53 protein-coding genes and 2 pseudogenes (1 of these 55 only partly in view) are annotated in these 56,064 nt (G+C 71.7%); 34 read left to right on the top strand and 21 right to left on the bottom strand.

Annotation, left to right across the window (positions count from 1 at the left end):
- Both ACFPZN_RS39185 and ACFPZN_RS39180 read left to right on the top strand, forming a co-directional pair.
- Positions 1 to 92: the 3' portion of a hypothetical protein gene (locus ACFPZN_RS39185; RefSeq protein WP_378287617.1), read on the top strand. 271 nt of this gene lie to the left of the window's left edge; the window shows 92 of its 363 coding nt (coding positions 272–363); the start codon falls outside the window, past its left edge; it ends in the stop codon at positions 90 to 92.
- A 77-nt stretch (positions 93 to 169) separates the two neighbouring features.
- A complete protein-coding gene (locus ACFPZN_RS39180) occupies positions 170 to 997 on the top strand; it encodes a hypothetical protein (protein ID WP_378287615.1) in 828 nt (275 codons plus the stop codon).
- Here ACFPZN_RS39180 and ACFPZN_RS39175 read toward each other — a convergent pair.
- From ACFPZN_RS39175 to ACFPZN_RS39165, 3 genes are read right to left on the bottom strand one after another with little or no spacing between them, the layout of a single operon-like run.
- Positions 987 to 1,334, bottom strand: coding sequence for a VOC family protein (locus tag ACFPZN_RS39175; protein WP_378287613.1), 348 nt, complete (start codon positions 1,332 to 1,334; stop codon positions 987 to 989). The two genes, ACFPZN_RS39180 and ACFPZN_RS39175, sit on opposite strands and share 11 nt — an antisense overlap.
- A gap of 38 nt (positions 1,335 to 1,372) precedes the next feature.
- Positions 1,373 to 1,717 (bottom strand): hypothetical protein, encoded by a 345-nt coding sequence (locus ACFPZN_RS39170; protein WP_378287611.1) that lies wholly within the window; start codon positions 1,715 to 1,717, stop codon positions 1,373 to 1,375.
- A gap of 50 nt (positions 1,718 to 1,767) precedes the next feature.
- Complete coding sequence (locus tag ACFPZN_RS39165; RefSeq protein WP_378287609.1) at positions 1,768 to 2,445, bottom strand: hypothetical protein; 678 nt, start codon at positions 2,443 to 2,445, stop codon at positions 1,768 to 1,770.
- A gap of 262 nt (positions 2,446 to 2,707) precedes the next feature.
- Here ACFPZN_RS39165 and ACFPZN_RS39160 point away from each other — a divergent pair, with 262 nt between their 5' ends.
- Positions 2,708 to 3,196 (top strand): NUDIX domain-containing protein, encoded by a 489-nt coding sequence (locus tag ACFPZN_RS39160; protein WP_378287608.1) that lies wholly within the window; start codon positions 2,708 to 2,710, stop codon positions 3,194 to 3,196.
- 51 nt (positions 3,197 to 3,247) lie between these two features.
- Positions 3,248 to 4,477, top strand: coding sequence for a pyridoxal phosphate-dependent aminotransferase (locus ACFPZN_RS39155; protein ID WP_378287606.1), 1,230 nt, complete (start codon positions 3,248 to 3,250; stop codon positions 4,475 to 4,477).
- Positions 4,478 to 4,480: 3 nt separating this feature from the next.
- Here ACFPZN_RS39155 and ACFPZN_RS39150 read toward each other — a convergent pair whose 3' ends face one another.
- The gene (locus ACFPZN_RS39150) at positions 4,481 to 5,500 is read right to left on the bottom strand and encodes an SMI1/KNR4 family protein (protein WP_378287604.1); all 1,020 of its coding nucleotides are present in this window, start codon (positions 5,498 to 5,500) and stop codon (positions 4,481 to 4,483) included.
- Between the two features lie 326 nt (positions 5,501 to 5,826).
- Here ACFPZN_RS39150 and ACFPZN_RS39145 point away from each other — a divergent pair, with 326 nt between their 5' ends.
- A complete protein-coding gene (locus ACFPZN_RS39145; RefSeq protein WP_378287603.1) occupies positions 5,827 to 6,723 on the top strand; it encodes a C40 family peptidase in 897 nt (298 codons plus the stop codon).
- A 56-nt stretch (positions 6,724 to 6,779) separates the two neighbouring features.
- Here the strand turns inward: ACFPZN_RS39145 and ACFPZN_RS39140 are convergent, their stop codons facing one another.
- A complete protein-coding gene (locus ACFPZN_RS39140) occupies positions 6,780 to 7,481 on the bottom strand; it encodes a hypothetical protein (protein ID WP_378287601.1) in 702 nt (233 codons plus the stop codon).
- Between the two features lie 372 nt (positions 7,482 to 7,853).
- Between ACFPZN_RS39140 and fxsT the strand changes: the two genes are divergently transcribed.
- The 7 genes from fxsT (at position 7,854) to ACFPZN_RS39105 (ending at position 17,920) form a co-directional block, all read left to right on the top strand.
- The gene (fxsT, locus tag ACFPZN_RS39135; RefSeq protein ID WP_378287600.1) at positions 7,854 to 10,877 is read left to right on the top strand and encodes an FxSxx-COOH system tetratricopeptide repeat protein; all 3,024 of its coding nucleotides are present in this window, start codon (positions 7,854 to 7,856) and stop codon (positions 10,875 to 10,877) included.
- Between the two features lie 396 nt (positions 10,878 to 11,273).
- Positions 11,274 to 12,911, top strand: a complete 1,638-nt coding sequence (locus ACFPZN_RS39130) for an AMP-binding protein (RefSeq protein WP_378287599.1) — start codon at positions 11,274 to 11,276, stop codon at positions 12,909 to 12,911.
- Positions 12,908 to 14,200 (top strand): acyl-CoA dehydrogenase family protein, encoded by a 1,293-nt coding sequence (locus ACFPZN_RS39125; RefSeq protein WP_378287598.1) that lies wholly within the window; start codon positions 12,908 to 12,910, stop codon positions 14,198 to 14,200. Before ACFPZN_RS39130 ends, ACFPZN_RS39125 begins: the two co-directional genes overlap by 4 nt.
- A gap of 14 nt (positions 14,201 to 14,214) precedes the next feature.
- Positions 14,215 to 14,988, top strand: coding sequence for an enoyl-CoA hydratase/isomerase family protein (locus tag ACFPZN_RS39120; RefSeq protein ID WP_378287597.1), 774 nt, complete (start codon positions 14,215 to 14,217; stop codon positions 14,986 to 14,988).
- 26 nt (positions 14,989 to 15,014) lie between these two features.
- Complete coding sequence (locus ACFPZN_RS39115) at positions 15,015 to 15,953, top strand: VOC family protein (protein ID WP_378287596.1); 939 nt, start codon at positions 15,015 to 15,017, stop codon at positions 15,951 to 15,953.
- 4 nt (positions 15,954 to 15,957) lie between these two features.
- Positions 15,958 to 17,055: an acyl-CoA dehydrogenase family protein gene (locus ACFPZN_RS39110; protein WP_378287595.1), complete on the top strand. Its 1,098-nt coding sequence runs from the start codon at positions 15,958 to 15,960 to the stop codon at positions 17,053 to 17,055.
- Between the two features lie 49 nt (positions 17,056 to 17,104).
- Positions 17,105 to 17,920, top strand: a complete 816-nt coding sequence (locus ACFPZN_RS39105) for a patatin-like phospholipase family protein (protein ID WP_378287594.1) — start codon at positions 17,105 to 17,107, stop codon at positions 17,918 to 17,920.
- Positions 17,921 to 17,945: 25 nt separating this feature from the next.
- On the opposite strand, the gene ACFPZN_RS39100 is transcribed toward ACFPZN_RS39105, so the two are convergent.
- Complete coding sequence (locus ACFPZN_RS39100) at positions 17,946 to 18,578, bottom strand: hypothetical protein (protein WP_378287593.1); 633 nt, start codon at positions 18,576 to 18,578, stop codon at positions 17,946 to 17,948.
- 246 nt (positions 18,579 to 18,824) lie between these two features.
- On the opposite strand from ACFPZN_RS39100, the gene ACFPZN_RS39095 reads away from it, so the two are divergent.
- On the top strand, positions 18,825 to 20,321 hold the full coding sequence (locus tag ACFPZN_RS39095) for a serine/threonine-protein kinase (protein ID WP_378287592.1): 1,497 nt from the start codon (positions 18,825 to 18,827) through the stop codon (positions 20,319 to 20,321).
- Between the two features lie 13 nt (positions 20,322 to 20,334).
- Here the strand turns inward: ACFPZN_RS39095 and ACFPZN_RS39090 are convergent, their stop codons facing one another.
- Entirely contained in the window at positions 20,335 to 21,141 is an 807-nt protein-coding gene (locus ACFPZN_RS39090; protein ID WP_378287591.1) for an SDR family NAD(P)-dependent oxidoreductase, read from the bottom strand.
- A 66-nt stretch (positions 21,142 to 21,207) separates the two neighbouring features.
- Here ACFPZN_RS39090 and ACFPZN_RS39085 point away from each other — a divergent pair.
- The 8 genes and pseudogenes from ACFPZN_RS39085 to ggh all read left to right on the top strand — a co-directional run.
- Positions 21,208 to 21,909 (top strand): annotated as a pseudogene (locus ACFPZN_RS39085) (MFS transporter); the annotation flags it as partial.
- 61 nt (positions 21,910 to 21,970) lie between these two features.
- Positions 21,971 to 22,261, top strand: a pseudogene (locus tag ACFPZN_RS39080) (MFS transporter); the annotation flags it as partial.
- Between the two features lie 306 nt (positions 22,262 to 22,567).
- Positions 22,568 to 23,767 carry an ROK family transcriptional regulator gene (locus tag ACFPZN_RS39075; protein ID WP_378287589.1) on the top strand — a complete coding sequence of 400 codons (1,200 nt, stop codon included), beginning with the start codon at positions 22,568 to 22,570 and terminating at the stop codon, positions 23,765 to 23,767.
- 114 nt (positions 23,768 to 23,881) lie between these two features.
- Positions 23,882 to 25,192, top strand: coding sequence for an ABC transporter substrate-binding protein (locus ACFPZN_RS39070; protein ID WP_378287588.1), 1,311 nt, complete (start codon positions 23,882 to 23,884; stop codon positions 25,190 to 25,192).
- Complete coding sequence (locus ACFPZN_RS39065) at positions 25,192 to 26,076, top strand: carbohydrate ABC transporter permease (RefSeq protein WP_378287587.1); 885 nt, start codon at positions 25,192 to 25,194, stop codon at positions 26,074 to 26,076. The genes ACFPZN_RS39070 and ACFPZN_RS39065 overlap by 1 nt, the downstream gene beginning before the upstream one ends.
- Positions 26,073 to 26,933, top strand: coding sequence for a carbohydrate ABC transporter permease (locus ACFPZN_RS39060; protein ID WP_378287586.1), 861 nt, complete (start codon positions 26,073 to 26,075; stop codon positions 26,931 to 26,933). The genes ACFPZN_RS39065 and ACFPZN_RS39060 overlap by 4 nt, the downstream gene beginning before the upstream one ends.
- A gap of 7 nt (positions 26,934 to 26,940) precedes the next feature.
- Positions 26,941 to 28,005, top strand: coding sequence for an ABC transporter ATP-binding protein (locus tag ACFPZN_RS39055; RefSeq protein ID WP_378287585.1), 1,065 nt, complete (start codon positions 26,941 to 26,943; stop codon positions 28,003 to 28,005).
- Positions 28,006 to 28,230: 225 nt separating this feature from the next.
- Entirely contained in the window at positions 28,231 to 29,649 is a 1,419-nt protein-coding gene (gene ggh, locus ACFPZN_RS39050) for a glucosylglycerate hydrolase (RefSeq protein ID WP_378287584.1), read from the top strand.
- A gap of 232 nt (positions 29,650 to 29,881) precedes the next feature.
- Here ggh and ACFPZN_RS39045 read toward each other — a convergent pair whose 3' ends face one another.
- Entirely contained in the window at positions 29,882 to 30,592 is a 711-nt protein-coding gene (locus tag ACFPZN_RS39045) for a hypothetical protein (protein ID WP_378287583.1), read from the bottom strand.
- A 566-nt stretch (positions 30,593 to 31,158) separates the two neighbouring features.
- Here ACFPZN_RS39045 and ACFPZN_RS39040 point away from each other — a divergent pair.
- Entirely contained in the window at positions 31,159 to 31,479 is a 321-nt protein-coding gene (locus ACFPZN_RS39040; protein ID WP_378287582.1) for an Atu4866 domain-containing protein, read from the top strand.
- On the opposite strand, the gene ACFPZN_RS39035 is transcribed toward ACFPZN_RS39040, so the two are convergent.
- Entirely contained in the window at positions 31,464 to 32,348 is an 885-nt protein-coding gene (locus ACFPZN_RS39035; protein ID WP_378287581.1) for a helix-turn-helix transcriptional regulator, read from the bottom strand. The two genes, ACFPZN_RS39040 and ACFPZN_RS39035, sit on opposite strands and share 16 nt — an antisense overlap.
- Positions 32,349 to 32,465: 117 nt before the next feature.
- On the opposite strand from ACFPZN_RS39035, the gene ACFPZN_RS39030 reads away from it, so the two are divergent.
- Positions 32,466 to 34,373 carry an aldo/keto reductase gene (locus tag ACFPZN_RS39030; protein WP_378287580.1) on the top strand — a complete coding sequence of 636 codons (1,908 nt, stop codon included), beginning with the start codon at positions 32,466 to 32,468 and terminating at the stop codon, positions 34,371 to 34,373.
- Between the two features lie 15 nt (positions 34,374 to 34,388).
- The gene (locus tag ACFPZN_RS39025) at positions 34,389 to 34,793 is read left to right on the top strand and encodes a (R)-mandelonitrile lyase (protein WP_378287579.1); all 405 of its coding nucleotides are present in this window, start codon (positions 34,389 to 34,391) and stop codon (positions 34,791 to 34,793) included.
- 75 nt (positions 34,794 to 34,868) lie between these two features.
- Here the strand turns inward: ACFPZN_RS39025 and ACFPZN_RS39020 are convergent, their stop codons facing one another.
- Positions 34,869 to 35,705 carry a hypothetical protein gene (locus ACFPZN_RS39020; RefSeq protein WP_378287578.1) on the bottom strand — a complete coding sequence of 279 codons (837 nt, stop codon included), beginning with the start codon at positions 35,703 to 35,705 and terminating at the stop codon, positions 34,869 to 34,871.
- A 289-nt stretch (positions 35,706 to 35,994) separates the two neighbouring features.
- Between ACFPZN_RS39020 and ACFPZN_RS39015 the strand changes: the two genes are divergently transcribed.
- A complete protein-coding gene (locus ACFPZN_RS39015; RefSeq protein ID WP_378287577.1) occupies positions 35,995 to 36,375 on the top strand; it encodes an SMI1/KNR4 family protein in 381 nt (126 codons plus the stop codon).
- 24 nt (positions 36,376 to 36,399) lie between these two features.
- Here the strand turns inward: ACFPZN_RS39015 and ACFPZN_RS39010 are convergent, their stop codons facing one another.
- From ACFPZN_RS39010 to ACFPZN_RS39000, 3 genes are read right to left on the bottom strand one after another with little or no spacing between them, the layout of a single operon-like run.
- Positions 36,400 to 36,795 (bottom strand): DUF6924 domain-containing protein, encoded by a 396-nt coding sequence (locus ACFPZN_RS39010; RefSeq protein ID WP_378287576.1) that lies wholly within the window; start codon positions 36,793 to 36,795, stop codon positions 36,400 to 36,402.
- A gap of 18 nt (positions 36,796 to 36,813) precedes the next feature.
- Complete coding sequence (locus tag ACFPZN_RS39005) at positions 36,814 to 37,008, bottom strand: DUF397 domain-containing protein (protein WP_378287575.1); 195 nt, start codon at positions 37,006 to 37,008, stop codon at positions 36,814 to 36,816.
- The gene (locus ACFPZN_RS39000) at positions 37,001 to 37,834 is read right to left on the bottom strand and encodes a helix-turn-helix domain-containing protein (protein WP_378287574.1); all 834 of its coding nucleotides are present in this window, start codon (positions 37,832 to 37,834) and stop codon (positions 37,001 to 37,003) included. Before ACFPZN_RS39000 ends, ACFPZN_RS39005 begins: the two co-directional genes overlap by 8 nt.
- 111 nt (positions 37,835 to 37,945) lie before the next feature.
- Here ACFPZN_RS39000 and ACFPZN_RS38995 point away from each other — a divergent pair, with 111 nt between their 5' ends.
- Complete coding sequence (locus ACFPZN_RS38995) at positions 37,946 to 38,404, top strand: ATP-binding protein (protein WP_378287573.1); 459 nt, start codon at positions 37,946 to 37,948, stop codon at positions 38,402 to 38,404.
- Between the two features lie 294 nt (positions 38,405 to 38,698).
- Positions 38,699 to 40,288, top strand: a complete 1,590-nt coding sequence (locus tag ACFPZN_RS38990) for a hypothetical protein (protein WP_378287572.1) — start codon at positions 38,699 to 38,701, stop codon at positions 40,286 to 40,288.
- A 170-nt stretch (positions 40,289 to 40,458) separates the two neighbouring features.
- On the opposite strand, the gene ACFPZN_RS38985 is transcribed toward ACFPZN_RS38990, so the two are convergent.
- From ACFPZN_RS38985 to ACFPZN_RS38970, 4 genes are all read right to left on the bottom strand, one after another.
- Complete coding sequence (locus tag ACFPZN_RS38985) at positions 40,459 to 40,635, bottom strand: hypothetical protein (RefSeq protein ID WP_378287571.1); 177 nt, start codon at positions 40,633 to 40,635, stop codon at positions 40,459 to 40,461.
- Between the two features lie 36 nt (positions 40,636 to 40,671).
- On the bottom strand, positions 40,672 to 41,040 hold the full coding sequence (locus ACFPZN_RS38980) for a Rossmann-fold NAD(P)-binding domain-containing protein (protein WP_378287569.1): 369 nt from the start codon (positions 41,038 to 41,040) through the stop codon (positions 40,672 to 40,674).
- Between the two features lie 60 nt (positions 41,041 to 41,100).
- Positions 41,101 to 42,909 (bottom strand): alkyl/aryl-sulfatase, encoded by a 1,809-nt coding sequence (locus tag ACFPZN_RS38975; RefSeq protein WP_378287568.1) that lies wholly within the window; start codon positions 42,907 to 42,909, stop codon positions 41,101 to 41,103.
- Positions 42,910 to 42,974: 65 nt separating this feature from the next.
- Positions 42,975 to 43,568 (bottom strand): TetR/AcrR family transcriptional regulator, encoded by a 594-nt coding sequence (locus ACFPZN_RS38970; protein WP_378287567.1) that lies wholly within the window; start codon positions 43,566 to 43,568, stop codon positions 42,975 to 42,977.
- A gap of 89 nt (positions 43,569 to 43,657) precedes the next feature.
- On the opposite strand from ACFPZN_RS38970, the gene ACFPZN_RS38965 reads away from it, so the two are divergent.
- Complete coding sequence (locus ACFPZN_RS38965; protein WP_378287566.1) at positions 43,658 to 44,530, top strand: diiron oxygenase; 873 nt, start codon at positions 43,658 to 43,660, stop codon at positions 44,528 to 44,530.
- A 20-nt stretch (positions 44,531 to 44,550) separates the two neighbouring features.
- On the opposite strand, the gene ACFPZN_RS38960 is transcribed toward ACFPZN_RS38965, so the two are convergent.
- The 4 genes from ACFPZN_RS38960 to ACFPZN_RS38945 all read right to left on the bottom strand — a co-directional run bounded on the left by ACFPZN_RS38960 (position 44,551) and on the right by ACFPZN_RS38945 (position 49,862).
- Positions 44,551 to 45,783: an aspartyl protease family protein gene (locus ACFPZN_RS38960; RefSeq protein ID WP_378287565.1), complete on the bottom strand. Its 1,233-nt coding sequence runs from the start codon at positions 45,781 to 45,783 to the stop codon at positions 44,551 to 44,553.
- Positions 45,784 to 45,964: 181 nt separating this feature from the next.
- A complete protein-coding gene (locus tag ACFPZN_RS38955; RefSeq protein ID WP_378287563.1) occupies positions 45,965 to 47,842 on the bottom strand; it encodes a CASTOR/POLLUX-related putative ion channel in 1,878 nt (625 codons plus the stop codon).
- Between the two features lie 83 nt (positions 47,843 to 47,925).
- Positions 47,926 to 49,209: a YibE/F family protein gene (locus tag ACFPZN_RS38950; protein WP_378287562.1), complete on the bottom strand. Its 1,284-nt coding sequence runs from the start codon at positions 49,207 to 49,209 to the stop codon at positions 47,926 to 47,928.
- A 53-nt stretch (positions 49,210 to 49,262) separates the two neighbouring features.
- Complete coding sequence (locus tag ACFPZN_RS38945; protein WP_378287561.1) at positions 49,263 to 49,862, bottom strand: TMEM165/GDT1 family protein; 600 nt, start codon at positions 49,860 to 49,862, stop codon at positions 49,263 to 49,265.
- A gap of 644 nt (positions 49,863 to 50,506) precedes the next feature.
- On the opposite strand from ACFPZN_RS38945, the gene ACFPZN_RS38940 reads away from it, so the two are divergent.
- The 6 genes from ACFPZN_RS38940 to ACFPZN_RS38915 all read left to right on the top strand — a co-directional run.
- Positions 50,507 to 52,102 (top strand): ATP-binding protein, encoded by a 1,596-nt coding sequence (locus ACFPZN_RS38940; protein ID WP_378287560.1) that lies wholly within the window; start codon positions 50,507 to 50,509, stop codon positions 52,100 to 52,102.
- Positions 52,099 to 52,497: a roadblock/LC7 domain-containing protein gene (locus ACFPZN_RS38935; protein WP_378287559.1), complete on the top strand. Its 399-nt coding sequence runs from the start codon at positions 52,099 to 52,101 to the stop codon at positions 52,495 to 52,497. Before ACFPZN_RS38940 ends, ACFPZN_RS38935 begins: the two co-directional genes overlap by 4 nt.
- Positions 52,498 to 52,549: 52 nt before the next feature.
- Entirely contained in the window at positions 52,550 to 52,912 is a 363-nt protein-coding gene (locus tag ACFPZN_RS38930; RefSeq protein ID WP_378287558.1) for a DUF742 domain-containing protein, read from the top strand.
- Positions 52,893 to 53,567: a GTP-binding protein gene (locus ACFPZN_RS38925; protein WP_378287557.1), complete on the top strand. Its 675-nt coding sequence runs from the start codon at positions 52,893 to 52,895 to the stop codon at positions 53,565 to 53,567. The genes ACFPZN_RS38930 and ACFPZN_RS38925 overlap by 20 nt, the downstream gene beginning before the upstream one ends.
- Positions 53,564 to 54,787, top strand: a complete 1,224-nt coding sequence (locus ACFPZN_RS38920; protein WP_378287556.1) for a cytochrome P450 family protein — start codon at positions 53,564 to 53,566, stop codon at positions 54,785 to 54,787. The genes ACFPZN_RS38925 and ACFPZN_RS38920 overlap by 4 nt, the downstream gene beginning before the upstream one ends.
- A partial coding sequence (locus ACFPZN_RS38915; RefSeq protein WP_378287555.1) for a cytochrome P450 family protein occupies positions 54,784 to 56,064 on the top strand: 1,281 nt, incomplete at its 3' end. The genes ACFPZN_RS38920 and ACFPZN_RS38915, both read left to right, overlap by 4 nt.

Genomic DNA, 56,064 nt, shown 5'->3' with positions numbered 1-56,064 from the left:
ACACCGGCGCCTCCCAGGAGCTGGAGGACGAGTCCGTCGGCGACCTGAACGGGGACCTCAACAACAGGCTCGCCTCCTACGACGCCGCCTAGCCTGACCCACCCCGCGTGAGCGCCGGGTCCGCTCCCTCCCGTGCGGACCCGGCGCGCCCGAACCAAGGAGTCCTGTGGTGAACCGCCATCCGACGGCGGGGCTGCTCCTGGGCGCCGGCGTCCTCCTCGCGGGATGCGCCGCGCCCCAGGGCGCGGAACCCCCCGTCCGGCCCCTGAACGTCCGCGACATGAACACCTTCACGTTGCCGCTGGACGCGTACACGCCCGCCCCGGCGCAGCAGAACACGCTGCTCGCGGCCGAGAAGACCCTCGTGGCGCGCTGCCTGGAGCGCCGCGGCCTGGACGCCGACGTGCCCGACCCGCACCCCGCGGTGTCCGGCCGCAACGCCCGCCGGTACGGCATCGTCGACGAGGCCCGCGCCCGCACGCTCGGCTACAGCGTCCCCGAGATCAGCAAGCGCGCCCCGCACCCCAGGATGCCGGACGAGATCAGGCGCGCCGTCCGCGGCGACGGCGGCTGCGACGACGAGGCCGGCCGCACGCTCCGCGCGGGCGTCCCCGATCTGACCGCGCAGCGCAGGACGCTCGACCGGGCCGCGTTCGGGGCCTACGAGCTCGCCCTGCGCGACAGCCGCGTGCGCGCCGTCTTCGCCCGCTGGAGCGCCTGCATGAAGAAGTCGGGCCACCGGTACGCGACACCGCCCGACGCCGTACGCGACAAGCGCTTCCTCGACGACGCGCACCACACGCCCGGCCCCGCCGAGATCGGCACCGCCGTCGCCGACGCCCGCTGCAAAAGGGAAACCGGCGTCGTCAACGTCTGGGCCGGGGTGGAGACGGCCTACCAGGACCGGGCGATCGCGAGGAACCGCGCCGCGTTCGACGCCCTCCGCACCGCCCTCACCCGGCGCCTGGCCAACGCCGCGAACGTCCTCAACCGCTGACCGGGGGGCCGCCGAACCCGATCTCGTTCCCTTCCGGATCGCGGTAGATCGCCTTGCGCACGCCGTTGGAGTAGGTCTCGCGCTCCGCGGGCTCGATCCCCCGCGCGGCCATCGCCGCGACGCGCTCGTCGAAGTCGTCGACGAACACCGTGTGGAAGGCGCGCCCGGCCCGCTCGGGCCGCTCCTCGACGACCAGCGACCGGTGTTCGGCCAGCTCCCACAGGGCCTCGGTGTCGCTCACCACGTACGTGGGCGGCGACCCCAGCAGCCGTTCGTACCACGCCAGGGCCGCCGCGTAGTCGACGACCGCGATGCCGGCGAACAAGTCGAGTGCCATGCCGCGATCATAAGGACGCCCGAGCCGCCGCTACGCCTTCAGAGGATCCCCGCCTGCCGCTCCCGCCGCACACGCCGCGTCATGAGCGCACCCGGGATGGCGACCGCGAACAGGACCGGGACCGCGGCGGCGATCCCGAACCAGAGAAAAATGGCGAGGTAACCGTAGGCGGCGTTCGCCACATCCTTGTCCGCCTGTGCAAGGAGGACAATGCTCGCCACGAACGCGACCACCACGAGGACCGCGATGATGACCGCAAGCCAGAGGAGAATGCCGGCCCATAGCCGGTAGCCGGTGCTGACCCCCCTGGTTTGCGGTGGCGCGTAGGCATGGGGCGCAACGGGCATCTGGGCCGGGTAAGGGACTGGCTGCTGGTCAGGCATGGTGCCAGTTCTACCCGAGACACCGCCCTCACCGCCGCTGCGACCGACAGTCACTTCTTGCCGGCGTCCCACGAACCGAGGCCGAAGCTGCGCAGCAGGACGACCAGCGCGGCCCCAAGCCGCCAGTCCAGTCCCGGCGCGTGCAGATGCAGCTTGTCGCCTCTGGATCTGAACTCCAGCGGCATCTGCCCGCCCGCACGCCACCTGATGCGCCGAGGGCCGCGCGCGACACCGGCCTCATTGCCGGGGATGCTGTCGAAAATGGTGAACACGAGGATCAGCACCTGCAGGGGCAACGACGACCACCACAGGCACCACCACAAGATCCGGCCCTTGAAGCCCACCGCCTCGGGGCCGCCGGCCTGTGTCACGGTCCAGCGGGTGCGCAGGCCCCTGCCACGGAGCGCCTTCTCGCGCACGAGCGTGCCGATGAGCTCATTGTGCGCACCGAACACCTGGAACGTCGCGACACCGCCGGCGGCCGACAGGGTCACCACGGTGGCCGCCCGCTTCTGACGGTGCGCGTCGGCCCACAGGACGAAGGACCGAGCGCCGCTGCCGCGGGCCGCGAGGTATGCGGGCAGGCCGCCCGGCGGCAGCTCGCGCTCCGCGTACGCGACCACCTGGGTCGGTCCCGATTCTTCGGTGAGGTAGACCAGGGCCCTGGTCGGCGCAGCGGCGTCGCGGGCTCTTTCCCGGGAGACTCTCATGGTCAGTACATTGCTCACCCGACGTGCTCCTTCGTGCTCGGGCAATGCGGGAGGCCGGCAGGCATGGTGAACGCCCGCGGGGGGCGCCACCCGACCGCCGGAGATGTGCGGGGGGCATGCGGTATCAGGCTGACATGCACATGATCACAACTCTATACGCTCACCATCCCCCGGCCCCCGCCCGAAGCACTCGTGCGAAATCGCCGGACGCCTTCAAGGCGGCGGGCGAGAGTTCTGGTGCCTACGGGGCATCGACGGCGGGTGGGCTAGCGTGGGGCGGGTGGGACGACAGGACTGGGTGCCGCCGGAGCAGTGGTTCGCGTCGCTGCCCTCGGTGTGCGTGGCGTCGAACGTCGTGCTGACCGACCGCGACGACAACGTGCTGCTGGTCAAGCAGAACTACCGCGACCACTGGGCGATCCCCGGCGGGGTCGCCGACGAGGGCGAGGGCCCGCACGAGTGCGCGGTGCGCGAGATCGCCGAGGAGGTCGGCCTGCGCGTGACGCTCGACGCGCTCCTGGTCGTCCAGTGGATCCCCGCGAACGGCGAGCAGCTCCGCCCGTTCCTGGCGTTCGTCTGGGACGGCGGCCGCGTCGAGGACGGCGCCTCGATCCGCCTCCAGGAGGAGGAACTGGACGACGCCCGGTTCTACCCGTGGGACGAGGCCGCCAAGCTCCTCTCCCCGCTGCTGGCGCCGCGGATCCCGGCCGCGCGGGAGGCCCGCGAGCGGGGCCGCACGGTCTACCTTCCGGGCGCCGGTCGAACCTGATCGCGCGCGGGCTCGTATCTCCTCTCAGTGCCCAGCCCTTGGAGGTACGAGGTGGCCGGATCCATCGACGCGAACCTGCTGCGGCAGAACGCGCACAGCCCGTCCTTCTTCGCGCTCAACCGCGCGGACGGCGGGCACGGGACCGAACTGGTCGACTTCTGCATCCCGTGCAACCCGTACTTCCCGACGCCCGAGATGTTCGGACGGCTGCGGGACAACCTGGAGACGATCCTCAAGTACTACCCCAGCGACGCCGACACGATCACCGCCGAGCTGTGCGCCACGCTGGGCCTCAACCCGCAGACGGTGGCGATGGGCAACGGCTCCACCGAGCTCATCACCTGGATCGACCACCTGCTGGTGCGGGAGAGCCTGTGCACGCCGATCCCCACGTTCGGGCGCTGGACGGACCAGCCGCTGGAGACCGGCAAGCGGGTCGACATGTTCCCGCTGCCGGAGAGCCGGGACTTCGCCCTGGACCTGGACGCCTTCGTCGGCTTCCTGCGCGAGCGCCGGTCCCGCGTCGCGGTGATCTGCAACCCGAACAACCCCGACGGCGGCTACGTCCCGCGCCGGGACGTGCTCCGGATGCTGGACGCGCTGGTGGACCTGGACCTGGTCGTGGTGGACGAGTCGTTCATCGACTTCGTGGACGCCGAGCCGCACACCAGCGTCGCCGACGAGGCCGCGATCCGGCCCAACGTGGTCGTGCTGAAGAGCCTCGGCAAGAACTTCGGGCTGCACGGCATCCGGTTCGGGTACCTGGTGGCCAACCCGGCACTGGCGGGCCGGATCAGGAAGGCGCTGCCGAAGTGGAACCTGAACTCCTTCGCCGAGATCGTGGTGTTCCTCCTGAAGGAGCACCGCGCCGAGTACCAGGCGAGCCTGTCCCGGCTGGCGCTGGACCGCCGGTCGATGGCGCGCCAGCTGGCGTCACTGCCGGGGCTGCGGGTGTTCGCGTCCCAGGGCAACTTCATCCTGATCAAGCTGCCCGACGACAAGGACGGCGTGCGGCTGCGGGACTACCTGCTCAGCGAGCACGGCGTGTTCGTCCGGGAGTGCGGGAACAAGCTGGGCAGCACCAGCCGGTTCCTGCGCCTGGTGGTGCGTCCGCCGCAAGACGTGCACCGGCTGCTGACGGGGCTGGGGTCGTTCCTGTACGGGACGGAGAAGGCGCACCTCATCAACACCGTGATGCCTCCTGAGGCCGGCGCCTACGAGCAGCCGCCCCGGCTCCACGCCACCCCGGTCGAGGACGTCTACCGCACCCGCGCCGGGTAATCGTCAGGTTCGGCGGAGCCGCGGGCCGTAGAAGGGCCACGCAGATCCGTAGGGGTCGCCGAGCGAACTGTTGGTCATGCCGAGGCCGACCCCGGTGAGCTCCGCGACGAGGAGTTCGACGAGCGGGCCGAACTTCTGCGCCTCGCCGTAGCCCGCGTTCACGACGGGCCACCTGTCGGGGTCGGCGTCGTGGGTGTCCCAGAACAGGGTGTCGCGGCCCTCGGTGCTGCCGCAGTACAGCAGACCGCCGGGTTCGGGGTGCAGCGTGTAGCGGCGTCCCGGGGCCGCGGATGGGAGGACGTCCAGGTCGTCCCGGAGAATGTCGGCCTGGTCGGGATGCTCGGCGGCGATCCCCTGCGGGGTCTCGATGAAGATGCCGTTGAAGACGATCCAGTGGCCGTGGCCGCCGTACTCCTCGTACAGGCGCTTGTAGTCGGACGGCAGCCCGGGGACGCCCAGCCGGCGTTCGGCGGCCTCCCAGTCGAAGGTGGCCGGTGTGCCGGGGCCAACGATGGTCCGCAGCTGGGCCAGCGAGTCGCGGGCGGTCTCGCCCGCGGGCGGCGCGGTGACCGGGTGGCCGGGCGGGGTGAAGGTCCGCTCGCGCGGCACGGGCGGCAGGGAAAGGACCGGCAGGTCGAGGCGGCCGTCGAGCCACTCGTCGAGGAACTCGGTGGTGGTGAGGTTGAGCTGCTGGTGCCCGTGGCCGTTCAGCGCGACCAGCCACCGGCCGGGGTCGTCGCCGAACGGCAGCCACCAGCACGTCTCCCCTCCGGCGAACACGCCCCAGAGCAGCGCGTCCTCGTGCGGCGGCAGGTGCCCGTCGCCGTCCCCGGGGGTGAGGAGCCGGAGGACGCCCGCGAGCGTCCCCGGGCCCGTCCGGGAGAGCAGCTCGACGTAGTCCGCCGGGAAGGTCCCGCCCGGGAACCGCGGCTCACGGCTTCCCTCGGGCACGCCGCGGAGCGTCGCCGCGAGTCTCCGGCCCGCCTCCCGGAGTCCCTCCACCGTGGGATAGGCATCGTTCATGCCGTCAGACGCTAGCGCCACCGTCCGACATCGGCACCGCGGACGCCATGCCGCCCATGACGGAAGCGCCGCGGGAATCCGCCCCAAAGAACACACCGCCCGAGACCGCCATTAACGCGGGGTGTGACCATTTCGAGCGGGATGACTTTCATGGTCGTTCTGTTGCGCACCTAGCGGCGCGGCCGTCAATCGGCGCGCATGACATTTCCATGGCACCACCATGATCATCTAAAGTCTGACGGCTCGCCGAATAGCGGGGCAACGCACGCGGGTAGTCGGTTATTCGGAAAACGCTACACTCGACGCCCGCCAACAGAGGACGCCCTATGGACATCGCATCGCACGGCCCGAAGGCATTCCCGCCGCATCATCGCGGTGGAAAACCGCGTACCCGTTCCAAACGGGCGGCGCGGCTGGTGCCGCAGACCGCCTCGTGCCTGCTCGCCGCGACGATGTTAGTGACCGTCCCGGCCGAGGCGCCCGCGCAGGCCGCGGAGGCGGTCAAGCCGAAGCCCACCTCCGCCCAGCGGTTCGGCCTGGACGCCAGGACGCTGCGCAAGGTCCGCGCGTACACGACGTACCGCCGCAAGATCACCCGGCAGGAGAAAAGCGCCCGCGCCGCGCTCCGGTTCGCCCGCGAGCAGATCGGCAAGCCGTATCGCTGGGGCGCCGCCGGGCCGCGGGCCTACGACTGCTCGGGGCTGGTCATGAGGTCCTGGCGGAAGGGCGGGGTGCGGCTGCCGCGGGTTTCCTATTCGCAGTACAGCGCGGTCCGCCGGAAAGTGGGCATAAAATCGCTGCGACCGGGCGATCTGGTCTTTTTCCGCGGCCGTGCGCACGTCGGCATGTACGTGTCGAAGAATCGGTACATCCACGCGCCGAACAGCGGGTCCCGGATACGCATCGACCGGCTTTCCGGATTCCGCACAAGGCAGTTCGCGGGGGCGGTCCGGCCCGGCGCCCCGCAGCCGAAGAAGTTCCCCGCCTCGATCCCGCGACTGGCCCGCCAGCTCGAGCGGACCGAGCCCGCGGGCCGCACCGAGGCGGAGGCGCCGCCCGCCGCGCCCGCGCCGTCCAGGGCCCTGCCGGGCCACGACCTGCCGGCCATGACCCCGCCCAAGTCCGAAGACTTCGCCGTGGGCGACTTCGACCCGGGCTTCGCCCAGTCCGCCCGCACCACCGAGCCCGGCACCGACACCGACGCCGACCGAAAAGGGGACTGACCGTCATCGGTTCCCGGCGGGCCGCCCAACGAACGAAACCGGCGGCCCACCGGGAATCACGTCTGCGGTACCGGCGGGCCTGGGACGTGCACCCAGCCGTGCCGCTGCCTGCCGCGCACCCGGACGCGCACGCCCGTGTCGTAGCCCCCGGCGTCGATCCCTCCGTACCCGTGCAGCACGATCGAGCGGTAGATCTCGTCCGAGACGACCACCGCCAGCGCGCCGTCCGCCCGCGCGAGGGTGCGCTTCACGCGCGGCGCGTCGAGCAGCCGGAACGCGACGTCGAGATCCTCGCCGAAGAAGCCCTGCCCGTCGTCGTGGACCTCACCGGCGTGGATCACCATGCGCAACCGCAGGAGCCGCGCCGGGTCACCGGTCACGCCGGCGTTCCAGTCCTCCAGCAGGGAGCACAGCACGGGGGTGAAGGCGTTCAGCAGCAGCGTCTTGGGCACCTCGTCGACGGGCCTCACCAGTGCGAGGACACCGTCTCCGCGATCGGTGAGCCGATCCAGGTGCTGCTCGCGGATCCCGGCCTTCCGCAGCGCCTCATCGAGGACGAGGTACGTACGACGCCGCAGTTCCTCCTTCACGGGATTCGTGCGAAGCGTCGACTTCTCCATGTCGAGGGCGACGATCGCGCGGTGCACCGGCAAGCAGGGAGCGGGGACCGGCTCCCGGCGGGCTCCGGCCGCGCGGGCCGTCCGGGCCCGGCCGGCCGGCGGCGGAACGTCGAGGGACGTGACTTCGGCGATGGTCAAGACCGCCTCCTCAGGCGAGATGTGGTGGACGTCGTGGTGAGCTCACATCTCCAGCCTGACCCGGCTTCACTGTGCATGGCCGCAGGTGCACGGTTTACGAGCGGGATGGACAAGTTTGTACGTGGCGCCCGTGGGCGTGCACGGCGGCGCTCGGGCATCGGTGTTCACCGGTGTCGTTGAACGCTCGGATGCGCCGTTCTCAGGACTTCCGATTCGCACGTCGCAAGCATGGACGCCCCACCATTACGTCGGCTTCACAGGAACAGATGTTCGGTCATTGCGCGACCATGGAGTGATGCTGAGAAGATTCTGGTCCCGATGCACAGTTTTTGACATATTTGAACAATCGTTTCTCGTGCGAGGGGGCCGCCGATGGGGTCGATCAGGCGTAGCCTCACGCCCCCGGGGCCGATCACCGAACTGTTCGACCGCCTCAACGAACTGCACTTTCGCGCGGGCGAACCGTCCGTCCGCCAGATAGCGCGCGGGATCGGCGAGGGAACCGTCAGCGCGTCGACCGTCTACAACGCGCTCAGCGGCCCGCGCGTCCCCGCCTGGGGCTTTCTGGAGCTGATCGTGGAGCAGCTCGGCGGGAACGTCACCGAGTATCAGCCACTGTGGTACGCGGCGCGGCGCGCCGAGCAGGCGGTGCAGAACCGACCCCCCCGCGCCGGGCCGGCCGTTCCCATCGCCATCGCTCCTCACGCGTCCGCGCCCCTTCAGGCGTCCGCTCCCGCTCCGTCGTCCTTGACCGACCAGGTACGCGCTCCGGGGCCCGTACCCGCCCCGGCCGCCCCCGGCCGGCCCGGTGCACCGCCCGCCCCGCCGTCCCCGACCGGAGGGAGCCGCGCGCTCTGGGGCCCGGTGGTGCCTCCCCGCAATGGGCACTTCACGGCGCGCCGCGCGGAGCTGGCGACGTTGCGCGACCGGTGGCGGCAGCACGGTGACGCTCCGCACGGCCCGCTCGCACAGGTGCTCTACGGCCCCGGCGGCATAGGCAAGACGGAGATCGCGCTGGAGTACGCGCACCGCTACCGCGACTACTACGACGTGGTCTGGTGGATCCGCGCCGAGCAGGAGGACCTCATCAGGGACGCCCTGATCGAACTGGGCCGCCACCTGGAACTCCACGACCTGCGCGGCAGCGACAGCGACCACCTCATCCAGTCGACCCTCGGCGCGCTGCGCACGGGCGTCCCCTACCGGAGATCACTACTGATCTTCGACAACGCCATCCGGCCGGAGATCATCTCCCGCTACCTCCCCGAGGGCGGGTCCCATGTGCTGATCACGACGCAGTACCTGGGCTGGCGGGGCACGCTGCCCGCGGAGACCCTCAACGTCCTGGAGTTCGACCTGGCGGAGGCCGTCGAGTTCCTCCGGCACCGTGTGCCGCTCCTCGCCATGACGGAGAAGGAGGACCGGCGGATCACGGCCACGGCCGATGAGGAGAGACGGCGGACCGAGGCGGTCGAACTGGCCTCCGCGCTCGACGGGCTGCCGCTGGCGGTCGAGCACGCGGCCGCCTACCTGAACGAGACGGAGGTGACCGTCGGCACCTACCTGGAGCGATTCCGACGGGTCTCCGAAGAGTTCTTCATTCCGGACGCCGAATACCCGCACGCCGTCGCCGTGTGCTGCGTCCTCTCCCAGAACGCGCTGGCACGCCAGGCCCTGGCGCTGCTGCGGACGCTGGCGATGATCTCACCGGAGCCCGTCTCCGGTGATCTTCTGGTGCAGCCCGACCTGCTGGACGAGCTGCCGGAGGATCTGCGCGCGGTGCTCTCGAGCACCCTGCGGCTCAGGAACGCCGTGCGGGAGCTCGCGCGCTTCTCGTTGGTGCGTTTCGACGGCGTCCGCAACGAGACGCAGATCCACCGGATCGTGAAAGCGATCGTGCAGGGCGGGCTGGGCCTGGAGGGGCCCCGCGCGGAGGAGCGGCACCGGCATGCCGTGCACGTGCTGCTCGCGGGCACCGATCCCGAGGGCCCGGAACGGGAGGAGAACGACGCCGTCTACGAGATGTCGCGCCCCCACCTGATCCCCTCGGGTGCGCTCACCAGCGACTACGCGCCGGTGCGCGCACTCGTGATCAACCAGGTGCGTCGGCTCCATCTCCGCGCCCGTTACAGCGAGGCCGCGGGCCTGGCCGCGTTCGCGCTGCAGAGCTGGCGGCGCAAGCTCGGCCCCGAGCACCTGCAGACGCTCGCACTGGCGACCGAACTCGGAGTCGCGCTCCAGCGGCTCGGGCATGGCGAAGAGGCGCTCCAGCTCAACACCGAGACGATGACCCTGCTGCGCGGTGAGTACGGCGTGGAGAACGATGTGTTCCTCGCCTGCGCCCGCAGTTACAGCACCGGCCTGCGCGCGTTCGGTCAGTACCGCGAGGCGCTGGAATGGGACGAACAGTGGTTGCCGCTGTACGTCCAAGTGTTCGGCTGGGATCACTTCCAGACGTTGGACGTCCTCAGCGACATCGCCATCAACCTGCGCTGCCTGGGGCGCTACGAGGAGGCGCTCAAGAACGACCGGCGAACGCACGACGAAAGGGTGCGCACGATCGGGGAGACTCATCTGCGCACGCTGGACTCGCAGTTCGCCCTCGCCCGCGATCTGCGGCGGCTGGGCCGGTACGAGGACTCCCTGGACGAGCTGATCCAGATCAACAGGACCGTGGAGCAGCGGGGTGAGCCTCTACGCCTCCCGGCCCTGATGTACTCGATGGACCTCGGCGTCGCGCTGCGCCGCACCGGTGACCGCAAGGAGGCGCTGAACCACCTGGAGGCCGTCCTCAACCGCCACCTCGCTCTGGTGGGGGCGCAGCACCGGCACTCTCTCGGCGTCGCGACCAATCTCGTCAACGACCGTCGGCTGGCCAAGGACCTGGCGGGCGCGCTGAGCCTGGGTGAGAGAACCGTGCGGGTCTGGACGGACGTGGTGGGCGGCGACCATCCCAACACGCTCGCGGCCGTGGCGAACCTGGCCGTCGTACTGCGGCTTCAGGGGAGGCCCGAGGAGGCGCGGGAGGCGAGCGCCCGGGCTCGGGCGAAGCTGTGCGAGATCTTCGGTGAGGAGCATCCGCACTGCCTCACGGTCAGCGCCAATCTGGCGAGTGATCTCGCGGCCTGCGGGGCGGTGGGCGAGGCCGTGGAACTCGGCGAGCGGACGCTCGGCCTCGGGCGCGGGGTGCGCGGGGAGGACCATCCGTTCACGCTGGCCACGGCGGCGAATCTGGCGCTCGACCACCGGGCCGCGGGCGAGGGGGAGCTTGCGTCGGAGCTGCACCGGCGGACTCTCGCGCAGTACCGGGAGAAGCTGGGGCCCCACCATCCGGAGACGCGTGAGGTCGCGCAGCATCTGCGGATCGATCTCGACGTCGAGCCTGACTACGTCTGACGGGCCTGGTCCGTCCGCCGGGCGCTGCTGGATCGTCTCGGACGGCGACGGGCCACCGCGATCCGATTCGCGGTGGCTCGTTTCCCTTCTCGGGGGTAAAGCTCCTGGTGGGGAGGGGGTCATCGGGGGTGGAAGCGGGGGGCGGAGAGGCCGGCGGGCACTGCCTTGCGGAGCGGGCGGTTCTGCCCGATGCCTTCGCGCGGGGCGGGCACCAGTTCGTCGTGGCCGTCCCAGGGGTCACGGCAGCACCATGCAACCCTGGGGTGACCGTTTTAATCCCTCATGTCTCTATTGCCCCTTTTATTCATTCGTGTTCGGATATTCAGGTCAGTGTCCTGTTACCGACCCACCCCACCCGCACCCACAACGCCGCCCCTGGCGGCAGCGGAGGTTCGGATGCGCGATCGGCTGCGCACGGAATTGCGCACTGCCACGCTGGAGAGCTTCGTCCTCGGGGACGTCCTCCGGGCGCAGGCCAGGGCCCACCGGGCCGACCCCTTCCTCAAGTTCCGGGACGGCGAGATCACCTACGGAGAGGTGGACGCGGCCGCGGACCGGATGGCCCGCGGGCTCGCCGCGCTCGGCGTCGGCCGCGGCCACCACGTCGGCGTCATGCTCCCCAACTGCGCCGACTTCGTCCCCCTCATCTTCGCGCTGGCCCGGCTCGGCGCCGTCGCCGTGCCCATCAACCCCGCCTACAAGGGCGAACTGCTGCGCCACGTGCTCGCCAGTTCGAACTCGCGCTGGCTGATCGCGGACGCCCCGTACGCCGAGCGGATCCCCGGCGTGGCCGGGCGGCTCCCGGACCTGGGCCTGGTCATCGTCCGGGACGGCACCGCCGCCGGGGTGCCCCTGCAGGCGCTCGGCAAGCCCGCCGTCGACATGTCGGCGCTGTCGGCGCGCGCCAACGGCACCGGCGAGGTCGAGGCCGGCGTGACCTTCTCCGACCTCCAGGCGATCATGTACACCTCCGGGACGACCGGGCCGTCCAAGGGCGCGATGGTGCCGCACGCGCTGGCGCTCGCCTGCGCGTACGACTCGCTGGACTTCCTCGACCGCTGGGGCAAGACGATCTACTGCCCGCTGCCGCTGTTCCACGCCGCCGCGCTGTGGGACGGGATGCTGTCGGCGCTGCTGGGCGGCGGATCCATCGCCATCGTCGACCGGTTCAGCGCCTCCCGGTTCTGGGACGACGTGCGCCGCTTCGACGCCCAGGTCACGATGAGCGTGTTCTCCATGATCCCGATCCTGCTGAGCCGCCCGCCCGCACCGGACGACCGCGACCACCCCATGGAGACCTTCTACATGGGCAAGTCGAGCCTGGACGAGCCGCTGCGGGAACGTTTCGGGGTGCGTTCCGTGGAGACCTACACCAGCACCGAGGCCGGGATCGCGACGGGCAGCCCGTACGGCGAATGGCGCACCGGGTCGTGCGGGACGGCGCACGACGAGCGGTTCGAGGTCGCCGTGGTCGACGAGCACGACCGCGAGGTCGGCCCCGGCGAACCGGGCGAGCTCGTGCTGCGGCCGAAGCAGCCGTTCGTGCTCACCACCGGGTACTACGGCGACTGGGAGGCGACGACCCGCTGCTTCCGGAACATGTGGTTCCACACCGGAGACCGGGTATGGCGGGATGACGACGGCTACTACTACTTCCTGGACCGGATGAAGGACGCCATCAGGCGTCGCGGGGAGAACATCTCGGCCTTCGACCTGGAGTGCGAGATCAACCTGCATCCGGAGGTGCTGGAGTGCGCCGCGATCGGCGTGCCCTCGGAACTGGAGGACGAGGACATCAAGGTGAGCGTCGTCGTGCGGCCCGGGTCGGATCCGCTGGATCCGGCCGAGCTCGTCGCGTTCTGCGAGGAGCGGCTGCCGCACTCGATGGTCCCCCGGTACGTGGAGTTCGTCGACGCCCTCCCGCGCACCCCCACCGACAAGGTCGCCAAGTACCGGCTGCGGGCCGAGGGCGACCACGGCCTCACCCCCGACACCTGGGACCGCGAGTCCCACGAACGGGAGGGCACGGCATGAACTGGGACGACACGCCGGAGGAGGCCGCCTTCCGCGAGGAGGTCAGGGCCTTCGTCCAGGAGAACTTCCCGCCCTCCTACCGTCCCGACCCCGAGGGCGAGCAGAGCCTGGAGCCGGAGGACGTGCGCGGCTACAACTGGGCCGAGGACCGCGCCAGCGACGACCCGGACCGCCGGGACGGCGCGCGCGCCTGGGCGCGGGCCCTCGCCGGGCGCGGCTGGATCACGCCGCACTGGCCCGCCGAGTACGGCGGCGCCGGGCTGTCGGCGAAGGAGGAGTTCATCCTCCAGGAGGAGCTGATGCGGGCGCGGGTACCGACGGTGAACGGCATCGGCGCGTTCCTGCTCGGCCCGACCCTCCTCGTGCACGGCACCGAGGAGCAGAAGGCCCGGCACCTGCCCGGCATCGCGCGCGGCGAGACGACCTGGGCGCAGGGCTTCTCCGAACCGGGGTCGGGTTCGGACCTGGCCTCGATCCGCACCCGCGCCGTCCGCGACGGCGACGACTACGTGGTCGACGGGCAGAAGGTGTGGACGTCCCTGGGCCAGTACGCCGACTGGCTGTTCGTCCTGGTCAGGACCGACCCCGGCGCCGAGCCCAAGCACCGCGGCATCACCTTCCTGCTCGTCGACACCGCCGCGCCCGGCGTGACGGTCCGGCCCATCACCGACCTGCGCGGCGCGGCGCCGTTCTGCGAGATCTTCTTCGAGGGCGTGCGGGTGCCGGTGGCCGACCGGGTCGGCGAGGAGAACCGCGGCTGGTACGTCGCCATGTCCGCGCTCGGCTTCGAACGGGCCGGGATCGGCGCGACCATCAAGTACGAGCAGGCGCTGCACGACCTGGTGGGCTACCTGCGCTCGGCGGAGGGCCGCGGCTTCGCGCGCGCCGACCGGGACGCCTACCGCAAGGAGATCGCGCGGCGGCACACCGAGATCCGGGTGCTGTACAACCTGGCCCGCTACACCGTCTCCAAGCAGGCGGCGGGCGAGGAACCCGGCTTCGAGGCGTCGGTCAACCAGCTGTTCGGCGCCGAGCTGCACCAGCGGCTGGCCCGTACCGGGGCCAGGGCGTTCGGCCGGGCCGGCGCGCTCTGGGACCGCGGCAATGTCGTTCCTGGGGGCGATCCCCCAGACCCCCCGAACGGCTCCGCCGCCTATCAGGGGGGCTCGCCGCTGAACGCCGCGTTCACCCACATGCGCCGCGACTCCATCGCCGCCACCTTCCTCGGCGGCACCTCCGAGATCCAGCGCAACGTCATCGCCACCCGGGGCCTGAACCTGCCCCGCTAAGGAGGACATCCTTCATGCCCGCGAACGCCGACACCGGCTACGGCCCCTACGAGACCGTCGACCTGAAGATCGAGGAACGGGTGGCGTGGCTGACGCTGAACCGCCCGGAGAAGCTCAACGCGCTCACCCCGACCACGATGGCCGAGCTGCGGAACTTCTTCACCGCGGTCGACGACGACGAGGACGTCTGCGTGGTCGTGCTGCGCGGCGCGGGCGAGCGCGCCTTCTGCGCCGGCATGGACCTGAAATGGTCGGAGTCGCTCACCAAGAGGGACCGGATCGAGCAGGGCCGCCTCGGCGAGAAGACGTTCGCCATGATGGAGCGCCTGTCCCTCCCGGTCATCGCCGCCGTGCACGGGTACGCGGTGGGCGGCGGCCTGGAGCTGGCGCTGGCCGCCGACTTCATCGTGGCCGCCGACAACGCCAAGATGGGCCTGGTCGAGATCACCCTGTCGGCGCGTCCCCCGTACCGGCCGAAGATGACCGAGGACGGCGACCCCGACCAGCCCGAGTTCGGCGGCAACGCGCCCGGCTGGGGCGGCGTCAAGCGGCTCCCCGAACGCATCGGCAAGGCCCGCGCCAAGCAGCTCCTGTTCACCGGCGCCCGCGTCGACGCCGAACGCGCCCTGGAACTGGGCCTGGTCAACGAGGTCTTCCCCGTGGACGAGTTCGACAAGGGGGTGGCCGAACTGGCCGAGCGCATCGCCGCCATGAACCGCTACAACCTGCGCCTGGTCAAGGAACTCGTCACCCAGGGCTACGACTGGATCGAACCCCACCCCAGCTGAACCGGCCCACGTAGAAGGGAGAGAGAGTGCTGATCTACCGGATCGATCATGTCGCTCAGGTGACGCCCGATCTCGACGGGCAGGTCGCGCTGCTGGAGGGATTGTTCGGGTTCCGGCCCGTGCGGAGCTGGGACAGCCCGGACGAGGGGACTCGCGGCGTGCGGCTGGAGGTGCCGGGGAGCTGGGGCCAGGCGTGGGAGGTGCTGGCGCCGACGGGTGAGGGCTCGCCGCTGCAGGCGTGGCTGGACGACCACGGCGGCCGTGCCGGGCTGCATCATGTGGGCGCGGAGGTGCCCGACCTCGACGCCGTCCGCGCCGACCTGGAGACGCGCGGCGTCAAGACGACGGCGGGGGCGCGGGGCACGTGGCTGGAGGCGTCGCTGTCGCCGCCCGAGCACGGGCCGGGGGTGCTGTTCCGGATGCGCGGGCCGGGTGCGCTGGGGATGTGCGGGGACGAGGACGCGGTGCCCGCCCCGCCGGGCGCCGGGGGCGGGTCGTCGCTGGGCATCGTGGGGCTCGACCACGTGTGCCAGGCGTTCCCCGACCGCGACGAGCTGGCCCGCTGGTACGCGGACCTGGCCGGGTTCGTCCCGGTGTGGCGGACGCCGCTGGAGGAGCATCCCGACATGGCGGACCTGGTGATGAACATCCCCGGGTCGGCGATCTGCTGGGAGATCATCATGCCGCGCGGGGAGGACTCGTTCATCGAGCGGTTCTGGGAGCGCAACGGCGCCGCCGCGCACCATGTCACGTTCGAGGTCGCCGACTGGGACCGGGCGCTGGCGGCGTGCGGCGAGCACGACACGCCCACGTTCGGGGAGAACGAGGGCAGCACGGACGGCGCGGCCTGGCGGGACGCGTTCATCCACCCCAAGCACACCGGGGGCGTGCTCGTGCAGCTGTTCTGGGAGGAGCGGCCGGGCGTGTGGGTGCGCTCGGACAAGATCCCGGCGCCCCAGGCCTGATGTCATGGATCTGACGCTCACCGAGGACCAGGAGCTGATCGCCTCCACCGCCCGCGAGGTGCTGGAGTCGCGGGCGGGGTCGGCCGGGGCGCGGGCGATGGACGGCGACCCGGCCGGGTATTCCGCGGAGCTGTGGAAGGAGATGGTCGAGCTCGGCTGGACCGGGCTGGCCGTCCCGGAGGAGCGGGGCGGGGTCGGCGGCGGGTTCCTGGAGGTGTGCCTGCTGTTCGAGCAGCTCGGGTACGCGCTGGTGCCGAGCCCGCTGCTGCCGTCGGTGGCGTGCTGCGCGCTGCCGATCGCGCGGTACGGGACGGCGGGCCAGCAGGACGAGTGGCTCGGCGCGATCGCGCGTGGCCGGGTGGTGAGCCACACGCCCGTGGCGTGGGACCGTCCGGGCGAGGGCCCGGTGGCGGCCGCGTCCGGGGACGGCTTCACGCTCGACGGGGCGGCGCTGTTCGTGCCGTACGCGGCGTCGGCGGAGGCGTTCCTCGTCGCGGCCGTGCTGGACGGGGAGCCGCGCGCGTTCCTGGTGGACGCGGACTCCCCCGGTGTCACCGTCGAGCCGGCGGCGGGCACGGTGGGCTTCGACCGCCCGTGCCGGGTCGCGTTCGCGGGCGTGCGCGTCCCGCCGGACCGCGTGCTGGGCGACGACCGGGCCGCCGTGGACGCGATGTCGGCGTACGGCGCGGCGGCGACGTGCGCGGAGATGGTCGGGGCGGCGCAGCGCGTGCTGGACGTGACGATCGCGTACGCGACGGAGCGGGAGCAGTTCGGCAAGCCCGTCGGCGCGTTCCAGGCCGTCCAGCACCACTGCGCGGACATGGCCATCGACGTGCTGGGGTCGCGGTTCATCGCCTACGAGGCGATCTGGCGGCTGTCGGCGGGGCGGGAGGCCGCCGAGGAGGTGTCGATGGCCAAGGCGTGGGTGAGCGGGGCGTACGAACGGGTGTGCGCGCTCGGCCACCAGGTGCACGGCGCGATCGGGTTCACCTGGGAGCACGATCTGCACCTGTACTCGCGGCACGCGATGGCGACCGCGCTGGCCTTCGGCGACGACGACCACCATCTGGAACGCCTCGCGGACGGCCTCGGGCTCGCCTGACCCGGGCGGGCTTGACCTCGACCGGGCTTGAGGTCGAAGAATCGCCCGCATGACCTCGACTACGGACAGGGCGCTGGTCCTTGGCCCCGGCGGGCTTCCCGGCACGGCGTGGCTGCTCGGCCTGGCCGCTGGGCTGCGCCGGGAGGGCGTGGACCTGGCCGCGGCGGATCTGATCGTCGGCACGTCGGCGGGCGCGATCGCGGGTGCGGTGCTGGCCACCGGGGGCGATCCGTCCCGCCACGCCGTGCTGCCGGACGCGCCGTCCGACGACGCCCCGGGAGGTAGGGGCGGCGGGGCTGCGGACGTCTTCGCCGTCCTCCAGGATCCGGCGCTGGAGCCCGCGGAGGCCCTGCGCCGGGCCGGGCGGATGGCGCAGGCCGCCGCGACCGTCCCCGGGGAGGTACACGTCGCGCGCATGGAGGCGCTGCTCGGAACGACGGACTGGCCGGAGCGGCGCCTGCTCGTCCCCGCCGTGGACGTCGAGGAGGGCGCGCTCCGCGTGTGGGATCGGGACAGCGGCGTCCCGCTGCACGCCGCCGTCGCGTCGAGCTGCGCGATGCCGGGCGTGTACCCGCCGATCGCGATCGGCGGGCGCCGGTACATGGACGGCGCGCTGGCGGGCGGCTCGCACGCCGGCCTGGCCGGGAACGCGGACGCGCTCGTGCTCGTGGAGCCGCTGGCGCACCTGTTCCCGCTCCCGTCGGCCTCGCCCGTGGGGACGGCCGTCGCCCGGATCGTCCCGGACGCGGCGTCCGTGCGGGCGTTCGGTGGCGACCTGGGCGACCGCGGGGCCTGGGGGCCGGCCTATCTGGCCGGTGCCCGCCAGGCCCCGGACGCCGCCGCACGGATACGCCCCCTCTGGTGAGCGCCGCGCACCGCCGTGCGACCGGTCATCTGGTCCAGACGAGCGGGCCGTCGTTGTAGCCGCCTTCGCGGTCGTCGTACTCGGCGCCGGTCACCGGGACGCCCTGGCGGGCGACCTGGAGCCGGCAGTGCTGGTACGTGGCGCCGGCCGAGGCGAACGAGGCGTCGGGACGGCCGCGTTCGCAGCCCGGCAGGGCGCCGGTGAAGATGACGGTGGCGCCGGTCGACCCTCCGTTGGGCCCGACGGCGTTGAGCAGCGGCGCGGTGGTGCGCGACAGGTCGGTGCCGCCCACGTTGGTGACGGTGTACCGGATGTAGTAGGGCGTCATGCCCTGGCCCCGGCTTCCGAACTGCTGCGTGAAGGCGGCCTGGTCGCCGGGTTCGATGGCGGTGACGGTGATGCCGAGGGTGCCGGTGGTCGAGGCCCGCTTGAGCGGCACCACGGCGCGCTGGCCGATCTTGAGGGACGTGCCGGGCGCGGTCACCTGCGCGTTGCCCGCCCCCGCGCCGGGCGCGGGCTGCTCGGGGGGAGCGGCGGCGGGCGGCGGCGAGGGCGGCGTGGCCGAGACCTGGCCGGCGGAGTCGGAGTCGGAGCCGCCGCATCCCGAGAGCAGCCCCGCTACGGCCACCCCCGCGACGCCCAGCGACGCGATCTGCATGCGGTTGATGGGATTCTCCTTTGGAACGATCTTGTTTTGGCTACGGGACAGAATGTCTCAGTGTCGAGATATTCTCGTCAACGCTTTTCCGGGCACCCGATATATGGGTTACATCACCGCCCTTGGATGATCGAGACGCCCGCCGGGTTCCCCTCCCGGGGAACCGTCCGGAAGAGAACCCATGCCGCAACCCGCCGCGCCGGGTCTAGGATCGGTGCACCGCCGATCGAGAGAATTGGGCCGACCATGCGGGAGCCGCCGGGACCGGACGATCCGGAGACCATCGGCCCTTACCGGGTGACCGCCCGGCTCGGGCGCGGCGGGATGGGAACGGTGTACCTCGGCGAGGCCGACGACGCGCCCCCGGTCGCCATCAAGCTCATCAACCACGAGTACGCCGCCGACGCCGCCTTCCGCGCGCGGTTCCGGCGCGAGGTCGGCGCGGCCCGCCGGGTCCGGTCGCACTCCACCGCCCCGGTGCTGGAGGCGTCGCTGGACGAGGACCCCCTCTACGTCGCGATCGAGTACATCGACGGCCCCGACCTGGAGTCGGCGGTCGCCGAGCGGGGCCCGCTGCGCGGCTCGTCCCTGGAGCAGTTCGCGGTGGGGGTCGCGACCGCGCTGCGGGCGATCCACGAGGCCGGGCTGGTGCACCGCGACCTGAAGCCGTCCAACGTGCTGCTGTCGCCGACCGGTCCGCGCGTCATCGACTTCGGCATCTCGCGGGCGGTGGACGAGGCCACCCGGATCACCGCGCACGGCCAGATCGTCGGCACCCCCGCCTACATCGCGCCGGAGCTGATCGACGGCCGCCCGCTGACCCCGGCGGCGGACGTGTTCTCGTGGGGCGGCGTGGTCGCGTTCGCCGGGACGGGGCGGCCGCCGTTCGACGGGCGGAGCCTGCACGAGGTGCTCAACAAGGTCGGCTCGCACCCGCCCGACCTGGACGGTCTCGACCCGCTGCTGCGGGACGTGGTCGAGCGGGCGCTGAACAAGCGCCCCGAGCTGCGGCCGACCGTCTCCGAGCTGCTCACCGGCTTCGCCGCCAGCCTCGGCGGGGAGACCGAGGCCGCGAACCCGGCGACCCGGATCCTGCCGACCGTGGCCGGGCCGTCGATCCCCCCGGGCACCAGGCCGCCCGCCCCTCTCTCGACCCGGCCGCCCCTCCCGCGCCCGCCCGTCTACCCCCGCCCTGGCGGTGCCACGCCTCCGCCGTACGCCGCCCGCCGGCGCCGCCGTTCGCCGCTCCGCGTCCTGACCGGGCTGGTCGTCGGGGTCGTGGCCTTCGTGGCGGTGATGTACGGGTTGTCATTCACCCCCGACATCTGGCGGACGATCGGCGACCGCGTGGAGGCGGGCCAGTCCGCCCGTGCCTCCGCCTCGGCGTCCCCGTCCCCGTCCGTCGACAAGCGCTTCGTCGGAGAGTGGAGCGGCATCGTCACCGAGTACAGGCCGAACGGGAAGCCCAGGAGCAAGTACGAGATGCGGGTCGAGATCCGCGCCGGAGGAGGGGTCGGCAACACCGTCGGCACGACCCGGTACCCGGGCCTCGGATGCTCCGGCGGGCTGAAGCTGGAGACCGCGACGCCGACACGCCTCAAGGCGCGGGAGCGGATCATCGAGGGACACTCCAAGTGCGTCTCCGTCCCCGTACAGCTCACCCGCCGCAAGGACGGCGCCCTCGACTACGAGGTGCTGACCGGCGCCGTCCACACCAAGGGCCGCCTGACCCGCCAGAAGTGACCTCGGCGGGGGTTCACAGCTCCTTGAGGAACCCGGAGTCGACGACGATGTCGGCGCCGGTGGTGCTGGCGGAGCGCGGGGAGGCCAGCAGGGCGACGGCGTCGGCGATCTCCTGGGGGTCGGCCAGGCGGCCGGTGGTGAGCGCCATCATCTCCGGGGCGACCTTGTCGATGACGGCGGCGCGGCCGGCGCCGGCCTGGGCGCCGATGATGTCGGCGGCGCCCCCGTCCTTGGTCCACCAGTCGGTGCGGACGGGGCCGGGCGAGACGCTGTTGACGCGGATGCCCTGCGGTCCGTACTCCTCCGACAGCCCCTTGGTGAGGTTGTTCATGCCGGCCTTGGCGGCGTTGTAGTCGACGTTCATCGGGGCGGGGTGGCGGGCGTTGACGCTGGAGACGTTGATGATGGAGCCGCCGCCGCGGGCGAGCAGGTGGGGAATGGCGGCGCGGATGGCGCGGACGGCCGAGAACAGGTTGAACTCGAACATGTCCCGCCAGTCGTCGTCGGTGGGCGTCATGAATCCGAAGCGGGGCAGGGTGGCGCCGGGCGGGGGGCCGCCGGCGTTGTTGACCAGGATGTCGAGGCCGCCGAAGTGCTGGACGGCGCGTTCGACGACCTGGCCGGGCGCGGCGGGGTCCATGAGGTCGACGGGGACGTGCAGCAGGCCGGGGCCGGCGAGGGCGTCCAGGCCGGGCCCGGTGGTGCGGGACGCGGCGGCGACTCGGGCGCCCTCGTCCAGGAGGGTGCGGGCGACGGCCAGCCCGATGCCCTTGGAGGCTCCGGTGACGACGGCGACCTTGCCGGTGAGACGCAGGTCCATGGTCGGCTCTTTTCTCTCGGGGACGATCTCACCGCGCTGAACCCCGGCACCGCGGCGGAGGTTGCGATGGGCATGATCCGTTTTGTCCGGCAACGAGGGAGGTGCGAGGTGGTGCCGGTCCCGCGCGGGCCGCGGGCGCGGACGGCGATCCTGCTGGCGCATTCGGTGATCACGCAGCTGCTCACGTTCGTGCTGCGGCCCACGATGACCTACCGGGCGCTGGAGTTGCAGGTGCCGCCCGCGGTGCTGGGGGCGCTGGCGGCGAGCTTCGCGATCGCGCCGCTGGTGCTGGCGCTGCCCGCGGGACGGCTGGTGGACCGGGTCGGCGAGCGTCGGGTCATGGTCGGCGGCGCGCTGCTGCTGACCGCCGCCTCGCTGGCGTTCCTGGTGCTCGGCGGCACGGTCGGCGGCCTGCTGGCGGCGAGCATGCTGCTCGGCACCGGCCATCTGGGCTGCGTGGTGGGGCAGCAGGCGCTGGTGGCCAACACGGCGGGGCGCGGGTCGTACGACACCGCCTTCGGCCACTACACCTTCGCGGCCTCGCTCGGGCAGGCCGCCGGGCCCGCGCTGATCGCGCTGTTCGGCGGGGCGCGGGCGATCCCGGACACCACCGCGATCTTCGCCTGGACGACCGGGATCGCCGCGGCGCTGGTGGTGCTGAGCGCGCTGCTGGCGGGCAGCGGCCACGCGCGGACCGGAGGCTCCCGCGCCGCCGAGGGCGGGGTGCGGACCCTCCTGCGGACCCCCGGCCTGCGGCGGGCACTGCTGACCAGCTGCGTCGTCCTCGCCACGCTGGACATCACGCTGTGCCGCCGCGCCCAGCGCTTACCTGCCCGCGCTGGGCGCCGAGCGGGGCCTGTCGTCGGGGACGGTCGGGGCGTTCCTGACCGTCCGCGGGCTGGCGTCGATGGGGTCGCGGTTCTTCCTGGGACGGCTCACCGCCGCGTTCGGGCGGCGGGCGGTGCTCGTCACGAGCACGACGGGCGCGGCGGTCGCGCTGGCGCTGGTGGCGGTCCCGCTGCCCGCGTGGGCGATCGGCGCGCTGCTGGTCGCGGTCGGGTTCGGGATGGGCGCGGGACAGCCGCTCACCATTTCGTGGCTGGCGGAGTCGGCGCCGCCGGGGCTGCGCGGGCGGGCGATGTCGCTGCGGCTGGCGGGCAACCGGACCGGCCAGATCCTCATCCGAGCGTGGCGGGGCTGCCGGCGGCGGGCACCGGGGCGGGCGGGGTGCTGTTCGCGTCCGCGCTCGGCCTCGGCTGGGCCGGTGTCGCCGCCCGGCGCCTGCCGTCCGGGCCGGGCTCATGATCCTCGGTGGGGATGCCCGGTCCCGCCCGCCGGGGCGCGTCCCCCCGTACGATGTCGTGCACCCACCCCAGCCGCCGGACCGGGCCGCGCGGCGATCATTGGAGGAAGTGGAGTGGGCGATATGCCGCAGGTCAGCGCACCCTCGGCCGGGCAGCTGCTGCAACTGGTCCGGCAGGGGCGGGCCCGGACCCGCCGTGACCTCATGGAGCTCACCGGGATGGCCCGGTCCACCGTCGCGCAGCGGGTCGAGCAGCTGGTCAGCGCCGGCTACCTGCGGGAGGGCGGGGTCGACGTCTCCACCGGCGGGCGGCGGCCCAACCTGCTGCGGATCGACGAGGGCTCGGCGGTGGTGCTGGCCGCGCACCTGGGCGCCACGCACGGCCGCGCCGCCGTCGTCGACCTGGCCGGCCGCACCCTCGCCGAGTCCGCCGGGCGGCTGAACGTGGCCGACGGCCCGGAGCCCACGCTGGCCTGGGCGACGTCCCGGTTCCACACGCTGCTGGCCGAGGCGGGACGGTCGACCGCGGAGGTGTGCGGCGTCGGCGTCGGCCTGCCCTGCCCGATCGACCGGCGCACCGGGCGGGTGATCCCCACCCCGATCCTGGCGGGCTGGCACGACCACGACATCGTGGCGGCGCTGGCCGGGCAGTTCCCCGGCCCGGTCGTGGCCGACAACGACGCCAACATGATGGCGCTCGGCGAGTTCACCGCGATCGACGACGACTCCTCCACGCTGGTGCTGGTCAAGGTCGGCACCGGCATCGGCGCCGGGATCGTGGAGGAGGGCCGGGTGCTGCACGGCGCGGGCGGCGCGGCCGGCGAGATCGGGCACATCCGGCTGCGCGGGTACGACGAGGTCGTCTGCGTGTGCGGCTCGCGCGGCTGCCTGGCCGCCGTCGCCAGCGGCGCCGCGCTGGCCCGGGAGCTGGCGCGCGAGCTGGGCGAGGCGGCGGGCCCGGTGCGGGAGACCGCCGACGTCGTCCGGCTGGTCGAGGCCGGCGACCCGGCGGCCGTCCACCGCACGCGGGAGGCCGGGCGGGTGCTCGGCGAGGTCCTCGCCACGCTGGTGAGCGTGACCAATCCCGGGGTGCTGGTGATCTCGGGCGGGCTGGCCCGCACCGGGGAGCATCTGCTGTCGGGCATCCGGGAGGTCGTCTACCAGGTCGCCCAGTACCGCTCCACCCGCGGGCTGCGGATCTCCGAGGGCCGGCTGGGCGAGCGGGCCGGGGTGATCGGCGCGGCGTCGATGGTGGTGGACCGGGTGCTGGCGGCCGAGGCGGTCGACGCCCGGATCGCGGAGCGGCGGCTCCCCTCCGGTTGACGCCCGGACGGGGCGTACGACCCGCCGCGCCGGGGTACGACGATCTCCATGGCCGCGGCTCCCGACCATGCGTCCACTCCTTCGACCCCGCCCCCGACCCCGACCGGCGGTGCCATGACCCGCCGATCCGTGCTGCGCGCCGGTCTCGTGACCGGTGCGGCGGCCGGAGCCGCCCCGCTGCTGTCGGGGTGCTTCGGGTTCGACACCACCGGGGGCGGCGGCGGCAAGCTGGTGTTCCTCTCCAGCCAGTTCATCGCCGTGGAGGAGGCGCAGCGGTTCCGGAGCGTGCTGCGGAAGGCCGCGCCCGGGGCGTCGTTCGTCCCGGCCGAGCCGTCCGCGTTCGCCACCCGGGTGTCCACGGAGGTAGAGAGCGGGCGGGTCGGCACGGGGGTCATCGGGGCGCTCTACGGGGAGCTGGCGCAGTTCGCGCCCGACCGCCTGGAAGACCTGTCCGACGTGGCCGCCAGACTCTCCGGCAACGGCTACACGCGCGACATGCTGGAGCTGGCCAGGTTCGGTACGGACAAGACGTACTTCATCCCCTGGATGCAGGCCACCTACATCCTCGCGGTCAACAAGAAGGCCCTGGAGCACCTTCCCCCTGGCGCGGACGTCAACAACCTCACCTACGACCAGTTCCTCGCCTGGGCCAAGGAGGCCCGCGCGAAGAACGGCAGGCCCGTGTTCGGGCTGCCGGGCGGGCCGAAAGGGCTGCTGCACCGGTTCGTCCAAGGGCACCTCTACCCGTCCTTCACCGGCGGCCAGATCACCACCTTCCGCAGCGACGACGCGGTGCGGATGTGGGAGTACGTCCGGGAGCTGTGGACGTACATGGTCCCGGCCAGCACCACGTTCGAGTTCATGCAGGAGCCCCTCACCTCAGGACAGGTGCAGGTCGCCTGGGACCACGTCGCCCGGCTGGCGGGCGCCCCGGCCGCCGCCCCGAACGACTACCTGATGGTCCCCAGCCCCGCGGGCCCCAAGGGACGCGGGTACATGAGCGTCCTGGCGGGCCTGGCCATCCCCAAGGGCGCCCCCAGGCGGTCCGAGGGCAAGAAGCTCATCGAGGCCCTCTCCAGGCCCGAGGTCCAGCTCGACGTGCTGCGCCAGAACGCCTTCTTCCCCGCCGTGAAGACCCCGATCCCCCGCGACCTGCCCATCGGGGTGCGGCTCGAGGCCCGCGCGGTCGACCTCCAGCAGCGGCACGGCCTGCTGGCCCTGCCCCCGGCCCGGCTCGGCACCCAGGACGGTGAGATGAGCGCCGCGTTCCGCAACACCTTCACCAGCATCGTGCTGGACGGGGACGACATCCGCGCCACCCTCGGCAAGCAGGCGAAGGTGATCCAGGAGCTGCTGGACGGCGCGCGGGCCCCCTGCTGGCGCCCCGACCCCGACAGCGGCGGCCGCACGTGCCGGGTCGCGTGATGGCGGGTCGCGCCGAGACCCCGGGCCGGTTCCCGCGGCTGCCCACGCCCTACCTGCTGCTCGTCCCGTCCGCGCTGTTCATGCTGGCGCTGTTCGCCTGGCCGCTGGTGCAGGGCGTCGCGACGGCGCTGCGCGACCCGTCCACCGGCACGGGGTTCGGCCTGGAGAGCTTCCGCCGGATGGTCGAGGACCCGGCCTTCTGGCCCGCCGTCCGCAACACCGTCCTGCTCATCGTGATCGTCCTGCCCGTGCAGTTCGCGCTGGCGATCGCGATGGCGCTGCTGCTGCGCGAGCGGCCCCGCCTGTCCGGCCTGTACTTCTACCTGTGGGCCGTGCCGCTGGCGATCTCCGACCTGGCGGCCGGGCTGGTGTGGCTGGCCGTCTTCGCCGACCAGGGGTACCTCAACTCCGCGATCGAGGCGCTCGGCGGCACGGGCCACGGCTGGCTGTCGTACCGGAACCCGGGGACGATGCTGCTGGCGGTCGTGCTGGCCGAGCTGTGGCGGGCGACCTCGCTGGTGTTCGTGATCCTGGTCGGCGGGCTCAGCGTGATCCCCAAGGAGTACGACGAGGCCGCGCAGGTCTTCGGCGCGACGCCGTGGCAGCGGCTGCGGCACGTCACGCTGCCGCTGCTGCGCCCCAGCATCCAGGTCGCGCTGATCCTGCGGACGATCCTGGCGCTCCAGGCGTTCGCGGTGGCGCAGGCCCTCACCGGGCGCGGCTTCCCGCTGCTGATCGGCGAGACCTACGAGTGGTACGTCAACCTGCAGAACCCCTACGTCGCCGCGGCGGTGGGCCTGGTGATCCTGGTGGTGTCGATGTTCACGGCCGTGGTGTACCTGCGGACGCTGCGGCAGCCCGACGTCGTCCGGGGCGCCCGGTGACGGCCGCGCGGGAGCGCCCGCCACCGGCCCGGCCCGCCCGGCGCGGCCGCCGCGCCCGCCGGAACCGCGCCCTGGTGCAGGCGGCGTGCGTCGCGATCTCGCTGTTCATGGTCGCGCCGATGTACCTGATCACCCTCGCCGCGTTCTCGTCCCCGGCCGCGCTGAACGAGTACCCGAAGTCGTTCCTGCCGACCAGCGTGTCGACGGAGACGATGAACGCGTTCCTGACCAGCACCGGCGTGGTGCCGGCGCTGCTCAACAGCTTGCTCGTCGGCCTGTTCACGGTGCTGCTGTCGCTGGCGCTGGGCGTCCCGGCCGGGTACGCGCTGGCCCGGTTCGTCTTCGGGGGCCGCGACTCCTACCAGCTGTTCCTGCTGTTCACGCGGGCGCTGCCGATCGTGGTGCTGTCGGTGCCGCTGGCCCGGCTGTTCATCACGATCAACGTGTCGGACACCGTCCTGGCGGTGACGCTGCTGCACACGGCGCTGGCGCTGCCGACCACCGTCCTGATCACGGCGAGCATCTTCGTCTCGGTGCCGCAGGACGTGGAGGAGGCGGCGCTGGTGTTCGGCTGCACGCCGCTCCAGGCGTTCCGGCAGGTCGTGGCGCCGCTGGCGCTGCCGGGGATGGCCGCGGCGGCCGTGTTCACCTTCGTCCTGTCGTGGAACGAGATCCTGGGCGCCGCCGTGCTGACCCTGACCCACCGGACGCTGCCCGCGCAGGTGCTCGGGTCGCTCCAGTGGAGCCCGCTGGCCTTCCGCTTCGCCGGGGGGTTCGCGCTGGTCGTCCCGGCCCTGCTGTTCATCTTCGTCATGCGCCGCTACCTGCTGAACATGTGGGGCACCACGCTCCGTTAGGGGGATCATGGCCGAGGTCGAGATCACCGGGCTGGAGAAGACCTATCCCGGCGGCGGGCGTCCCGCCGTCCGGGCGGTCTCCGCGACCGTGGCGGACGGGGAGCTGCTGGTGCTGCTGGGGCCCTCCGGGTGCGGCAAGACGACGCTGCTGCGGATGATCGCGGGCCTGGAGTCCCCGGACGCGGGCACGATCAGGATCGGCGGCGCCGACATCACCGACCGGCCGCCCCGCGAGCGGAACCTGTCGATGGTGTTCCAGTCCTACGCCGTCTTCCCGCACCGCACGGTCGCCCAGAACATCGGTTTCGGTCTCGCGATGCGCAAAGCGGCCAAGCCGGAGATCGAGTCCAAGGTGAAGTGGGCCGCCGGGCTGCTCCGCCTGGAGGACCTCCTGGACCGCTACCCCGCCCAGCTGTCGGGCGGGCAGCGGCAGCGCGTCGCGGTCGCCCGCGCGATCGTGATGGAGCCGGACGTGCTGCTCATGGACGAGCCGCTGTCCAACCTGGACGCGCTCCTGCGGCTCCAGTTCCGGGCCGAGCTGAAGAAGCTGCTCTCGGACCTGGGCACCACCTGCGTGTACGTGACGCACGACCAGGTGGAGGCGCTGTCGCTGGGGGAACGGGTCGCGGTCATGAACGAGGGCGAGATCGTCCAGGCCGGGGCCCCGCTGGAGGTGTACGACGCGCCCGCCTCGGTGTTCGTGGGCGGCTTCCTCGGCAGCCCGCCGATGAACTTCCTGGAGGCCGTCCTGGACGGGGACGGCATCGTGATCGAGGGGCAGCGGATCGCGGCGCCCCCGTCGTGGGAGCCGTCCGGGCAGGTCCTGGTCGGCGTCCGGGCCGAGACGATCACCGCGGAGACCGGCACCGGAGAGGGCGCGCTCCAGGCGACCGCCGAGGTGGTCGAGCCGCTCGGCAGCGCCACTTTGATCACCGCGCTGGTGGGCGGGCAGCGGCTCAAGGTGCAGGTCCCGGCCGATTTCAGGATCGCGACGGGTGACCGGATCCGGCTGCGGCCCCGCCCCGACCGGATGAGCCTGTACGACCCCCGCACCGGCCGGGTGATCTCCTAGTCCTACCCCGATGAAGCCGCAGGTCACACTGGCTTTGCCAACTATTGGGCAAGACTCGCGTCACCGGCCTCCGCCACCCCTGTCCGCGGCCCTCCCTGGCAGGTATGTTGCATAGGTGTTACGTCCGGGTTACGGTCCCTGCCCTTGCACCCGGGGACCCGTACGCGAGACTATGTCCGTCGTCGCGGACAAAGTGTCCGATTCTACGGACGAAGTAGGAGTTTCGTGACTGCAACCCCCTCGACCGAGGTCCCTCACCTCGGCCCTCGACCACAGCTGCAGAGGGTCGCCAGGCCGCAGCCTCGCGCGCTCACCAACGTCGAGACCGCGGCCAGGGCGGCCTACGCGCTGCGCGGCAACGACCGCGGCCGCCTCACCGTCGCCGCCCCGGGCCTTTACCCGCACATGTGGAGCTGGGACGCCGCGTTCATCGCCATCGGCCTGGCCCGGCTGTCCACCGACCGCGCACTGACCGAGCTGGAGACGCTGCTCTCCGCCCAGTGGCGCAACGGGAAGATCCCGCACATCGTCTTCTCCGACGGGGACGCCTCCTACGAGCCGGGCCCCAAGCGGTGGGCCTGCGGCGAGATCTCCGCCGACGCCCCCGGGGGCCCGGCCACCAGCGGCCTGATGCAGCCGCCGATCCACGGCATCGCGGTGCGCCGCGTGCTCGACTCGGCCCGCCGCGCCGGCCCGGTCGAGCGGCGCGCCGCCGCCGACCGGATCCGCGCCCTGTGGCCCCGGCTGCTGGCCTGGCACCGCTACCTGGCCGAGTACCGCGACCCCGACCGCCGCGGGCTGCTGACGATCTACCACGGCTGGGAGAGCGGGCTGGACAACTCGCCCCGCTGGGACGTCCCCTACGCGGCCGTCGTCCCGGCCAAGGCGTTCGTCCCGTTCCGGCGTGCGGACGTGCACGCGCTCGACTCGGTCGGCGGCGCCGCCGCGCAGCGTCCCACCGACGGCGACTACGCCCGCTACCAGTGGCTGATCGAGGAACTGCGGCAGGCCCGCTACGACGACGCCCGCGCCCGCGAGACGCTGAGCTTCCTGGTCGCCGACGTGTTCGCCAGCGCGATCTTCGCCGCCGCGGCCGGGGAACTGGCCTCCGTGGCCGACGAGCTCGCGCTGCCCGGCGGCGACGAGCTGATCGCCCAGGCCGAGCGGTTCCGCCGCGGCGTCGCCTCGACCATCGGCGACGACGGCTTCGCCACCGACCTCGACCTGCGCACCGGCCGCGTCCTGCGCACCAAGACCATCGCGGGCTTCGCCCCGCTGCTGTGCGGCGGCCTCTCGGAATCCCGGCGCCGCGGCCTCGTGAACGCGCTGTTCTCCCCCGACTGGTGCGGCCACCCCGGCCTGGCGGTGGCGCTGCCGCCCAGCACCAGCCCGTCCTCGCCCGCGTTCGACCCGGCCCGCTACTGGCGCGGCCCGCAGTGGCCCCCGATGACCTGGCTGCTGATCTGGGGCCTCGAACGCTCCGGCGAGCCCGAGGCCGCGGCCGTCCTGCGCGCCTCCGCCCTCGACCAGCTCTCCGACGGCCTGTTCGCCGAGTACTACCACCCCTTCACGGGCGAGCCCCTGGGCGCCCGCCCCCAGTCCTGGACGGCCGCCGTAGCCCTGGACCTGGCCCTAGCCGACTGACCAACCACGGCCCTGACCTCGTCGAGCGACTCCCGGATCTGTGCCAGGTCCGGCGATCCGGAAGGCGGCGATGGCCCCGGCCGGGTCAGCCTGCCACGCCGCGCCGCTGCAACTCGCCGTCCTTGCGGTCGCAGGCGCTCTGGCTCGTGCCGTGATCACAGCGGTCCTGAAGCCTCCGCAAGAAGCAGTGCCGCGAACGTGCCGCGGCACTGCTCCTCGGCTGCACGATGGTTCAGCCGGACTTCGTCACCGTGGTGGGCTGCCGGAGCCACGCCTCGCCCGTGATGGCGCTCAGGGAAGGCTGGTCGATGATCCCGATCGAGTTCCACGTGAACATTCCATAGCCCGGCTTCGACCCGTCGATTCCCGCGGGGACGTCGACATTGAGCTGTTGCGCCAGCCAGGAAAGGGAGCCGTAGCCGCACAGCGAGACGCAGTGATCCAGGTGCACATCTTCCTTGAACCCGGTGGCGAACCATCCCGTCGCGCCGTGTGTGCTGTGCCAGGCGGCTTCGATCTGGTCCGCCGCGATGGCGATCTTGACGGGGCCCGCGGCGATGGCGCTCTGCAGGATCCGGGAATCCGTCCAATCGACGGAATAGTAGGGGCCGTCATCGTAGGTCACGCCGGCGCCGGCGAATCCGTCGTCCTGCATCGCCTTCAGGACTTCGACGAGAGTGGCGCCCTCAAGAACACCGTGTGCCTTCGCCCATCTGATGACCTCGTCGTCCGAGATGAAGATCTCAGGGTCGTTGCACGCCTTGGCGAACGCTTCTTCGGCCGTGACGCAGTCGCCGTGCGTATCGTTGCCCCACATCGAGATCTTCTGGGGATACATCATGATGTTCGGGGGCGCCCCGATGCGGGCGGCATGGGGTACCGCGGCCGCGAGCGCGCTCCGGGGCGACGGGATCGCACCGCGTTTCAGTGCTTGATTCGGCATGCGGGTTCTCCTTACCTTGAGTTGAGTTCGCTAGATGCGAAGGCCTCAGGCCAGGTCACTCGTCCTTTTCGCTGTCGCTCTCCGGCGACGTGTCGGGTTCCCCTTCCTCGGCGTCTTCCTCGCCACCGTCCGGGATGTACGGCTCTGCCCTGTCAATTTCCGACTGGGGGCTCGGGAATGCGCCTCTCTTGGGCCTGAGAGGCCTGTCCGGCTCTCGTGGATCGTCCGATCCGCCGCCGCTTTCCGGTGTTTCCGTCATTGCATGCAGCCCTCACCTGCTTCGCGGACGGCGCACAATAGGGTCATCGCCGTCCCGCGCGCTCCTCATCCCCTGACCAGGACTTCAGTAACCTCGTTGCCGACAAAACGGCACATCTGATGCGCGGCGCCACCTCAATGGCCCAATTGTTTGGGCGAGTTTTATCCAGAATGGAGCATGAGCATACGGACGTACATCTGGGGCTCTCCGCGATAGTGGCGCGGCCACTCGATGCCGACACTGGGTGTGGCGCTCCCTGGAACGTTGCTGCCTGGTTGGCCTACTCCCGTTGGGCGAGGGTCGGGGCATGACGTTGAGAACTTCGCTGACGGTGGCGGCCGGATTGGTCCTGGTGACCGCCTGCGCCTCATCCAAGCCGGGCCCGCAAAACACGCACCCCTACGTCGGGATGTGGGTGACCAAGGACGGGCACATCCGCCAGGAGCTCCGTCCCGACGGGCGTTACGACGAGGCGCGCGGGGAGCGCCGCAGCGCGTACACCGGGAGCTACACGGTGCACGGCAGTCACATCGAGTACCGGGACGACACCGGTTTCACGGCCGACGGCGACTTCGCCGACCTGAACACCCTGCACCACGGCGGTTACGTCTTCTACCGGGAGCGATGAGAGCGGACCTCGGCGGCGTCCTCGACGGTCATGTCGAGCAGGATCATGGCGTCGTGGTCGGGGGTGCCGGGCTCGGCGTGGTAGACGCTGAGGCGGTGGCCGGGGGTGCCCTCAAGGATCATGCCCTGGTAGCCGAGGGTGAGGTCTCCCACGTCGGGGTGGTGGAGGGTCTTGGTGCCGGTGGTGTGGGGGCGGACGTCGTAGCGTTCCCAGAGCTTGGCGAACTCGGGGCTCTTGAGGAGGAGTTCGCCGACAAGGGCGGCCAGGTCGGGGGCGTCGGGGTCGGTGCCGGCCAGGGCGCGCAGGCGGGCGACGCAGCCCCGGACCTGGGTGTTCCAGGAATCGAACAGGGTGCGGGCCGTGGGGTGCAGGAAGGTGTAGCGGGCCAGGTTGCGGTGTTTGGCGGGCCAGTCCCCCATCCCCGCGTACAGGCGCAGCCCGGCGGGGTTGGCGGCCAGGACGTCCATGGTGCGGCTGAGGACGAGGGTCGGATGCGGGCGCAAGCCCTCCAGCAGCAGCTTGACGCCGGGTTTGACGGTACGGCTGGGGGCGGACGGGCGTTCGGGGAGGTGGCGGGCGGCGCGGACGGCCAGTTCGAGCAGGTGTTCGTGCTCGGGCTCGCCCAGCTGCAGGGCGCGGGCGAGGGCGTCCACGACGGCGGGGCTGGGCCGGGCCTCGCGGCCGCGTTCAAGCCGGGTGTAGTAGTCGACGCTCACGCCGGCGAGGGTCGCGATCTCCTCGCGGCGCAGCCCAGGGGTGCGGCGTAGCCCGGGGCCGACGGTGAGGCCGGCCTGGTCGGGCGTGACCTCCTCGCGGCGGGCCCGCAGGAACCGTCCCAGCTCCGTCCCGCCGTGCTTCTCACCTGCCATGACCCCAGTCTTATACCCACCGGACGGGCCGTGAGGGGCCCTCTCACACCCCCGAACAGCCCGGCCTGTCACCGAACGGGCACGCGCGGCAGTGTGGAGGTCGAGGGGAGTTGTCCATTGCGTGCGACGTTGATCTACGGCGCCGGTGACGTTCGGGTGGAGGACGTGCCCGACCCGGTGCTGCGCGAACCGACCGACGCGCTGGTGCGGGTGCTGCGCTCGTGCATCCGCGGCAGCGACCTGTGGCCGTCCGGCGTGGTCAAGGACACCGGGTCGCGGGTGTCCGGCCTCGAACGGGGCGACGTGGTCGTCGCGCCGTTCGTGTGGGCCGACAACACCTGCGATTTCTGCCGTGCGGGGCTGCAGACGTCCTGCCGGCACGGCGGCCAGTGGGGCGCGCCGGGGGTGGACGGCGGCCAGGGCGAGGCGGTCCGGGTCCCGCAGGCCGAGGGCACGCTGGTGAAACTGCCGGTCGGCGAGGACTCGGCGCTGCCGACCCTGTCGGAGGTGTTCCCCACCGGCCACCACTGCGCGGTGACCGCCGGGGTGAACCCGCGCGCCACCGTCACGGTGATCGGGGACGGCGCGGTCGGCCTGTCGGCGGTGCCGGGTGCCGAGCGGATCATCCTGATGGGACGGCACAAGGACCGCACCGGCCGGGGTCGTGACTTCGGCGCGACCGACGTGGTCGCCGAGGGCGTCGAGCGGGTCCGGGAGCTGACCGGCGGGGACGGCACGCACACCGTGCTGGAGCGCGTCGGGCTGGAGCAGGCGATCGAGACGGTGTTCGGCGCGGTGCGGCATGGTCAGCCGGGTCGGCGCCCCGCCGTACCGATGGGCTTTCCTCCTGCGCAACATCACCCTGACCGGCGGGGTGGCCCCGGCCCGCGCGTACATCGAGGAGCTGCTGCCCGACATCCTGGACGGCCGGATCGAGCCGGGCCGGGTGTTCGACACCACGATCGGCCTGGACCAGGTGCCCGACGGCTACCGCGTGATGGCCGGCCGCCAGGCCCTCAAAGTCCTCCTGACGAAAAGAGGCGCACCATGAAGCACACCACCCTGGGAGACCTGGACGTCTCCCGCATCGGCCTCGGCACCATGGGCATGTCCTTCGGCTACACCGGGGCGGGCAGCGACGACGCCGAGTCCATCCGCACCATCCACAGGGCGCTGGAGCTGGGTGTCACCTTCCTCGACACCGCCGAGGTCTACGGGCCCTACCTCAACGAGGAACTCCTCGCCCGCGCCCTCAAGGGCCGCCGCGACCAGGTCGTGCTGGCCACCAAGTTCGGCATGATCTCCCACGCGCACGGCGAGCTGGGACGCCTGGACAGCAGCCCGGCCAACGTCCGCAGGGCCGTCGAGGGCTCGCTCGCGCGGCTGGGCACCGACCACATCGACCTGTACTACCAGCACCGCGTGGACCCGGGCACGCCGATCGAGGAGACCGTCGGCGCCCTGGCCGAGCTGGTGGAGCAGGGCAAGATCGGCCACATCGGCCTGTCGGAGGCGGGGCCCGACACGATCCGCCGCGCCCACGCCGTCCACCCGGTCACGGCTGTCCAGTCGGAGTACTCGCTGTGGACCCGGGACGTGGAGGAGCGCGTGATTCCGGTGGTTCGCGAGCTGGGCATCGGCTTCGTCCCCTACTCACCTCTGGGCCACGGCTTCCTCACCGGGCAGATCCGCTCGCCCGAGCAGTTCGACGAGACCGACTGGCGCAGGACGAGCCCGCGCTTCACGGGCGAGAACTTCGAGCGCAACCTGGCCCTCGCCGACCAGGTGCAGGCCATCGCCGCCGAGGCGGGCCGCACGCCCGCGCAGGTCGCCCTGGCCTGGCTACTGGCCAAGGGCGAGCACATCGTCCCGATCCCCGGCACCAAGCGGGTCTCCCGCGTGGAGGAGAACGTCGCCGCCGACGGCGTCGAGCTGACCCCCGACCAGATCCACAGCCTCGATAACCTGCCCCCGGCCGCGGGCGACGACCACAACGAGGAACAGATGCAGATGATCGAACGCTGAATGGAGGAATCCGCCATGGAAGTCCTGCAGAAGCGCCCGTCCAGCAAGGGCCCGTCCGAGTGGTTCACCGGCGATGTCTGGTTCGACGTCATCTACGCCGGTAACGAACCGTCCCGCATGCGGGTCAACCTCGTCCGCTTCGCCCCCGGCTCACGTACCGCCTGGCACCGCCATGCCGTCGGGCAGACCCTGCACGTCACCGAGGGCATCGGCCTGGTCCAGTCCCGGGGTGGCGAGATCGTCGTGATGCGGCCGGGCGACACCGTCCACACCCCGCCCGGCGAATGGCACTGGCACGGCGCCGCCCCGGACCACTTCATGGCCCACCTGGCCATGTGGGAGGGCCCCGCCGAACCAGGCGTCCCCGAAACCGAATGGGGCGACCACGTCACCGACGCCGAGTACAACGCCCCCGCCTGACGCCCCGGTCCGAGGCCGTGTCTCGAAAGATCGCCGCCCTTTCTGGTGATCCTCTTCTAGCGCGAATGCAAACCGTCAGGGCTGCTCTTGGTTAGGAAACAGGTAATCGGGGACGGTGACCTGGTGGGCTCGCTCGTTGAGGGCCGCGGTGATCCGGTTGCAGGCCAGGTTGAACCCGGAGACGAAATCACCACCGACGCGCCCGGAACCGCCCGAGGTGAATCTTGCCTGGTCACGCAGTTCCTTCGCGAGTGCGTTGCGCCAGTCAATCTCCTCCTTGGCGATGCTCGCGCTAGACCATGCGTGAGCGATGCGCTGCTGGAGTTCACGGCGCTCATCCTCCGCTGCGCCGAGATAATCCACGACCGCATCCAGCAGATTCAGCTCTGGGAGTTGGAGGATGAGCCTGATGGCCGTCGGCATCCCGTCACGGACGCCGCTGTAGGCCCCCCAATGCTCTAGGACGGAGGCGGCCCTTTTGGCCAGCGCCATGTGCCAGGCGTCCCGATCATCGCCTATGGAATCGCGGAGTTCGAGCAGCCGCCTCAACTCAATGCTGGGCTTACTGAACCCAAGGGCCGAACTTGCAGAGTCCGCAGGTGTGGGAAACAACGCGTTGCTGCCGTCCCGCCGGATCTCGGCGACGCGTCCTTCCAAACGTTCACCAAAGGCTCGCACACCGGCCTCATAGCCCTCGATGAACCTTGGGTGGACAGGTTTTGCCCTGTCCAGAGCAGCGCGGGCCTCCGCCTGGAGTGCATCTGCCAGCCCACGGCCCGTTCCGCTGAACGCGACACCGAAATCACGTCCGCGTTCCTCGTCGATCTCCTTGGTGAGCCCGACGATGTCGCTCTCGACGCGAACCCACTGTTCGCGGGCACCGTCCAGCCTTCCCAGCTCGTCGGTGAGCACGTTAAGTACTTCACGTGCAAGCGCCCTGGGGACTTCGGGGTCGGATACTTGAAGCGTTCTGTGCATCGCATCGGCGAGCCTGGTCTTGCGCTGCTCGTTTCCTCCCGGAAAGAAGTCCCCGGGGTCGGGACGTCGTTGTTCTTCTTCTCTGCCACCTATCGACGACCGCACCACCAGCGTCCTCCACAAAGGACCGACTCGCCGAGTTCATCCCCGCAGACCCTAGCGTGCATCCTGCGCACCCCGAATACAACACAGTCGGATACGACAGGACACCGGTCCGCTGCCCGTGGCCAAGATCGTCGCCCACTGGGAGATGTGCTGTGGGGAGGTGGAGGAGGACGAGTTCCTGGACGAGGGCGACGAGCCATGGTGGCACCCGCTGTGGCTGCCGTTCGCCGAGTTGGACGGTGACTCGCAGATCATCGATCTGCGGCCGGGTCCGGGATACGGGCGGCTCGGCTCGGCAGCGCATGACGACGCCGGGAACGTCGCGAACGCGTGGCCCAGCCTCGGCGCCTACCTGACCGAGACCGCGGACGCGCTGGAGACCGGCGGGGCCGTACGGGTGTGGCACCCGTACCTCATCGGCGGCCGCGAGCTGTGGTGGACGTTCGCCGGTGAGACCGAGCTGCACGGCCGCCCCCTCCACCCGGCACCGCCGAACTGACCCGTCCCCTTGGACGGTTCGCGCTCACCGCTGGCCGGAGAAGCCCCGGAAAACACCGTCGCCGTCGGCGCTGTCGGCGAACTCGAAGAAGTCCATGTTCGCCAGCGAAAGGTTGACCTCGATCGACGGCAGCTCGCTCGGGATCACCCGGAACGTCCGGCCGTCCGACTCCCGCAGGTCCACGAGCAGGATCGGCATCTCGACCGATGAGATCGTCGTGCGGTCCACCACGGCGACGAACGGGTCTTCGATGGCCTCGGGGAGCCGGGCGAGGACACCCTCCACCGACGCGTCTTCGTACGTCCTGCGCTCCCAGAACTCCGGCGGGTACATGTACCCGATCTCGCCGGGCTCGTCGATCGCCGTCCGGACGGCCTTCCAGCGGCCCTCATCCGAAAAGTCCGTGCGAATCACCAACATGACGGCCTCCGAACCCGGTCAGACGTCCAACGCGCCGTCCTTGATCTGCGTCACAAGATCGCTGAAGCAAGCCGGGGCAAGAGCAAGGTGGCCGACCTCCTGAGCCTTGCTGTCCCGGACACCAACAGCCTTGCTTTCCAGATCCGCCAGCTCGACACAATTTCCCTGCTGCGTCCCACTGCGGCTGGACTTGCGCCACACCAACTCACTCACTTAGCGCCTCCATCACCTGTCGGATCAGATCCCTTGACGGCCCCTCGGGCAGGGCCTTCGCGCTGATCCGGTCGTACCGCACGTGAAATTTTCTCACGTCAGGAGGCGCGGAGACCAGCCGACCACCCTCGGGAGACTCAGCGTAGGCCACCTCACCGAAATCATCCCCCGACATACGGACAAAACTGCCATCCAGCCCAGGGCAGGCCCCCGTCTGCCAGCTCCGAGGGACCACCCGGACCACGAAGTTCGACAGTTCCGCGCATTCCAGGAGGCGAGCGAGCTGGGCTCGCATGATCTCAGGGCTTCCGATCGGCCACTCCAGCGCGTTCTGCGAGAGGATCGTGGTGAAGTGCGGAGGGGATACCCTGTTAAAGATCAGTTGACGTTCAATGCGCTCCCGCAGCAATTGATCAGCAAGGTTGGCGTCACCTGAGATCAGCAAGGCTCGCGCATAATCCTCTGTCTGCAGCAAGCCCGGAACGACCTGCGCCTCAAAGGCGCTGATGACTCCTGCACGCACTTCCAGATCCAGGTATTGGGCGAACCACTGGGGGTCGTGGCCGAGGCTGGCGTACCAGACCAGGAGGCCGAAAAGGCCTCCGGTGTCCCATTCTTTGTCGATCATCTCGGCCTCCTGCCAATCGAGCCGCTCCTGGCCGATCTCGATGCGGGACACCTTGGACTTGCCGACCTTCATGATGCGTCCCATGGCTTCGCCTGACAGGCCAGCCTGGTTACGACGAAAGCGCAGGTAGAAGGCGATGAAGGCCCACATGCTCGACTTGGGGTTGGGGAGCTGATCGGGGGTGCGCTTGGTCGCCATCGTTCCTTCTCCTGTCCCAGCTTTTCCCGTAACTACGCTGTACACACGACAAGTTACTCGCTGTAGAGAATCCTGTGGGCTAGATCACATGAATCGAGCGGGGAGGTCGAGATGGTGTCTGGGACGGTCGCATCTGGGGCGGTGGAGCAGCGGGATCTGCTGGCGGCTCGGGCCTCGGTGGGGGTGGCTCGGAGGTTCGTCACCGGGACGCTCCGGGGGTGGGGGTTGGAGCGTTACGAAGAGGCGGCGGTGGCGATCATCAGCGAGCTCGCCACGAACGCGGTGGAAGTCTCGGCGCCGGGCGAGACCGTGCGGGTCCACCTGAGCCGTCGGGAAGGGGAGCTCTGGCTCGGGGTTCGGGACGGGGCGGGCGGGGTCCGGCCCGTGCTCCGGGAGGTCGTCGGGTCGGTGGAGGACCTGGATGCCTCCGGTGCCGATTTCGGGGGGTGGGGGTTGCGCCTGGCGCGGCACTACGCGGACCGGTTCTGGGTCGAGGCGGCGGACGAGCCGGGGTGCAAGTGGGTGTGCGCGGCGATCGACATCACCCGAAGGGGACCTTGCGAAGCATGATGCGGTCCCGGAGGCGATCCGGCGCAGCGTGGGGGCGCCCTTGGCCTCGCGGCCGACGCGAGGCAGCCGTGGACGAAGGCCCCGGAAAATTCGGCCACCAGCGCCGTCCTGCCGTGCGGGTGCCGGCCACACCCGAATGGGTTGCACGTGGCCACTCGATGCGGACGGTCATGCACAGCCAGTAGAGCCACACGATGTACCTGGTTCGGCGACGGCGCCCGTCGGGTGGGCCGGAGGCCCGACTCTCTTAACTCCGCCCGCTCGGCTCACAGGGGAAGAAGGGGAGTTGATCACATGACGAACGCACAGGAGGAGGCTGACGCCCAGGTGCGCACCAGCCGTCCGTCCCTCAGGTCGGCCACGTCCAGGCCGGTGATGATCGTGGCCTCCGTCGGCGTAGCCGCGATGTTCGCGAGCTTTCTGGTCGGCCGCGGCACCGCGCCCGCGCCCGGTGACGGCTCCACCCCCGACCTTCCGGACGCGGCGCCGGGTGTCACCTCGCTCGACCAGGTCCGCTCGTCGTACGGGTATCGCGGCTGGCCCACCCTCGGCAACCGGAGCAACGACCGTGCCCAGGCCCGGGAGGCGCTGGGAATCCTGGTCGACCACGGCACCTCCCCCGGCACCAAGGTGCGTGCGTTGGGCGGCGCCTACCCCACGGACGTGGACTCCCCCGACGACGTCGAGCACTCCCGACTGCTGTTCTCCGGGACGGTCACCGACGGCGGCCACCGGAAAGACCTCTACTCGCCGGGCAAGCCCGAAGGCCCTCGTCCCGGGTGGGTCTCCCTGATGACGTCGAACCGCTACCTGCTGATGTACAACCCTGTGCGCAACGGAAACGGGACGGTCCTCACCGCGCCGCCGCATCCCAGCATGGGCGCCCGGCCGACCGGCGAAGGCCCGCCCGTGTCGCTCGTCTGGGACGCTCCGGATGATCCTTACTATTCCTATTCATCGGGGGACGTCACGCTCGTCATGCCGCCCTGGCTGACCAACCTGCGCTTTTCCAGCCTCGGCAATGTCCCCGCCGGAGGAGACCCCCTCGCCTGGCATCCGGCGAAGACTCAGGAAGGCGGTACGGCGACGGTGCCGCCGCAGGTTGAGATCGACCCTTCGTCCGGCGAGGAGAAGGACGAGGGCCCCAGGAACCCCCACGACGGGTGCGGCGAGGCCGTCCTGCTGCGTGCCGACGACCGGTCCGGTCCCGATGGGGTCCGCCAGGTGACCTACCTCTACAAACCGGGTTTTCCCTATCCCATCGAGCTGACCTACTACCCGACGCCCGAGGCGGCTCGGAAAGGGCAGCACGACGTCGCGGCGCTGGACCGGCTGCACATCCGCTACGCCGCGGGCGCACTGCTGTGCGACGAGGCGATCTCTGGCGGCGACATTCCCGTGGAAGTGACCTGGCGGGAGCTGTGGCAGGGTGAGACGGGCGGCGACGAGGGCCGGCGGAAGACGGTTCTCAGCGAGGACCTCACTCTCATCACGGGCCGCCGCGCGTCGTCCACCCTCCACACCGTCGTCGCCGTCGACACCGACGTGCAGATGGACGTCCGCTACCCGGACTACCGTGTGCTGACCGGCAGCCAGGACGTCACCGCGGCGTCCCGATCCACCAACGATTCCAGGCCGCGGCGGACCAGGGACGTGGCCTGCCTGCCCGACGGTGACCGGGTCAGAGTGATCGGACCGAAGAACGCCCGCGAGATTCGCCTGTTCGACCCCGCGAGCGGCCGCGTCCGGTCCACGGCGGGCAACACCGCCACGTTCCCCAAGGACGGGCTGCCCCAGCGACTCAGTGATCTTCAGGCGATCGCGGTGACCGGCGGAAACGAGCAGCCGCAGTCGGCGCCGTGCGGCGTCCCGCCTGAGAGCTGAGCCCTCAAACAGTCGCTCACAAGCCCGTCCGGCTGGACGCCCTCACAAGAAGGTGGTTCGGCTGCCCCGGCCAGGGCTTGGCCGCGCCGCTGCCGGGCGCACTGGGCAGAGCGGGCCTTCGTACCGGCCGACACCGCCGACCACCGGGCCGTTGCCGCCTGGGAGGAGCCTCACCGGTCGCTGTCGGCGTCCTGGCCGGTGCCGCGATCGTCGTCGTCTTCGTGTCGGTCGGCGGCGGATTGTGCCCGCCGGTCGAAGTCGTCCTGCGCTGAATCGCTGTGCGGATCATGCGCCGCGGCTGACTGGATCCGCGCCGCGGCGTCCTTGTCCATCGGCGTCTTACTCATACCCGGCCCCTACCCGCCCGGTTGTCCACGTCCACATCACTCGAAGGGGACCATGCGGAGCATGATGCGGTCCCACAGGCGGAGGGACGAGCCCGCGCAGGGTGGGGGCAGCCTGACCGGCCCGAACACGTTGGTCTCGAACTGGCTGCGCAGGTCGCCCACCGACAGTTCCTCGGCCACGCCGCCGAGGGCGTAGCCCGCGTTGTTGACCAGCGCGCCGGCGACGTTGTGCTCGGCCTTGACGGCCCGGACGCAGGACGCGTCGTCGGTGACGTCCAACTCCAGGGTGCGGCAGCCCCCCTCGGCGAGCGCGGCGGGCGGTGGCCCAGGTCGGGACGCCCGCGCGGGCCAGGGCGAGGGCGGCGTCCTCTCGGCCCGACGGGCGAGGGTCCGCCGTTGCGCCACCGGGACGAGCGGTCCCGCGCCCGCGCGGGCCTCATGTCGCTTGTTCGGCGGGCGGGACCCTCACGGGGTGACGATGTCGAAGTCGCGGTCGACATCGTCGAGAAGGCCGATCAGCGTGTTGAGCGCGCTGGGGTAGCCCTCGGTCTGGATGCCGTCGAGGTCGCCGGTCGCGACGAGTTGGAGCAGTTGCGGTTTGGTGAGGGTCAGGGTGAGGTCGGCCGGGGAGCCGTCGTGGACGCGGGTCCGGGTGAGGACGCCGTTGGCGAGGGTGAGCCTCATCTCCTGCTTCAGGTCGGTGAAGTTCCAGTCGATGGTGAGGCGGGTGTCCCAGGCGCGCGGGCCGTCGACCCGGATGGCGAGGGAGTCGAAGACCTGGTCGACGCTGAGGGCGGCCATGACGTCCGGCGCGGCGGTGTCGACGGCGGTGGGGGCCTTGTTGCCTCGCAGTTCCTCGGCGCCCTGCAGGTAGAAGTTCCGCCAGGTGCCGTTCTCGCTGCCGTGGCCGAGCCTGTCGTAGACCTGGGCGAGGAGTTCGCAGGCGGTGGTGTTGTCCGGGTCGGCGAAGACGACGTAGTTGAGGACCTGTGCGGCCCAGCGCCATTCGCCGTCCTCGACGGCGGTCGCGGCCTTGGCCAGGGCGGCGTCGGCGCCGCCCATGTACTCCACGTGCTTCTTCGCCGACTCCTCGGGCGGCAGTTCCCACAGGTGGGCGGGGTTGCCGTCGAACCATCCGAGGTAGCGCTGGTAGATGGCCTTGACGTTGTGGGAGACCGAGCCGTAGTAGCCGTGGGCGTGCCAGGCCCGTTCCAGCGCGGGCGGCATCTGGATCAGCTCGGCGATCTCGTTGCCGGTGTAGCCCTTGTTAATCATCCGCAGGGTCTGGTCGTGCAGGTAGGCGTACAGGTCGCGCTGCTGGGTCAGGAACGTGGTGAGCTCGCGGGTGCCCCACGTCGGCCAGTGATGGGAGGCGAACAGGACGTCGGCGCGGTCGGCGAACAGTTCGATCGCCTCGGTGAGGTAGCGGGCCCACACGCGCGGGTCGCGGACGAGCGCGCCGCGCAGCGTCAGCAGGTTGTGCAGGTTGTGGGTGGCGTTCTCGGCCATGCACAGGGCGCGGCGGTCGGGGACGAGGAAGTTCATCTCGGCGGGGGCCTCGGTGCCCGGAGTCATCTGGAACACGAGGCGGACACCGTCGACCACCTCCTCCTGGCCGGTCTCGGTGATGGACAGCGTGGGTTCGATCAGCGAGATCGTGCCGGTCGAGGTGTTCTGGCCGAGTCCGGCGCCGATCTGGCCGGCGGCGCCCCTGGGCAGCTCCGTCCCGTACATGAAGATGGCGCGCCGGTTCATGGCGGTCCCGGCGTAGACGTTCTCGGCGACGGCGTGCTCCAGGAATCCGGCCGGGGCGATGATGGGGATCTCCGCACCTTCGGGCACGACTCCGCGTACGCCGCCGAAGTGGTCGGCGTGCGAATGGGTGTAGATCACCGCCTTCACCGGTCGGTCGCCCCGGTGCTCGCGGTAGAGCGCCAGCGCGGCCTCGGCGCATTCGGTGGACAGCAGCGGGTCCACGACGACGACGCCCTCGTCGCCCTCGATGAAGGAGATGTTCGACAGGTCGAAGCCGCGCACCTGGTAGACCCCGACGGCCACCTGGAACAGGCCGTGCCTGGCGTTCAGCAGGGACTGCCGCCACAGGCTCGGGTTCGCCGTCTCCGGGCAGTCGGGTCCGAGGAAGTCGTAGGCGGCCAGGTCCCAGACGGTCCGGCCGGAGGCGTCCCGGATCGCGGGATTCGACGCCGTACCGATGAAGCCCTTGTCGGCGTTCTCGAAGTCGGTCCGGTCATCGGGCTGCGGCTGAACGTCCACGGCTTGTCCATTCCCGGCTTATCCCCAATTGAGCACCAGTCGGAGGGCAAGAGCTCGTGGAGGGCTCAGGTGGTGGGGGGCAGGACGGCCGCGTCGAAGATGGCCGCCACGTCGGGACCGAGCAGGGTGGCGGGGTCGGAGCGGGTCTGGAGCAGCGCCATCAGCAGCGACATCACGATGGGGACCAGACCTCGGGCGAACTGGTCGGGGTCGATGTCCGCGCGGACCTGCCCCGCCTTCTGCTGGACGCGCAGTCGCCGCGCGGTCTCGGCGCGCAACTGGTCCAGGGCGGGGATGGTCATGAGCCGCACGGTGTACTCGGGTTCGAGACCGGCGACGATGCGGCGGGCGAGCGGGTGCCGTTCCAGCGCGTCCAGGAGGGCGATGATCAGCGAGGCGCGCCAGTGGTCGATGGAGATGTCACCGGTGAGTCCGGCCAGTCCCTCCTCGATGACGGGTGCCGCGTCCGCGTCGACGGCGGCGATGAACAGGTCCTCCTTGCCGGCGAAGTAGGCGTACGGGGCCGTGCCGCTCAGCCCGGCGGTCCGGGCGATCTCGGCGACCGAGGTCCGGCGGTATCCGTCCCGCCCGAACCGGGTGATGGCCGCTTCGAGCAGGGCCTGGCGAGTCCGCTCGCTCTTCGTCATGGCTGCGCTCACCGCTTCACTCTACTCAAAATTGAGAGATTGAGTGAATCACTGAAATCGTCTACTTTGGGAGTGAGCGATCATCAAGGAGGGCCTCCGTCATGATCAGCAACGCGGTGCGCGTCGAGCGGCTCAACAGGGCCTCGCTGCGCCGGGTCATCGAACCCGATGTCGAGGTCGCCGGCGAGCCGACCCAGGAGCAGATCGTCCCCGACGAGCTGCTGTCGGTGGCCGGGCTGGACCTGGAGCTCGGCCCGGAGCAGCGGGCGCGGCTGGCCCGCGAGGAACTCGCGTCGATCTTCCACAACGGGATCATGTTCGAGGCGGTGCTGATGGCCGGGTTCGCCTACCAGATGGCCCTGGGCGCCGACATCACCGATCCGCGCTTCACCTACGCGCTCCACGAGATCGGGGAGGAGACCCGGCACTCGCGGCTGTTCGTCCGGCTGTTCCGGCAGCTCGCACCCGAGCAGCGCAACCCGTTCATCGGCGGGCGCTGGGCCACCCGGCTCTACCGGCTCGCCCTGCCGAAGCTGATCAAACGACCGGCCACCCTCGACGCCTTCGTGCTGGCCGGGGAGGAGGTCCCCGACCTGCTGCAGAAGCGGCTCGCCGAGCATCCCGAGACCGACCCCTACATCGCCGCGGTCAGCCGCTACCACCGTGCCGAGGAGGCCCGGCACCTCGCCTTCGCCCGCACCACGCTCGGCGAGCACTACGCCGCGACGACCTGGTCCGACCGCTTCGCGGTCCGCTGGATCGTCCCGGTGGCGGTCGTGGTGATGTTCGACCTGATGATCCAGCCGTACGTGTACGAGACCGTCGGCCTCCCGCCCTGGCGCACCTGGCGGGCCGTGCGGCGGCAGCGCGCCGAACTGCGCCGCGAGTGCGCCCGCGCGGTCCTCAAGGCCCTCACCGACGCGGGCGTCGTCCGGCCCGGCGCCGCGCCGCCCCTGTGGCGGCGCGTCACATGACGACGAGCGAGAGAGGATCGTCAGGCGTTGCCGCGGGCGATGTAGAGGTTCATGTCGGTGAAGTCGAGGGTGAGGTTGTAGGGCTTGTAGAAGGGGTGGAAGAGGGTGGCCGGCACGTCGAACCCGTAGGGGGCGACCGGCATCTTCGGGTTCGTTCCGCTGTAGGCCCCTTCGGCGACGGCGTCGCCGAGGCGGAGCTCCTTCGGGTAGCAGGGGTAGACGATCTGCGGGTGGCTGTGGCCGAAAGTCTCGAGCGGGCGGTCGTAGTCGGTGCGGATCTGCAACTCCTTGACCGTTGCCTCGGGCATGATCGCGGCGCTCTCGGTGCTTCCGCCGATGGACAGGCCCACCACCCGTGGGCCGGAGCCGGCGATGCTGCCCGTGCTGTGCAGCATCTGCTCACGGGCCAGCCACAGCGGCAGGGGCTTGGCGCCCGCACGGGCCGCGTCGGCGCGTGCCTTCCTGGCCGTTTCGGGAGTCCGGCGGCGCAGGATCAGCGACCGGCCCGCGTAGTCGAAGGTGGTCAGCAGGTGGTAGAAGATCCACGTGCCGATGACGCCGTCCCTGTCCTCCTCGGGCATATCCGTTTCCGTCCACACCACGGGGATGTTGCGCAGCTCGATGCCGCCCATCTTGAAGGACTCCAGCACCCCGAAGTACTGCCACGCGGTGCCGTCCAGGTAATCGATCTTCTGGCTGGCCACGGCGCGCAGCCCGGCCTCCTCGGCCACCTTCGCGGACATGCCCAGCCACGAGGCACCGGTGTAGGGCAGGAAGCGCTTCGGCGGTCCGCCGTTGACCGAACCCTCCACCAGCGGAAACGGATCCATCTGCTGCCATGGCAGCCGCGCGGTGTCGCCATGGATCTGGTACGGCTCGCCGCTGACCGCCGCGAACCACTTGGCGTAGACGTCCTTGCCGGCCGCTTGCCAGCGCGGGACGGAGAGGGCGAATTTGTCCTGCCGGATGTAGCAGTCCCCCAGGAACTGGTTGGTCTGCTTGTCGTCGGGTGCCAGTCCGAGGGCCATCGTGAGGTATTTCTCGGCCTCGGGGAACTTGTTGGCCAGTAGCCCTACATAGCCGCGCTGGCGTGCCGCGTGCACGTTCTCGGGGTCCTTTTTCAGGATCTCCTCGTAGGCGCGGCCGGCCTGCTCGAAGTTCCCGGCCTTGAACAGCGCGTCCGCGTCACCGCTGCGGGGCTCTGCCATGGCCGTCCTGCCCAGGAGGGGCACGGTCGCGGCGGCACCGGCCATCACGGCCACACCCCGAAGGACCGAACGCCGTTCCCATTCCTTGTCCACAGCCAATGTGCTCCCTTTCCGTGCGGATCCCTCGTCGCGATCTTTCTAACGGCCGAGGGGTCACAGCACGGTGCGGAAAGCTGTGACCCGGGTGTGACCGCGGTCCCCGCTCCGTCCGGGAAATGTCAAGGGACTAGTCCTCGGCGAGGACGATGACGTGGTCTTCGGCGGACAGGGTGAGGGGGGCGGCCTTGTCGGGGTTGAGGACGACGCCGTACGACGGCGGCTCGTGGTGGTGGTCGCGCAGGCGGTAGCCGAGGGCCGTCTCGCCGCGGCGGCGGGCGGCCTCGATGACCGTGGCGAAGTTGGCGGCGGCACCCGGGCGCAGGTAGCCGGAGGCGGGCTTGAGGTAGAGCTCGGAGCCCTCCGGGTCGAGCAGGTCGGTGAACACGTCCTGCAGGTGCCGGTTCTCGCTGAGCTGGGTGAGCATCAGGCTGATCAGCTTGTCGCTGACCACGAAGTCGTCGGCCTTGGTGACCTGCGCGACCTCGCGGTTGGCGTCGTCGTTGATCTCGCTGACGATGGAGAACGGGTCGCCCAGGCTCTCCTCCATGTCGCGCAGGTGCAGGAGGGTGACCAGGGTGCGGGCGTCGGCGTGCTGGGGGTCGCGGGTGGCGTCGCCCAGCACGATGATCTTCTGGAAGGAGCCGACGTCCAGGGCCTCCAGCCGGGTCCGGTCGGTGGGGTCGCAGTGGACGAAGTGGACCTTGATGTTGTCCAGGTCCGCGAAGTCGCCACTCGGGTCGCGGTCGCAGCGGGCCGCGACCACCAGTTCGGAGCCGGGCTCCACGAAGGAGTCCAGGAGTCGGATGATCTTCGGGGCCCGATCGTTCCAGCCGGCCAGCAGGGTGCGCTCGGGCTCCCGCTCCCGGTGCGCCGCCGTGGTGATCGCCGCCTCCTCCACCGGCACCGGGTGCTGCGCCAGCCGGATCAGCAGGTCGTCCTCGGCCAGCACGATGACCTCGTCGTCGGGCCCGATGACGGTGTCGCCGGGCGGGTTGACCGCGACCGTCCCGCCGGCGCGGCGCAGTCCCACCGGGACGCCCAGCTCGTAGGCGCTCAGGGCCTCGCCGTAGGTGGAGCCGGTCAGCGCCGGCTCGGGAAGCATGTAGAACTCGTGGCCCCGGTAGTTGAGCAGGTCGGTGCACACGGTGGACAGCCCGGACTGCCGGTGGGACTGGACGATCAGCTGGATCGCGATGTCGTCGGCGTCGATCACGTGCGCCTCCTCGCCGCCCGCCAGCCGGGCCGCGGGGAGGTTGGCCGAGTCGTGCACGGCGGCGACCACGTGCGGGCGCGTGTCGTCCCAGGCGCGGGCGCCCAGCGACAGCAGCACCTTGATCACGTGGTTGTCGGCGTCGGCGAGCGGCGGCGACACCACCATGATCGAACGGGCCGTGCCCGGGCTGACCAGCTCCAGGTCCGCGACCTTGAGCGGGTCGCCGCGCCGGCACACCACCCGGGTCCGCCCGGTGTCGCCGACCCGCGCCCGGATCGCCTCCTCCATGTCCACCTTGTCGCGGTCGGCGAGGATCGCCACGCACGACCGGCGGCGGCTCTGGTTGGCCTCCACCAGCTCGGCGATCACCGTGAACACCTGGTCGGACCAGCCCAGCACGATGGTGTGGTCTCGCTCCACGATCCGCGACCGGCCCTTGCGCAGCTCGGCGATCTTGCCTTCGAGGCCGGTGGTGAGCACGCCGATCAGGGCGCTGACGATGAAGATCCCGCCGACCGTGGCCAGCAGCATCAGGGCGAGGAAGGGCGCGGTGCCCTCGTCGTCGCCCATCGTGCCCGGGTCCAGGGTGCGCAGCAGGCTGCGCCAGACGACCCCGGGCCAGCGCCCGTTCTGCTCGGAGTCGCCCGGCGCCAGCACCACCGCCAGCGTGGCCACGACCAGGATGAGCGCGCCCGAGGCCAGGCCCAGCCAGCCGATCAGCGCGGGGGTCCCCCTCGACATGGTGTTGTCGAACCAGTACCGCATCCGATCACGCAGGCTGATGCGCGCCAACCCGGACCTCCCCCGTACCGAGCCCCACTGGGCCGACATCTTGCCGGAAACTCCTCCGGTACGGGCGGGGCCCGGGTGATGTCTCACATGCCGGAACCGGCCGGTTGAGGCACCGCGGGCGCTTCGGCGTCGCGTGCGGCCCGGCGGGAGACGGCGAAGGCCGCCAGCGCGGTGGTGATCGGCACGGCGGCGATCAGCCCGACCGTCCCGGCCGCGCCGCGCACGATCTCCTGCGCGATGATCGGGCCGGTGACCACCTCGCCCAGCGGCTGCCGTCCCACGGTGAACAGCAGCATCAGCGGCAGCGACGCGCCCGCGTACGCCAGGATGATCGTGTTGATGACCGAGGCGATGTGCGCCCGGCCGACCCGGGCCGCGGCCCGGTAGAGCCGGCCGAACCCGTAGGAGGGGTTGGCGCGGGCCAGTTCGGTGACGGTGACCGACTGGGTGACGGTCACGTCGTCCAGCACGCCCAGCGAGCCGATGATGATGCTGGCCAGCAGCAGCCCCTGGGTGCTGATCTGGTAGCCGAGGTCCAGGTTCAGCGAGCTGTCGTCGGTGATGCCGCTCAGGTGCGTCAGCCGGATCGACAGCCAGGCCAGCAGCCCGGTCAGCGCCAGGCTGGCCAGCGTGCCGATCACCGCGATCGAGGTGGCGACGCTGAACCCGTGGGTGAGGTACAGCACCGCCAGCATGATCGCGGCCGCGCAGACGATGGCGACGGCCAGCGGCGGGGAGCCGTTCAGGATCGCGGGGATCAGGAACGTCAGCAGCAGCCCGAACGTCACCGCCAGCCCGACCAGCGCGGTCAGCCCGCGCCAGCGGCCGAACGCGACCACCGCCAGCGCGAACGCGGCGCCGATCAGCCACAGTCCGGTGGACCGGTCGTGGTCGGACAGCTGGTACGGGCTGCTCCCCTCGGGGCCCGGTTCCGCGCCGGGGCCGCCGCCGGGCAGGTGCAGCAGGACGACGTCGTCGCCGGTCGCGAACGTCTGCGTGCCTGGGCCGTCGGGCAGGGCGACGGTGACGACCCGTCCGGCCTGGGCGCCGTCCTCCATCCTGACGTGGGCGTTCCCGCAGCGGCGCGGGTCGGTGGGACGCGGCGCGGCCCCCGGCTCGGCCGCGGGCCAGGCACCGGGCGGGGCGGCCGGGCGCGGGCACGGCTTGAGGTCGATGTCGACGATCGTGCCGCCGACCTTGGTCATGCCCTCGGCCCCCGTGCCGCCCGCCTTCACCTCGCCCGGCCACATCCAGAGGAGCGCGGCCAGCGTGGCCACCGCGAGCGGGACGATGACCGCCAGGACCGCCCGTACGACGGTGGGATCGGAGGGTCCGCCGTGGGAGTGCCCGTGCGCGTGTGCATGCATGTGCCCGTGTCCCTGTCCGTGTGGGTGCGGGCGGCCCCTCGTCCGGGGACGGCTCATCCGAAGACCGCCTCGGCCAGCGACCATACGGCCAAGGCCACCATGACCAGACCGCCGATCCGCTGCACGACCCGCAGCGGGACGCGGTCGGCGATGAAGCGGCCGGCGACCAGGGCCAGCGCGGACACCGTCATCAGCGCCAGCAGCGAGCCGAGGGCGACCGCCAGCGGGCCGCGGGTGGCGGCGAGGTTGGCCGTGGTGATCTGGGTGAGGTCGCCCCACTCGCTGATGAAGACCACGGTGAAGGCGGTCAGGTAGGTGGGCCACAGGCCGGTGACGCGCTTGGCGGGGGCGCCGTCCTCGTCCTCGTCGTCGTCCCCGCCGCGCAGCAGCGTGTACGCGCCGAACGCGAACAGCGCCGCCGCGACCACCTGCACCAGCGGCTTGGGCAGCAGCGAGAACGCGCTCCCGGCGGCGGTCGCGACCAGCACGTGCACCAGGAACGCGCTGGAGGTGCCGAACCAGACGTAGAGCGGCCGCATCCGGGTGCCCATGGCCAGCGAGGCGAACATGGTCTTGTCGGGCAGCTCGGCCAGGAAGATCACGGCGAACGCGGTGGCGAACGTGGCCAGATCGAAGGACAGGTCGAACGACATGGGGTCTCGGGGGCCTTCCCCTCAGGGCCGGGCCTCGACGGCCCTGTGGCGCGCCACCCGGAGGGAGGAGAGGACCGCTCGGCCCGGCACGACGGATGCGCCCGGTGGGTACCGGGCACGCCTTGCCAGACCGAAGGTCTCGTCCACCGCGGGCCCGCCGGACGGGCGGGACGCGGCCTGAGGGCCGGGCTTGCGCCAGTATGTCGACCACTCAGCGGATCGGGACTACTCCCCTTCGCCGCTCCCACTGTACCTGAGCCGTCAAGGATCGGGCCGCGGCGCCCCCTCCCGTCCCCCCGCCCGGTACATTTCCCAACAATTCCCTACATATCGCGCGAAAGGCATAAAAGACCGCTAGATACGGCAAGCACCCGCATAGCTCCGCGCACCCGCCGCGACCCGTCCCGGCGATCCGAAAATTCCAGGTGAACGATCATCTCCCCTGGTCACGCGAGTGAACCGGAGAAAAGACCCAGGTCGGAACGGGTACAACGGGCCCCGTGTGAGTGATCACCACCTTGACGATCGATCGCGTAGGCGATTTGCTGATCGGCGCCCGCGCCCGCGCCGCGCCCGCGTCCCCAGGCGGAGCGCGCGCTCGTCCGCGGCACCGGGCCCATGACCCCCACGCAACGAAAGCGATCATGACTGCTACCCCGCCTGACCCGCCCGCCGCGGGGCCTCCGGCGGCCCTCGCGCCCGCGGGAGGAGAGCGGGCCGCCGGGCGGCTGCTCCGGCCGGCGGTGCCGATCCTCGCCCTCTGCGCGGTGGTGGCCGTCGTGGCCGTGCCGCTGCCGTTCCTGGACGGGTCGAACCCGGCGGGGTGGGCGCTTGCGGTCCTGGCCGACCTGCTCGTGGCCACCGCCGCGGCCGGGGCCTGGTGGACGTACCGGGGGCACGCCACCGCGCGGGACGGCATGGCCCACTACCGCGCCCAGGCCGAGGCGCAGGCCGCCGCCCTCCACCGCTTCCAGCAGGAGCAGGCGCATCGCGAGCAGGCGTGGCAGGCGCACGCGGGCGACCTCGCCGCGCGCAACGAGGCCGTCGCCGCCGCGATGGAGCGGCTGCTGTCCGCGCAGCTCCCCGCCGCCTGGCAGGGCCGGGACGTGCCGCCGGCGGAGATCGCGGACGAGTCCCTCGATCCCGGGCTGGCCAAGCTGCGCGCCACCGTGCTCGACGCGGCGGCCGAGGTGCACCGCGACCACGCGGACGTCCTGGAGTCCCAGCAGCTCACGCTGGTGGCGCTGGCGCGGCGCGTGCAGTCGGCGATGCACCGCGTCCAGGAGGAGGCCGCGACCGCCGCCGAGCGTTACCGCGACCTGCCCGAGCTGTACGTGACGTGCCAGGTCATCGACCATCTGGCGGCGCAGTCGGCGCGGCTCGCCCAGGGCCTGGCGGTGGCGTCCGGCACCTGGGAGGGCCAGCAGTGGGACGCCCCGATGCGGCTCGCCGAGGTCGTCCAGGCCGCGCAGGCCCGGATCGAGGACTACCGGCGGGTCGGCGTCGAGGGCGACCCCGACACCGCGATCGCGCCGGTGGCGCTGGAGTCGGTGATCCACGTGCTGGCCGAGCTGCTCGCCAACGCCACCGAGTCCTCGCCGACGGCCACCCCGGTCACGGTCCGGGTCACGACCGCGGCGCAGGGCGCGGTGTTCCGGATCGACGACCACGGCGCCGGGCTGGAGGAGCCCCGCATGTCGCAGGCGCGGGCGGTGCTGGACGGCACCCGCACGGTGAGCCTGGCCGACATGGGCGAGGTCCCGCGGATGGGGTTCCCGGTCGTCGCGCGCTACGTCCGCCGCCACCGGCTCAAGATCACGCTGGACGAGTCTCCCTACGGCGGCCTGCAGGCGGTCGTGCTCGTCCCCCGCGACCTGGTCGCGCTGGCCCCCGCTCCCGCCGCGTTCCCCCACCCCTCCTCCGCGCCCGCTCCGGCCGACCCGCTGCCGCCCGCTCCGTCCGCCCCCGCCCCCGCCCCCGCCCCCGTCCCGGAGCCGGAATCGGAGCCGGACGGCGGCCTCGGGCGCGGCCTGCCGCAGCGGGTCTCGCGCCGGAACCGGAGCGTCCCGCCGCCCTCCGCCCCGCCCATGACCGCGCCGTCGCCCGAGACTCCGCAGGAGGCGGGCGAGCTGATGGGCGCGCTGTTCGAGGGCGCCGCGGCCGTCCCCCACCCCCCGCCCGCGACCGCGCCCGATGACCGTGACGACGACGCGAACCGAACGGGAGACGAAGGCCGATGACGGCTGATCAGGACTGGGTGGTCGGCAGGCTCGCACACGTCCAGGGCGTGCGGCACGCCATCGTGTGCTCCGTGGACGGCCTGCTGCGGGCCAGGTCCGAGGGCACCGGGCAGGAGGAGGCCGACCGGCTGGCCGCGCGCTGCAGCGGGCTGCTGTCGCTGGCCCGCGACCAGGCCGGCGAGTTCGGCACCGGCGACCGGGCCCTCTACCAGCTCATGGTGGGGCACGAGGGCGGCTACCTGTTCGTCCGCAGCGCCGCGGCCCGGTCCTGCCTGGCGGTGGTCACCGAGCCGGTGATCAACGCCGCGCTGATCGCCCAGGAGATGCAGGCGATGGTGCTCAAGCTGGGCGAGGAGACGCTGGCCACGCCGGCCCGCGGCACGAGCGAGCCATGAGCGGCCCCGGGGGGCGCCCGCGGGCGCCCCGGCGGCGGGCGGGGATGGTCGCATGAGCGAACCGGAGGGGCGCGGCTACCGGGACACGCCGCTGCGGTCCTACGTGCTCACCGGGGGCCGCGCGGCCCCGTCCGGCTCACGGGTCGGCGTCGACACGCTGCTGACCGCCACCCCCGCCGAGAGCCCGCTGCCCGCCACCGCCTCGCCGCAGCAGCGGGCGCTGCTGCGGGTGTGCGGCGGCGGGGTGCTGTCGGTGGCCGAGGCCGCCGCCCACCTGGACCTGCCGATCAGCGTCGTCCGGATCCTGGTCGGCGACCTGGTCGCCGCCGGACGGCTGCGGACGCACGCCGGCGCCTTCACCGATCCCGGCCTCGAACTGCTGAAAGAGGTGCTCGATGGCCTTCGCGACCTTTGACCCAGGGTCCGGGCCCGCCGCCGGCTACGAGGACGGCGAACCGCCCGAACCGGTCGAGCGGATCCCCTACCTGCCCGGCACGGTCGCGCGCACCGCCAAGATCCTGGTCGTCGGCGACTTCGGCGTCGGCAAGACCAGCCTGATCGGCTCGGTCAGCGAGATCGAACCGCTGCGCACCGAGGAGCCGATCACCCAGGCCAGCGCCGGCGTGGACGACCTGGACGGCCTCACCGGCAAGACCACCACCACGGTCGCGATGGACTTCGGCCGCGTCACCCTGAACCACCGGACGGCGCTGTACCTGTTCGGCACGCCCGGCCAGCGCCGCTTCTGGAGCATGTGGGCGGGCCTGGCCGAAGGCGCGGTCGGCGTGCTGGTGCTGGTCGACGCGCGGCGGCTGGCGGGCAGCTTCGACGTCCTGGACCAGATCGAGTCGCACGTGCCCGCGCCGTTCGCCGTCGCCGTCAACCACTTCCCCGACACGCCCCAGCACACTCATGACGAGCTCCGCCAGGCGCTGGACCTGCTGCCGGAGACCCCGATCGTGGACTGCAACGCGCTGGAGCGCACGTCCTCGATCCGCGCCCTGGCGGCGCTGACCGGCCATGCCATCGCCGTCCACGGACGGAAGGACCGGAAGGACCGCCCGCGATGACCACCACCGCGCCCCTCCCGCTGACGGCCACCACCACCTGCCCCGACCTGGGCCCGGTCTTCGACGGGCTGTGGAGCGAGCACGGCCCGGTCGCGCCGGTGGAGCTGGAGCCGGGCGTGCACGCCTGGCTCGTCATGGGGTACGAGGAGCTGAAGGCGCTCACCGGCACCCCGGACCTGTTCTCCCGCGACGCCCGGGACTGGAAGGCGTTCCAGGACGGAACGGTCCCACCCGACTCGCCGCTCGGCCCGATGATGTTCTTCCGCGACAACGTGATCGGCTACGACGGCGAGGAGCACCGCAGGCTGCGGCGCCCGCTGGAGGACGCGATCGCCTCCGTCGACCACCGCAGGCTGCGCCGTACCGTCGAGTCGGTGTGCGCGGACCTGATCGGCGGGTTCGCCGGGCGCGGCACCGCCGACCTGGTCGCCGAGTACGCCGCGGCCGTCCCGCTGCTGACGATCGGGAACCTGATCGGCCTGGACCCCGGGCAGAGCCGCGAGCTGCTGGACGCGATGCGCGCCCTGTTCGGCTCCCAGGAGGACTCCCAGGACGGCAACCGGCGCTTCGAGGCGCTGCTGTTCGGCCTGGCCGAGTCGCGCCGCGCCGACCCGCGCGACGACCTGACCAGCCTCCTGCTCGGCCACCCGGACCTGCGCACCGAGGCCGAGGTCCTCCAGTCGATCGTGGTGCTGGTGTCGGCGGGCAACCACACCACCATCAGCTGGATCGCGCAGACGCTGCGGCTGGTGCTGACCGACCCGCGGTTCGCCGGCCGGGTGCGGGGCGGGCGGCTGGGCCTGGACGACGCGCTGGACGAGGTGCTGTCCGTCGCCCCGCCGATGATCAACATGCCGGCCCGGTACGCGCTGCGCGACACCGAGCTGGGCGGCCGCGCCATCGCCCGCGGCGACGCGCTGATCCTCGGGCTGGCCGGGGTCGCGCACGACCACCGCGCGCACGGCGGCCGGGCGTTCTGGCAGAGCGGCAACCGGGCGCACCTGGCCTGGAGCGCCGGGCCGCACGCCTGCCCGGCCCGCGACCCGGCGCGCACCATCGCCCGCACGGCGGTCGCGACCGCGCTGCACTACCTGCGCGACCTGCGGCTGACCGTGGACCCGGCCGGGCTGGAGTTCGAGCCGTCCCCGTGGACGCGCTGCCCCGCCTCGCTGCCGGTCTCGTTCACCGCCACCCACGAAGCCCCCGGAGGCCGCCCTTGACCACGCCGAGCACCGCGCCGTCCACCGGGGACGTCCCGGTCGTCACCCTCGACCCGACCGGCGCCGACCACATGGGCGAGGCCGCGCGGCTGCGCGCCGCCGGGCCGGTGGTGCGGGTCGTCCTGCCGGGCGGCCTGCACGCCTGGGCGCTCACCACGCACGCCCTGGTCGGCGAGCTGGTGCGGCACGAGCGGGTGAGCAAGGACTGGCGGGACTGGACGGCGGTGAAGACCGGGGAGCTCACCGACGACAACCCGATCATCGGGATGATCAAGGTGACCAACATGGTGACCGCCAACGGCGCCGAGCACCACCGGCTGCGCCGCCCGGTCACCCGCACGTTCACCTCGCGCCGCGTCCAGGCCCTCGGGCCCGGCATCGAGGCGACCGCCGCCGAGCTGCTGGACGCCCTGCCCGCGCACGCCGACGCCTCGGGCGTGGTGGACCTGCGGGCGCACCTGTCCGTCCCGCTGCCGATGCGGGTGATCTGCGAGCTGCTCGGCGTCCCGGACGACCAGCAGGCGCGGCTGCGCCACCTGGTGGACACGATCTTCCGCACCGACACCACGCCGGAGCAGGTCACCGCCGTCCAGGAGGACATCCCGCGGTTCCTCGGCGAGCTGATCGCACTGCGCACCCGCGAGCCCGGCGACGACCTCACCAGCGCCCTCGTGGCCGACCCGAGCGGCCTGTCGGGCGAGGAGCTGGCCGGGACGCTCTGGGTGCTGCTCACCGCCGGGCACGAGACCACCATCGGGCTGATCACCAACGCCGTCCGCGCGCTGCTCACCCACCCCGCCCAGCTCGCCGCCGTCCTGGACGGCACCGACGACGACTGGGCGCGGGTCGTGGAGGAGGTGCTGCGCTGGGACCCGCCGATCGGCAACTTCCTGGCCCGCTACCCCCTGGAGGACCTGGAGTTCGCGGGCGTCACCATCCCGGCCGGGGACGCGATCATGGCCCCGTACACGGCGGTCGCGCGCGACCCCGAGCAGCACGGCCCGGACGCGCACCTGTTCGACATCTCCCGCGAGCCGCGCGCCAAGCACCTGGCGTTCGGCGACGGCCCGCACGTCTGCCTCGGCCCGCACCTGGCCCGCCTCGAAACGCGGATCGCCCTGAAGGCGCTCTTCGCCCGCCACCCCCGCCTGGAACTGGCCGCCGAGCTGGCCGCCGCTCTCGACGGGACGGCCACGCCGCTGGCGGACGCGCCCGTCGACCTGGCCGCGCTCGGCCCCCGGCTCGACGCCGACCCGTCCGAGGGCGTCCACGTCGTC

The organism is Actinomadura rugatobispora (assembly GCF_042656285.1).
Classification (GTDB): Bacteria; Actinomycetota; Actinomycetes; order Streptosporangiales; family Streptosporangiaceae; genus Spirillospora; species Spirillospora rugatobispora.
The sequence above is the reverse complement of the archived record's forward strand: the minus strand, read 5'-3'. Positions and strand labels throughout refer to the sequence as shown.

Coding starts and splice junctions, on each gene's coding strand:
- fxsT (WP_378287600.1), top strand. CDS start 7,854: ATGGGGTCGATCAGGCGTAGCCTCACGCCCCCGGGGCCGATCACCGAA.
- ACFPZN_RS39065 (WP_378287587.1), top strand. CDS start 25,192: ATGGCGGGTCGCGCCGAGACCCCGGGCCGGTTCCCGCGGCTGCCCACG.
- ACFPZN_RS38995 (WP_378287573.1), top strand. CDS start 37,946: ATGGTGTCTGGGACGGTCGCATCTGGGGCGGTGGAGCAGCGGGATCTG.
- ACFPZN_RS38920 (WP_378287556.1), top strand. CDS start 53,564: ATGACCACCACCGCGCCCCTCCCGCTGACGGCCACCACCACCTGCCCC.
- ACFPZN_RS39105 (WP_378287594.1), top strand. CDS start 17,105: ATGACCTCGACTACGGACAGGGCGCTGGTCCTTGGCCCCGGCGGGCTT.
- ACFPZN_RS38930 (WP_378287558.1), top strand. CDS start 52,550: ATGAGCGAACCGGAGGGGCGCGGCTACCGGGACACGCCGCTGCGGTCC.
- ACFPZN_RS38965 (WP_378287566.1), top strand. CDS start 43,658: ATGATCAGCAACGCGGTGCGCGTCGAGCGGCTCAACAGGGCCTCGCTG.
- ACFPZN_RS39130 (WP_378287599.1), top strand. CDS start 11,274: ATGCGCGATCGGCTGCGCACGGAATTGCGCACTGCCACGCTGGAGAGC.
- ACFPZN_RS39150 (WP_378287604.1), bottom strand. CDS start 5,500: ATGAACGATGCCTATCCCACGGTGGAGGGACTCCGGGAGGCGGGCCGG.
- ACFPZN_RS39070 (WP_378287588.1), top strand. CDS start 23,882: ATGACCCGCCGATCCGTGCTGCGCGCCGGTCTCGTGACCGGTGCGGCG.
- ACFPZN_RS39075 (WP_378287589.1), top strand. CDS start 22,568: ATGCCGCAGGTCAGCGCACCCTCGGCCGGGCAGCTGCTGCAACTGGTC.
- ACFPZN_RS39025 (WP_378287579.1), top strand. CDS start 34,389: ATGGAAGTCCTGCAGAAGCGCCCGTCCAGCAAGGGCCCGTCCGAGTGG.
- ACFPZN_RS39010 (WP_378287576.1), bottom strand. CDS start 36,795: ATGTTGGTGATTCGCACGGACTTTTCGGATGAGGGCCGCTGGAAGGCC.
- ACFPZN_RS39120 (WP_378287597.1), top strand. CDS start 14,215: ATGCCCGCGAACGCCGACACCGGCTACGGCCCCTACGAGACCGTCGAC.
- ACFPZN_RS38960 (WP_378287565.1), bottom strand. CDS start 45,783: ATGGCCGGTGCCGCCGCGACCGTGCCCCTCCTGGGCAGGACGGCCATG.
- ACFPZN_RS39110 (WP_378287595.1), top strand. CDS start 15,958: ATGGATCTGACGCTCACCGAGGACCAGGAGCTGATCGCCTCCACCGCC.
- ACFPZN_RS38945 (WP_378287561.1), bottom strand. CDS start 49,862: ATGTCGTTCGACCTGTCCTTCGATCTGGCCACGTTCGCCACCGCGTTC.
- ACFPZN_RS39095 (WP_378287592.1), top strand. CDS start 18,825: ATGCGGGAGCCGCCGGGACCGGACGATCCGGAGACCATCGGCCCTTAC.
- ACFPZN_RS38950 (WP_378287562.1), bottom strand. CDS start 49,209: ATGCATGCACACGCGCACGGGCACTCCCACGGCGGACCCTCCGATCCC.
- ACFPZN_RS39100 (WP_378287593.1), bottom strand. CDS start 18,578: ATGCAGATCGCGTCGCTGGGCGTCGCGGGGGTGGCCGTAGCGGGGCTG.
- ACFPZN_RS38940 (WP_378287560.1), top strand. CDS start 50,507: ATGACTGCTACCCCGCCTGACCCGCCCGCCGCGGGGCCTCCGGCGGCC.
- ACFPZN_RS39090 (WP_378287591.1), bottom strand. CDS start 21,141: ATGGACCTGCGTCTCACCGGCAAGGTCGCCGTCGTCACCGGAGCCTCC.
- ACFPZN_RS39145 (WP_378287603.1), top strand. CDS start 5,827: ATGGACATCGCATCGCACGGCCCGAAGGCATTCCCGCCGCATCATCGC.
- ACFPZN_RS39045 (WP_378287583.1), bottom strand. CDS start 30,592: ATGCCGAATCAAGCACTGAAACGCGGTGCGATCCCGTCGCCCCGGAGC.
- ACFPZN_RS38925 (WP_378287557.1), top strand. CDS start 52,893: ATGGCCTTCGCGACCTTTGACCCAGGGTCCGGGCCCGCCGCCGGCTAC.
- ACFPZN_RS39000 (WP_378287574.1), bottom strand. CDS start 37,834: ATGGCGACCAAGCGCACCCCCGATCAGCTCCCCAACCCCAAGTCGAGC.
- ACFPZN_RS39170 (WP_378287611.1), bottom strand. CDS start 1,717: ATGCCTGACCAGCAGCCAGTCCCTTACCCGGCCCAGATGCCCGTTGCG.
- ACFPZN_RS38985 (WP_378287571.1), bottom strand. CDS start 40,635: ATGAGTAAGACGCCGATGGACAAGGACGCCGCGGCGCGGATCCAGTCA.
- ACFPZN_RS39035 (WP_378287581.1), bottom strand. CDS start 32,348: ATGGCAGGTGAGAAGCACGGCGGGACGGAGCTGGGACGGTTCCTGCGG.
- ACFPZN_RS39055 (WP_378287585.1), top strand. CDS start 26,941: ATGGCCGAGGTCGAGATCACCGGGCTGGAGAAGACCTATCCCGGCGGC.
- ACFPZN_RS38935 (WP_378287559.1), top strand. CDS start 52,099: ATGACGGCTGATCAGGACTGGGTGGTCGGCAGGCTCGCACACGTCCAG.
- ACFPZN_RS39040 (WP_378287582.1), top strand. CDS start 31,159: ATGACGTTGAGAACTTCGCTGACGGTGGCGGCCGGATTGGTCCTGGTG.
- ACFPZN_RS39175 (WP_378287613.1), bottom strand. CDS start 1,334: ATGGCACTCGACTTGTTCGCCGGCATCGCGGTCGTCGACTACGCGGCG.
- ACFPZN_RS39125 (WP_378287598.1), top strand. CDS start 12,908: ATGAACTGGGACGACACGCCGGAGGAGGCCGCCTTCCGCGAGGAGGTC.
- ACFPZN_RS38990 (WP_378287572.1), top strand. CDS start 38,699: ATGACGAACGCACAGGAGGAGGCTGACGCCCAGGTGCGCACCAGCCGT.